This is a genomic window from Quyinboa ferrireducens (genome assembly GCF_042436675.1).
GTDB lineage: Bacteria > Bacteroidota > Bacteroidia > Bacteroidales > UBA5342 > JBHJHP01.
In genome coordinates this window covers 1-57,671 of sequence record NZ_JBHMVA010000006.1, presented here as the reverse complement: position 1 = coordinate 57,671, position 57,671 = coordinate 1, and the positions used below count along the sequence as shown (strand labels likewise).

At 39.8% G+C, this 57,671-nt stretch carries 51 protein-coding genes (1 of these 51 running past the window's edge); 28 read left to right on the top strand and 23 right to left on the bottom strand.

The features are described 5' to 3' along the window. From ACE01N_RS10685 to ACE01N_RS10665, 5 genes are all read left to right on the top strand, one after another. Window positions 1–287 carry the end of a T9SS type A sorting domain-containing protein gene (locus ACE01N_RS10685; protein ID WP_380588308.1) on the top strand. The gene continues 652 nt to the left of window position 1, outside the view, so 287 of the gene's 939 nt are visible here — the last part of the coding sequence; its start codon lies off the left edge, out of view; it ends in the stop codon at window positions 285–287. Window positions 288–558: 271 nt separating this feature from the next. Further along, the gene (locus ACE01N_RS10680; RefSeq protein ID WP_375730023.1) at window positions 559–1,428 is read left to right on the top strand and encodes a prephenate dehydratase; all 870 of its coding nucleotides are present in this window, start codon (window positions 559–561) and stop codon (window positions 1,426–1,428) included. Beyond that, window positions 1,412–2,569, top strand: a complete 1,158-nt coding sequence (locus tag ACE01N_RS10675) for a pyridoxal phosphate-dependent aminotransferase (protein ID WP_380588303.1) — start codon at window positions 1,412–1,414, stop codon at window positions 2,567–2,569. Before ACE01N_RS10680 ends, ACE01N_RS10675 begins: the two co-directional genes overlap by 17 nt. A gap of 11 nt (window positions 2,570–2,580) precedes the next feature. Continuing rightward, a complete protein-coding gene (locus tag ACE01N_RS10670) occupies window positions 2,581–3,651 on the top strand; it encodes a bifunctional 3-deoxy-7-phosphoheptulonate synthase/chorismate mutase type II (protein WP_375730021.1) in 1,071 nt (356 codons plus the stop codon). 47 nt (window positions 3,652–3,698) lie between these two features. Beyond that, entirely contained in the window at window positions 3,699–4,493 is a 795-nt protein-coding gene (locus ACE01N_RS10665) for a prephenate dehydrogenase/arogenate dehydrogenase family protein (protein WP_380588299.1), read from the top strand. A gap of 14 nt (window positions 4,494–4,507) precedes the next feature. Here ACE01N_RS10665 and ACE01N_RS10660 read toward each other — a convergent pair whose 3' ends face one another. Beyond that, entirely contained in the window at window positions 4,508–6,529 is a 2,022-nt protein-coding gene (locus ACE01N_RS10660; protein WP_380588296.1) for an alpha amylase C-terminal domain-containing protein, read from the bottom strand. Window positions 6,530–6,719: 190 nt separating this feature from the next. Here ACE01N_RS10660 and ACE01N_RS10655 point away from each other — a divergent pair, with 190 nt between their 5' ends. Then, entirely contained in the window at window positions 6,720–7,667 is a 948-nt protein-coding gene (locus ACE01N_RS10655) for a phosphoribosylaminoimidazolesuccinocarboxamide synthase (protein WP_380588293.1), read from the top strand. 181 nt (window positions 7,668–7,848) lie between these two features. On the opposite strand, the gene tsaB is transcribed toward ACE01N_RS10655, so the two are convergent. The 8 genes from tsaB to ACE01N_RS10615 all read right to left on the bottom strand — a co-directional run bounded on the left by tsaB (window position 7,849) and on the right by ACE01N_RS10615 (window position 12,411). Further along, window positions 7,849–8,544: a tRNA (adenosine(37)-N6)-threonylcarbamoyltransferase complex dimerization subunit type 1 TsaB gene (gene tsaB, locus ACE01N_RS10650; protein ID WP_375730017.1), complete on the bottom strand. Its 696-nt coding sequence runs from the start codon at window positions 8,542–8,544 to the stop codon at window positions 7,849–7,851. A gap of 1 nt (window position 8,545) precedes the next feature. Further along, entirely contained in the window at window positions 8,546–9,292 is a 747-nt protein-coding gene (locus ACE01N_RS10645; RefSeq protein ID WP_380588289.1) for a DUF6048 family protein, read from the bottom strand. Continuing rightward, window positions 9,267–9,740 carry a DUF6452 family protein gene (locus ACE01N_RS10640; RefSeq protein WP_380588286.1) on the bottom strand — a complete coding sequence of 158 codons (474 nt, stop codon included), beginning with the start codon at window positions 9,738–9,740 and terminating at the stop codon, window positions 9,267–9,269. The genes ACE01N_RS10645 and ACE01N_RS10640 overlap by 26 nt, the downstream gene beginning before the upstream one ends. Before the next feature lie 19 nt (window positions 9,741–9,759). Beyond that, window positions 9,760–9,981 (bottom strand): RNA-binding S4 domain-containing protein, encoded by a 222-nt coding sequence (locus ACE01N_RS10635; protein WP_380588283.1) that lies wholly within the window; start codon window positions 9,979–9,981, stop codon window positions 9,760–9,762. Window positions 9,982–10,030: 49 nt separating this feature from the next. Further along, complete coding sequence (locus tag ACE01N_RS10630; RefSeq protein ID WP_380588280.1) at window positions 10,031–10,402, bottom strand: hypothetical protein; 372 nt, start codon at window positions 10,400–10,402, stop codon at window positions 10,031–10,033. After that, window positions 10,380–10,814 carry a rhodanese-like domain-containing protein gene (locus tag ACE01N_RS10625; protein WP_380588277.1) on the bottom strand — a complete coding sequence of 145 codons (435 nt, stop codon included), beginning with the start codon at window positions 10,812–10,814 and terminating at the stop codon, window positions 10,380–10,382. The genes ACE01N_RS10630 and ACE01N_RS10625 overlap by 23 nt, the downstream gene beginning before the upstream one ends. Before the next feature lie 34 nt (window positions 10,815–10,848). Continuing rightward, a complete protein-coding gene (gene hemW / locus ACE01N_RS10620) occupies window positions 10,849–11,976 on the bottom strand; it encodes a radical SAM family heme chaperone HemW (RefSeq protein WP_380588274.1) in 1,128 nt (375 codons plus the stop codon). Between the two features lie 183 nt (window positions 11,977–12,159). Beyond that, entirely contained in the window at window positions 12,160–12,411 is a 252-nt protein-coding gene (locus ACE01N_RS10615) for a hypothetical protein (RefSeq protein WP_375730010.1), read from the bottom strand. A gap of 330 nt (window positions 12,412–12,741) precedes the next feature. On the opposite strand from ACE01N_RS10615, the gene ACE01N_RS10610 reads away from it, so the two are divergent. Next, the gene (locus ACE01N_RS10610; RefSeq protein ID WP_380588271.1) at window positions 12,742–15,237 is read left to right on the top strand and encodes an ATP-binding response regulator; all 2,496 of its coding nucleotides are present in this window, start codon (window positions 12,742–12,744) and stop codon (window positions 15,235–15,237) included. 25 nt (window positions 15,238–15,262) lie between these two features. Here the strand turns inward: ACE01N_RS10610 and ACE01N_RS10605 are convergent, their stop codons facing one another. The 9 genes from ACE01N_RS10605 to crtD all read right to left on the bottom strand — a co-directional run bounded on the left by ACE01N_RS10605 (window position 15,263) and on the right by crtD (window position 23,880). Further along, window positions 15,263–16,588, bottom strand: coding sequence for a sigma-54-dependent transcriptional regulator (locus ACE01N_RS10605; RefSeq protein ID WP_380588268.1), 1,326 nt, complete (start codon window positions 16,586–16,588; stop codon window positions 15,263–15,265). A gap of 176 nt (window positions 16,589–16,764) precedes the next feature. Further along, complete coding sequence (locus ACE01N_RS10600) at window positions 16,765–17,121, bottom strand: hypothetical protein (protein ID WP_380588265.1); 357 nt, start codon at window positions 17,119–17,121, stop codon at window positions 16,765–16,767. Between the two features lie 222 nt (window positions 17,122–17,343). Continuing rightward, the gene (locus ACE01N_RS10595) at window positions 17,344–17,961 is read right to left on the bottom strand and encodes a LysE family translocator (protein WP_380588262.1); all 618 of its coding nucleotides are present in this window, start codon (window positions 17,959–17,961) and stop codon (window positions 17,344–17,346) included. Between the two features lie 4 nt (window positions 17,962–17,965). Then, window positions 17,966–18,694 (bottom strand): tetratricopeptide repeat protein, encoded by a 729-nt coding sequence (locus tag ACE01N_RS10590; protein WP_380588259.1) that lies wholly within the window; start codon window positions 18,692–18,694, stop codon window positions 17,966–17,968. Next, window positions 18,691–20,001, bottom strand: coding sequence for a cryptochrome/photolyase family protein (locus ACE01N_RS10585; protein WP_380588256.1), 1,311 nt, complete (start codon window positions 19,999–20,001; stop codon window positions 18,691–18,693). The genes ACE01N_RS10590 and ACE01N_RS10585 overlap by 4 nt, the downstream gene beginning before the upstream one ends. Beyond that, the gene (locus ACE01N_RS10580) at window positions 20,001–21,095 is read right to left on the bottom strand and encodes a glycosyltransferase family 2 protein (protein ID WP_380588252.1); all 1,095 of its coding nucleotides are present in this window, start codon (window positions 21,093–21,095) and stop codon (window positions 20,001–20,003) included. Before ACE01N_RS10580 ends, ACE01N_RS10585 begins: the two co-directional genes overlap by 1 nt. Then, the gene (locus tag ACE01N_RS10575; RefSeq protein WP_380588249.1) at window positions 21,092–21,718 is read right to left on the bottom strand and encodes a 1-acyl-sn-glycerol-3-phosphate acyltransferase; all 627 of its coding nucleotides are present in this window, start codon (window positions 21,716–21,718) and stop codon (window positions 21,092–21,094) included. Before ACE01N_RS10575 ends, ACE01N_RS10580 begins: the two co-directional genes overlap by 4 nt. 3 nt (window positions 21,719–21,721) lie before the next feature. Beyond that, window positions 21,722–22,387, bottom strand: a complete 666-nt coding sequence (locus ACE01N_RS10570) for a carotenoid biosynthesis protein (RefSeq protein ID WP_380588246.1) — start codon at window positions 22,385–22,387, stop codon at window positions 21,722–21,724. 11 nt (window positions 22,388–22,398) lie between these two features. Further along, on the bottom strand, window positions 22,399–23,880 hold the full coding sequence (crtD, locus tag ACE01N_RS10565; protein WP_380588243.1) for a 1-hydroxycarotenoid 3,4-desaturase CrtD: 1,482 nt from the start codon (window positions 23,878–23,880) through the stop codon (window positions 22,399–22,401). A 190-nt stretch (window positions 23,881–24,070) separates the two neighbouring features. Between crtD and ACE01N_RS10560 the strand changes: the two genes are divergently transcribed. After that, window positions 24,071–25,558 (top strand): phytoene desaturase family protein, encoded by a 1,488-nt coding sequence (locus ACE01N_RS10560; RefSeq protein ID WP_380588240.1) that lies wholly within the window; start codon window positions 24,071–24,073, stop codon window positions 25,556–25,558. Beyond that, complete coding sequence (locus tag ACE01N_RS10555) at window positions 25,542–26,375, top strand: phytoene/squalene synthase family protein (RefSeq protein ID WP_380588237.1); 834 nt, start codon at window positions 25,542–25,544, stop codon at window positions 26,373–26,375. The genes ACE01N_RS10560 and ACE01N_RS10555 overlap by 17 nt, the downstream gene beginning before the upstream one ends. Before the next feature lie 2 nt (window positions 26,376–26,377). Here the strand turns inward: ACE01N_RS10555 and ACE01N_RS10550 are convergent, their stop codons facing one another. After that, window positions 26,378–27,118, bottom strand: coding sequence for a sugar phosphate nucleotidyltransferase (locus ACE01N_RS10550; protein ID WP_380588234.1), 741 nt, complete (start codon window positions 27,116–27,118; stop codon window positions 26,378–26,380). A 1-nt stretch (window position 27,119) separates the two neighbouring features. Beyond that, on the bottom strand, window positions 27,120–28,298 hold the full coding sequence (locus ACE01N_RS10545; protein ID WP_380588231.1) for a GHMP family kinase ATP-binding protein: 1,179 nt from the start codon (window positions 28,296–28,298) through the stop codon (window positions 27,120–27,122). 277 nt (window positions 28,299–28,575) lie between these two features. Here ACE01N_RS10545 and ACE01N_RS10540 point away from each other — a divergent pair, with 277 nt between their 5' ends. From ACE01N_RS10540 to ACE01N_RS10490, 11 genes are all read left to right on the top strand, one after another. Continuing rightward, entirely contained in the window at window positions 28,576–29,262 is a 687-nt protein-coding gene (locus ACE01N_RS10540) for a hypothetical protein (RefSeq protein WP_380588229.1), read from the top strand. Window positions 29,263–29,370: 108 nt separating this feature from the next. After that, window positions 29,371–30,075 carry a phosphoadenylyl-sulfate reductase gene (locus ACE01N_RS10535; protein WP_380588226.1) on the top strand — a complete coding sequence of 235 codons (705 nt, stop codon included), beginning with the start codon at window positions 29,371–29,373 and terminating at the stop codon, window positions 30,073–30,075. A gap of 6 nt (window positions 30,076–30,081) precedes the next feature. Then, window positions 30,082–31,071, top strand: coding sequence for a calcium/sodium antiporter (locus ACE01N_RS10530; protein WP_380588223.1), 990 nt, complete (start codon window positions 30,082–30,084; stop codon window positions 31,069–31,071). Between the two features lie 67 nt (window positions 31,072–31,138). Continuing rightward, window positions 31,139–31,579 carry a deoxycytidylate deaminase gene (locus ACE01N_RS10525; RefSeq protein ID WP_375729992.1) on the top strand — a complete coding sequence of 147 codons (441 nt, stop codon included), beginning with the start codon at window positions 31,139–31,141 and terminating at the stop codon, window positions 31,577–31,579. Beyond that, window positions 31,572–33,212: a S41 family peptidase gene (locus tag ACE01N_RS10520; protein ID WP_380588220.1), complete on the top strand. Its 1,641-nt coding sequence runs from the start codon at window positions 31,572–31,574 to the stop codon at window positions 33,210–33,212. The genes ACE01N_RS10525 and ACE01N_RS10520 overlap by 8 nt, the downstream gene beginning before the upstream one ends. An 8-nt stretch (window positions 33,213–33,220) precedes the next feature. Further along, on the top strand, window positions 33,221–33,883 hold the full coding sequence (locus ACE01N_RS10515) for a DUF4271 domain-containing protein (protein WP_380588217.1): 663 nt from the start codon (window positions 33,221–33,223) through the stop codon (window positions 33,881–33,883). 27 nt (window positions 33,884–33,910) lie between these two features. Then, entirely contained in the window at window positions 33,911–34,660 is a 750-nt protein-coding gene (locus ACE01N_RS10510) for a uroporphyrinogen-III synthase (RefSeq protein WP_380588214.1), read from the top strand. A gap of 23 nt (window positions 34,661–34,683) precedes the next feature. After that, entirely contained in the window at window positions 34,684–35,064 is a 381-nt protein-coding gene (rnpA, locus tag ACE01N_RS10505) for a ribonuclease P protein component (protein ID WP_380588211.1), read from the top strand. Then, window positions 35,057–35,299 carry a membrane protein insertion efficiency factor YidD gene (gene yidD / locus ACE01N_RS10500; RefSeq protein ID WP_375729987.1) on the top strand — a complete coding sequence of 81 codons (243 nt, stop codon included), beginning with the start codon at window positions 35,057–35,059 and terminating at the stop codon, window positions 35,297–35,299. The genes rnpA and yidD overlap by 8 nt, the downstream gene beginning before the upstream one ends. Before the next feature lie 111 nt (window positions 35,300–35,410). After that, window positions 35,411–43,414, top strand: coding sequence for a PKD domain-containing protein (locus ACE01N_RS10495; protein ID WP_380588207.1), 8,004 nt, complete (start codon window positions 35,411–35,413; stop codon window positions 43,412–43,414). A 367-nt stretch (window positions 43,415–43,781) separates the two neighbouring features. After that, window positions 43,782–44,843 carry a PorP/SprF family type IX secretion system membrane protein gene (locus tag ACE01N_RS10490; RefSeq protein WP_380588205.1) on the top strand — a complete coding sequence of 354 codons (1,062 nt, stop codon included), beginning with the start codon at window positions 43,782–43,784 and terminating at the stop codon, window positions 44,841–44,843. Here ACE01N_RS10490 and ACE01N_RS10485 read toward each other — a convergent pair. Continuing rightward, a complete protein-coding gene (locus ACE01N_RS10485) occupies window positions 44,840–46,738 on the bottom strand; it encodes a RecQ family ATP-dependent DNA helicase (protein ID WP_380588203.1) in 1,899 nt (632 codons plus the stop codon). The two genes, ACE01N_RS10490 and ACE01N_RS10485, sit on opposite strands and share 4 nt — an antisense overlap. A 241-nt stretch (window positions 46,739–46,979) precedes the next feature. On the opposite strand from ACE01N_RS10485, the gene ACE01N_RS10480 reads away from it, so the two are divergent. Genes ACE01N_RS10480 through ACE01N_RS10465 form a run of 4 tightly spaced genes read left to right on the top strand, consistent with a single transcriptional unit; the run spans window position 46,980 to window position 52,676 of the window. Further along, a complete protein-coding gene (locus tag ACE01N_RS10480) occupies window positions 46,980–48,917 on the top strand; it encodes a peptidylprolyl isomerase (protein ID WP_380588200.1) in 1,938 nt (645 codons plus the stop codon). Next, complete coding sequence (locus ACE01N_RS10475; RefSeq protein ID WP_380588197.1) at window positions 48,907–49,776, top strand: peptidylprolyl isomerase; 870 nt, start codon at window positions 48,907–48,909, stop codon at window positions 49,774–49,776. The genes ACE01N_RS10480 and ACE01N_RS10475 overlap by 11 nt, the downstream gene beginning before the upstream one ends. After that, on the top strand, window positions 49,763–51,112 hold the full coding sequence (locus tag ACE01N_RS10470) for a peptidylprolyl isomerase (protein WP_380588194.1): 1,350 nt from the start codon (window positions 49,763–49,765) through the stop codon (window positions 51,110–51,112). The genes ACE01N_RS10475 and ACE01N_RS10470 overlap by 14 nt, the downstream gene beginning before the upstream one ends. 13 nt (window positions 51,113–51,125) lie before the next feature. After that, on the top strand, window positions 51,126–52,676 hold the full coding sequence (locus ACE01N_RS10465) for an OstA-like protein (RefSeq protein WP_380588191.1): 1,551 nt from the start codon (window positions 51,126–51,128) through the stop codon (window positions 52,674–52,676). A 180-nt stretch (window positions 52,677–52,856) separates the two neighbouring features. Here the strand turns inward: ACE01N_RS10465 and ACE01N_RS10460 are convergent, their stop codons facing one another. Continuing rightward, window positions 52,857–53,945 carry a DUF1573 domain-containing protein gene (locus ACE01N_RS10460; protein WP_380588188.1) on the bottom strand — a complete coding sequence of 363 codons (1,089 nt, stop codon included), beginning with the start codon at window positions 53,943–53,945 and terminating at the stop codon, window positions 52,857–52,859. Between the two features lie 260 nt (window positions 53,946–54,205). Between ACE01N_RS10460 and ACE01N_RS10455 the strand changes: the two genes are divergently transcribed. The 4 genes from ACE01N_RS10455 to ACE01N_RS10440 all read left to right on the top strand — a co-directional run bounded on the left by ACE01N_RS10455 (window position 54,206) and on the right by ACE01N_RS10440 (window position 56,703). After that, a complete protein-coding gene (locus ACE01N_RS10455) occupies window positions 54,206–54,568 on the top strand; it encodes a sulfite exporter TauE/SafE family protein (protein WP_380588185.1) in 363 nt (120 codons plus the stop codon). Window positions 54,569–54,575: 7 nt separating this feature from the next. Next, entirely contained in the window at window positions 54,576–55,937 is a 1,362-nt protein-coding gene (hisS, locus tag ACE01N_RS10450) for a histidine--tRNA ligase (RefSeq protein ID WP_380588182.1), read from the top strand. 93 nt (window positions 55,938–56,030) lie between these two features. Then, window positions 56,031–56,255 carry a plasmid mobilization protein gene (locus tag ACE01N_RS10445; protein ID WP_380588179.1) on the top strand — a complete coding sequence of 75 codons (225 nt, stop codon included), beginning with the start codon at window positions 56,031–56,033 and terminating at the stop codon, window positions 56,253–56,255. Between the two features lie 4 nt (window positions 56,256–56,259). Further along, a complete protein-coding gene (locus ACE01N_RS10440; RefSeq protein WP_380588176.1) occupies window positions 56,260–56,703 on the top strand; it encodes a nucleoside deaminase in 444 nt (147 codons plus the stop codon). A gap of 39 nt (window positions 56,704–56,742) precedes the next feature. On the opposite strand, the gene ACE01N_RS10435 is transcribed toward ACE01N_RS10440, so the two are convergent. After that, the gene (locus tag ACE01N_RS10435; protein ID WP_380588173.1) at window positions 56,743–57,429 is read right to left on the bottom strand and encodes an outer membrane beta-barrel protein; all 687 of its coding nucleotides are present in this window, start codon (window positions 57,427–57,429) and stop codon (window positions 56,743–56,745) included. Window positions 57,430–57,671: the final 242 nt, after the last annotated feature.

Sequence of the window (57,671 nt, the reverse complement as noted above, 5' to 3'; positions counted from 1 at the left end):
TAAGTGAGGTGTGGAGCGAGAATTTCTATGTTGGTCCATCCGCTATAAATGATCCGGAGAACATGAGTCTGAAGGTTTATCCAAATCCTGCTTCAGAGGTGATCCAGTTTGATTCAGAGGATGTTATCCAAAGTGTGGCTGTGTTGTCTTTAAAAGGCAAGGTTTTGAAATCAGCTTCCGGTTCTGTAACAGAAATGAACATATCGGATTTGCCCGATGGTTTATATCTGCTGTCTGTTAAAAGCAGTAAGGGAATAACGATTCGTGCAATTGTGATAAATCATTAGTATTAAAAATGATAAAGTTTAGTTTTGTTAATGATTTAATACAAAAAATCACATTTTTATTGTAATTGTGTTTGATCAATTAAAAATTGGTTATATTTGCGCAAACAAAAAATAGGAAAAATGAAATCCGGTTACTTTTTTAACTTTTATTTTTATTTCTACTTTAAAAAGGTGGCGGGATTTTGTATACATTGAACTGAACATATATAATAATACAGAATCCCGCTGAAAAGCGGGATTTTTTTTTGTAACAGTAAATACAAAATAAAAGATGGTAAAAACAAAACAGGTGGCCATTCAGGGAATTGCAGGAGCATTTCACGAAATTGCGGCAAAGGCTTATTTCGAAAACGACGATGTGGATATAATTCCCTGTATTACCTTTAAAGATGTGTTCAACACGCTTAGAAAGGATGGTTCTGTTTACGGCATTATTGCGATAGAGAATACGCTGGCAGGCAGTTTGCTTCCAAACTATAATCTTCTAAGGGAATCAAACTTTAGTATTATTGGAGAATACAAACTCAGAATCAAACACAACCTTTGTGCATTGCCGGGGCAGAAAATTGAAGATATTCGTGAGGTTTATTCACACCCGATGGCATTAATGCAGTGCGAGGACTATCTGGATCAGTATCCGGCTATGCGCCTGATTGAATCTGATGATACCGCGTTGAGTGCTAAGAATGTTCAATCGGATAAAATGTCAGGTGCGGCGGCAATCTGCAGTGATCTGGCGGCCCGTACTTACGGGTTGAATATTTTGGCCGAAAGCATTGAAACCAACAAGAAAAACTTCACCCGTTTTTTGATTATCGGTGACCCGTGGAACCTTTCCGCCGATTTCGCGTTAAAAGAAGTGGTAAACAAATCGTCGGTAGTATTTGCATTGCCGCATGAGGAAGGAAGTCTTTCTAAAGTGTTAACCATACTTTCGTTCTATGGCATTAACCTTACAAAAATTCAGAGCCTGCCGGTTTTAGGCCGTGAATGGGAATACATGTTTTATGTGGATCTGACTTTTAACGATTACATCCGTTATCAGCAATCACTGGAGGCCATTAAGCCGCTGACTAAAAACATGAAAATATTAGGAGAATATAAACAAGGAAAACAATCACACGATGATTTCACCAGCTGAAAGAATTAGTAACGTTAAGGAGTATTACTTTTCGGTAAAATTGAAGGAAATCGCAAAAATGCGGTCCGAAGGAACAGATATTCTTAATCTTGGCATTGGAAATCCTGATTTGCCACCTTCTGATGCAACGATTGAAACATTACACAAGGCTTCATCGAAAGATGGTGACCACGGTTACCAGAGTTATAACGGGATTCCGGAACTCCGTAAAGCTTTTGCCGAATGGTATAAAAAATGGTATGGGGTTACACTTGATCCGAACTCAGAAATTCTGCCTTTAATTGGAAGCAAGGAAGGTATTACGCATATTTCGCTGGCTTTTTTAAATCCAGGCGATGAAGTGTTGGTGCCTGATCCTGGTTACCCTACATACAGTTCTGTAAGTGAATTGGTGGGTGCCAAAATTAGGACTTACGATCTGAAAGAGGAGAGGGGTTGGTTCCCTGATCTGGATCAGCTTGAAAAAGAAGGTGTGGCGAAGGTAAAGATTATGTGGATCAATTACCCGAACATGCCAACGGGTACACCTGCCACAAAAAAGTTGTTTGAAGATATTGTGGCGTTTGCAAAACGTAATGATATTCTGGTAGTGAACGATAATCCTTACAGCTTTATCCTGAACGACAATCCCATGAGTATCATGGAGGTTGAAGGTGCCAGAGATGTGTGTATCGAGCTGAATTCGATGTCAAAAAGCCATAATATGGCCGGGTGGCGTGTTGGAATGGCTGCGGCTAATGCCACCTTGATCAGTTATATTATCAGGGTGAAAAGCAATGTGGATTCAGGAATGTACAAACCGTTACAGCTTGCAGCTGCGGAAGCCCTGAAAGCACCAAAAGAATGGTACGATTCCAACAATGCTGCATATGAAGTGCGAAAAAAGCTGGCTTATGCCATTATGGATCGCCTGGAATGTACTTATGATGAAAAACAGACCGGAATGTTCATATGGGCAAAAATTCCGGATCATATAGAATGTGTCGCCGATTTTGCCGACTCAATCCTGATGAAAGCTCACGTATTTATTACACCGGGTTTCATCTTTGGAGAAAATGGGAAACGATATATCCGTATATCGTTATGTAGCTCTGAGACCATGCTGAAAGAGGCATTAAGAAGAATTGATAAAAATATGTAAACAGAAATAAAATGCTTGATTTAGAAAAATTCACGTTACCGGGTCTGAATACAGAAAGACCATTGGTTATTGCCGGCCCCTGCAGTGCTGAAACTGAAGATCAGGTTATGGCAACAGCAAAAGAACTGGCATCAAGAGGCGTTCAGATTTACCGTGCAGGCATCTGGAAACCGAGAACCCGTCCGAACATGTTTGAAGGCGTTGGCGAGAAAGGTTTGAAATGGCTGAAACATGTTAAGGAGGAGACCGGCATGTATGTTGCTACCGAAGTTGCTACAGCAAAACATGTATACGAAGCTTTAAAGCAGGGTATAGATGTACTTTGGGTTGGCGCAAGAACATCTGCAAACCCTTTTGCAGTGCAGGAAGTTGCCGATGCACTGAATGGAGTTGATATTCCTGTCCTTGTTAAAAATCCGGTAAATCCCGATGTGGAATTATGGATTGGTGCCCTGGAGCGCATTAATCAGGCGGGTATCAAACGGCTTGCCGCTATACATCGCGGATTCAGTTCGTATGATAAACGCATTTACAGGAACTTACCTCAATGGCATATTCCAATTGAATTGAGACGGAAAGTACGCGAATTGCCTATTATTTGCGATCCGAGTCATATTGGTGGGAAGCGTGATTTAATTGCTCCGATTTCTCAGCAGGCGATGGACCTGAACTTTGACGGGTTGATCATTGAAAGTCACATTTGTCCTGAAAAAGCATTGAGTGATGCCGCTCAGCAGGTAACTCCGGAAGCACTGTTCGAAATTCTTTCTACCCTTGTATTACGCGACGCAAAAAAAACCACTGAGGATTTATCCATTCTTCGTCGTAACATTGATGAGCTGGATGATCAGTTGTTGGAAGTACTTGCCAAACGCATGAGGATATCACGCGAAATAGGTCAGTTTAAGAAAGAAAATAATATGACTATTTTACAGACAGCACGCTACGATGAGATTTTACAGAAAAGAGTAGAACAGGGCAGTGAACTTGGACTGAGTAGTGATTTTATGATTAAACTTTTAAAGGGTGTTCACGAAGAATCCATTCGTCATCAGGTAGATGTAATGAATGCGAAAGACTGATTTATATGCTCTTAGTAGTATTTTAATAACTTGAAAATTTTAAACGGATGAAAATCCTTGTATTGGGTGCCGGTAAAATGGGCACATGGATTACCGATTGCCTCTGTTTTGATCACGAAGTGGCAATTTTTGATCCGGATCATAAAAAACTGCGGTTTGTATTCAATACAATCCGTATGACTGATCCAAAGGAAATTGAAGCATTTAAACCGGAGCTGGTAATTAATGCGGTGACCTTAAAGTACACCATTGAGGCATTTGAAACTGTGATTCCATATTTGCCCGAAAACTGTATATTATCCGATATCGCATCGGTTAAAAACGGACTAAAGGATTATTATAAGAACAAAGGGTTCAGGTTTGTATCCACACACCCGATGTTCGGTCCTACTTTTGCCAATATTCAGGATCTTTCTACTCAGAATGCGGTAATTATATCTGAATCAGACCATCTTGGAAAGGCTTTCTTCAAGGATTTTTATGGAAGTCTGCGACTGAAAATTTACGAATATACCTTTAAGGAACATGATGAAATTACGGCTTATTCCCTGTCCATTCCGTTTTCATCTACTCTTGTATTTGCAGCCTGTATGAAAAATATTGAGGCGCCGGGAACCACATTTAAAAAACATATGGCCATTGCTCAGGGACTGCTTTCGGAGGATGATTATCTGTTATCGGAAATTCTGTTCAATGAATATACTTACGAGCAGGTTGAAAATATTCGGAAGGAACTCCGGTATCTTCTGGATATTATAAAGGATAAGGATTCTGAAAAGATGAAAGCCTTCCTGTCAAAGGTTCGGAATAATATCAATTATAAAAAAACATCCGCCGGCTGACGGATGTTTTTTTATCAGAACAATTTCTTTGTTTCCTGTCTCTTCATTACAAAGGCTATGCGTGATGGTATATATAAACGGAGCCAGTGTTTCTTTTCCAGCCTGGATGGTGCCGAAGTGTAATAGGTCATTTTATCGTCAATCCTGTTGAAGCCACCAAATTCTGTCGAATCCGTATTCAGGACGATCTTGTAGCGTCCCGGATCAATCTGTATCCCATAGTCCGTAAAGGATTGATTAGGATTGAAGTTGAAGACAAAAATCAGGTCCTTGCGTTGGAAAATAAGAATCTGGTCTTTTTCATTGCTGCTGTTTACGCCCGTATAGGCATTTGCAAATTCATCTTCAGACGACAGCAGCTGAATCATAGCCTTATCAAATGCGTTCAGGAATTTATACTTCAGGTTCTCATTGTCAACAAGACTCCATTGCCTGCGTGCATATTTAAAGGACCAGTTATTTCCTTCCCGTGGAAAATCGATCCATTCGGGATGGCCGAACTCATTACCCATGAAATTCAGATAACCGCCATTGATTGTTGATGCAGTAATCAGCCGGATCATCTTATGCAGGGTCAGGCCACGGTCCACGGTCAGGTTCTGGTCAAAAACCTGCATATGCCAGTACATCTCTTTATCGATAAGGCGGAAAATAATGGTTTTGTCACCAACCAGGGCCTGGTCATGCGATTCAGCATAATTTATGGTTTGTTCTTCTGATCGGTGATTCGTCAGCTCATGAAAAATGCCGCCAACATTCCAGTTTTCATCCTGCACTTCCTTAATAATTTTAATCCAGTAATCCGGTATTCCCATGGCCAGCCTGAAATCAAATCCGATTCCACCTTCGGCTGTTGTATAGGCCAGACCCGGCATACCGCTCATTTCCTCGGCTACAGTTATAGCTTCCGGTTTTAGTTCATGGATCAGTTCATTGGCAAGTGCCAGATACGTAATGGCGTCTTCATCCTGACCGCCGTTGTAATAGTCCGAATATGACGTAAAAGCTTTTCCAAGTCCATGATCGTAATAGAGCATACTGGTAACGCCGTCGAACCGGAATCCGTCGAAACCAATGGTTTCAATCCAGTAGCGGCAGTTGGAAAGCAGGAAACGCATGGTGTCTTCTTTCCCGTAATCAAAACAGAGGGAATCCCATGCAGGGTGTTCTCTTCTGTTCACGTCTTCGTGAAAATAAAGTTTGCCAGATCCGTCCAGTTTGCCGATACCTTCGTTTTCATTCTTTACGGCATGGCTGTGTACAATATCCATGATAACCAGGATCCCATTTTCGTGGCACGCATCAATAAGTCTCCTCAGGTCCTCCGGTGTGCCAAAACGGCTGGAAACGGCAAAAAAGTTACTGACGTGATACCCGAAAGAGCCATAATACGGATGCTCCTGAATAGCCATAAACTGTATCACGTTATATCCCAGATCAACAATTCGGGGAAGTGTTTTTTCCCTGAATTCATTAAATGAACCGACCCTTTCCATTTCTGTGGCCATTCCGATATGACACTCGTATATAAATGGCGATTTCCCGTTAAGAGAGGGCTGGGGAGCTGTTAATTCAAACCGGTCCTCAGGTTGCCATACCTGCGCGCTGAATATATATGTGTTTTCATCCTGGACCACACGCTTTGCAAAAGCAGGCAGACGTTCAGCCTGTCCGCCTTCCCAGCTGACAAGCATTTTATACAAATCACCGTGGTTGAGTTTATCCTTTTCAAGTATGATTTCCCAGATACCGTTTCCAACACTTTGCATCTGGTACTCGGGTAATGCCCTCCAGTCATTAAACGTACCAATCAGGTAGATCCCTGTTGCATTAGGGGCATATTCCCTGAAGACCCATCCATCGTTCATTGGATGTAAACCCAACAGATTATGCCAGGCTGCACAATTCTGAAGACTGCCGTATTTGTGTATCAGCTCTAGTCGTTTGGATATAACCCGCTCGTGGCGTCCTACAATGGTATCTGTAAACGGTTCAAGCCACGGATCGAGTTTTAATAAGCCTGGTAAATGCATCATGCTGTTATTTTTTATAAAAATAGTGAGATTTTTTTACTTTAGTTTATACATCCTGAAAAGATTTATGGATTATATGTGATCAAAAATCATATTGATCTGTTTACATTTATTTAGATTTTATACATATTAAAATCCCGTTTCATAGGTCAATTTTTTTTATTTTTGTGTGAATCAATAAAACTGTAAAAAAATGAGTAAAGCACTGGTTAAAACCGACTATAATTTCCCCGGACAGAAGAGTGTCTATCATGGAAAAGTCAGAGACGTATATGATATCAATGGTGAATACCTGGTAATGATCGTTTCAGACAGAATTTCAGCATTTGATGTGGTATTACCCAAGGGTATACCTTTTAAGGGACAGGTTTTAAATCAGATAGCAGAACGTTTCCTTGATGCAACTCAGGATATCGTTCCAAACTGGAAAATTGCTTCTCCCGATCCATCTGTAACTGTTGGACATCGATGCGACCCGTTTAAGGTTGAGATGGTCATTAGGGGCTATCTTACAGGACATGCCTGGCGTGAATACCGTTCAGGAAAACGTTCGCTTTGTGGTGTCCCGTTACCTGAAGGAATGGTTGAGAACCAAAAGTTCCCGGAACCAATTGTTACACCGACCACCAAGGCAGATGAAGGACATGACGAAGATATCAGCCGGGAAGAAATTTTGGCGCAGGGACTTGTTTCTGAAGTAGATTATGATTTGCTGGAGAAATATACTAAGGCATTATTTCAGAGAGGGACAGAGCTTGCTGCTGAAAAAGGATTGATCCTGGTAGATACCAAATATGAATTTGGTAAAAAAGATGATACGATTTACCTGATTGATGAGATTCATACACCGGATTCATCCCGTTACTTCTATGCTGAAGGCTATGAAGACCGTTTGAAGAATGGCGAGAAACAAAAGCAGCTTTCTAAAGAGTTTGTGCGTCAATGGCTTATCGAAAACGGATTTCAGGGGCAGGAAGGTCAGAAGGTACCGGAAATGAGCGAGGAATTCGTGAACCAGGTTTCAGATCGTTACATTGAACTTTACGAGCATATTGTTGGTGAGAAATTCAAAAAAGCGGAAGTGGAGGACGTGGCTGCGCGTATTGAAAAGAATGTGACCGATTTTATCAAAGGAATGTGATCTCCTGAATATAAGAATCAAGACATAAGATTGATAGCACGGAATACGGTTCGTGCTATTTTTTTCTGTGATTTGGAAAGGAAGGAGAAAGCCATATTAAACCCTTTAGGATACACCAATAAATCTGCGAAACTTAGCGTAAACATCTGCGGAAATCCGCGAGAAATATTAAAAAACACAATTATTTTCCTAATACATTTTTTGTAGAAATTGTGGCAACAAAGTTTTTCAGGTAAAACGGTTCAAAATAAGCCACATTTTCAAACTGTTTTTCGTTGAAAGCCTTTTCTGCAAGCACAGCAAGATATTTTGCCATTGGATGAATACCATCCACAAACTGCATATTGGGTAGTGACAGAACATTCATACACTTTTCAGCTCCATTCCCAAAAAAATATACTTCATTGTCCCGATACTCCAAAAGTGATTCCGAATCTATTACTTCTGCAACAGTTGGTTTGATCCGGTTCAGGGCTGCATCAAAAACAGCATAATAAACTTCCATTCTGCGGGCGTCAATCATTGGGCAAAACAAAGGATTTCCTGATATCGTGGTTTCGGTAATTAATCCCTGAGTTAGTACGGTATGCGTATCAATTGCTATTAATGGAATATTGTATCCGTAGCACAAACCTTTTGCCAGCGAAACGCCAATTCGTAAGCCGGTATAGGATCCGGGACCACTGCAAACAGCAACAGCATCAGGCTTCAATCCAGCCTTTTCAGCTTCACTTAGTACTTCATCAACATAAACACCGGTTTTTACAGCATGCGACCGATCTTCAAAACTTTCACGATTGAAAATTACATTTCCATCTTTGCTGAATGCTACTGAACCAACCTCTGTAGAAGTATCAATTGAAAGAATATTTGCCATGTTATTCTGTTACTGAACCTTTTTTTATAGGTAACGCGTAAGATAAATATATGTTTGCTGCCACATTCACATTATTACTGTATTTTCCAAACCCGGGAACCAGATATGGTGTTACGTCCCTGGAAGATGTTTTAATCATTCTTTTGCCTCTGACGGTCCATCCCAGAAAAAGATTTTTTGCAATCTCAGTTTTTACGCCTACGGTGAGTTCTCCCCAAACCGAATGAAAGTTCTGGTCAGGAAAGTTAAATGTTACATCTGTCCCCGTGTTATTGAGAATAATATTGTCGGCACTTTGTGTGAAATTTGAATAGGCTATCCGTATTCCCATAAAGAACATGTCACGGTCATCTTTATCAGCATATTGCAAAAAGTTGTTGTCCACTCCAAATCGAAAGAAGAGACCATTAGCATTCAGATTATAGTTGGTCTGATCCAGAGATACAAATTCATGGCCAAGTTCAAATACAGGAAAGTAGCGTCCTTTTACTTCGGTGTCAATGCTGGCTTCCATTCCGCCACGTGCTATACCATCTATATATGGATAAACATACCGGGTTGGATCAAAGCTTATTCTAAGATATCTTGTTCTGCCTTCTGGAACAACATATTTCGGGCGCTCATTTTGTTGCTCTTCTTCCTTTCCTTTTTCATCACCTGTCCCTGAATTCATTATTTCCTGCGAAAACAGCTGAAAAGAAAATAAAATAAATAACGAAAGGCTAATATGTAATTTTAATATTCTCAATTTCAATATCTGTTGTTACGGCTTTGTTTAACCAGTAAAGTGAATCAATTTTCTGAGCCGTATATTTTACACTATCCAGCTTAAATTCCGGCACGAAACCGCAGGCTTCATCCAGAAAATCCAGTTTCATGGAATGATAAAAAACAATTACATCTGTGGCTGTATCAATGGAGTCGCCGGCTACAAATAAAAATGCGGTTGTATCTGAAGAAAGCGACAACGGCAGTGTTTTAATATAGCTCGATGCAGAACCGGAGTAATACAGTGTGTCTTCCGGGTTTTCTACCGGTGCAATGTAAATGCTGTTGACTATGCTGGTTGAATTTTTTTGTAAGGCATAATTTACACCTGCTACCGTACTGTGGTTGCATTCGTCGGTTTTATTACACGACAGCAGCAGGGCAATAATCCCGGCAACAAAAAATATGTGTGTCTTTTTTTTCAACATCAGGTGTAAAGATAGAAATTCACGTTTCAGGCGCACCAATTATTTTAACTTTTTGTCCTTCAAATTCAACGATGTCTCCATTCCTGAGTTTGGCCCGTTTACGGTATTCAGTCTCACCATTAAGCATTACCTCTCCTTCTTCGACAACAATTTTAGCATGACCACCGGTTTGAACCAGCTGCATTACCTTAAGCAACTTTATCAGTTCTATGTACTCGGTTTTTAACTGAAATGTAAGCATGTGCAGAATTTTGAATTGCAAAGATAGTGGTTCTGTCCTTTAGTTTAAATCAGAATTTTGTTAATCCTTTATAATTAATATAATATTCTCCATCCACTACAGGCAGTGCCATTTCTTCATCGTTTTCCCCGTTAGCATTGGCAATGCCAACACTGGCAAAGTACATATTTGCTTTGTGTTTAACTGCCAGTTCCCGGACCTGGGCGGCAACATGAGGTGGAATAACACCCATATGTGGATATCTGGCTGTTCGAACTACAATCAGGGCTTTGTTTCCGTCTATTTCTGCCAGAATCTGAGGATTAATATCCATTTCTTTCCTGACGTTTAAAACTTTATGTCCTTTATCCACCAGATCTTTATAAACTACCTTTATCCCCAGAAAATGGAGTTCTTCTTCATTCATTCTTTTTTCGCTCATGCCGGCTTATTTTTTCTACCGGAAAATGCTCCTTTTTCCAGTTTCTGATTCCTTTTTTTAAATTGTAAATGTTTGTAAATCCTTCTTTTGCCATCAGTTTTGTAGCCTGATTTGATCTGAACCCAACCTCGCAGTAAACAAATACAGGTTCTTCCTTATCCAGTGTATCCATCGCATTGTACAGGTCCTGTTTCGTGGCTGCATGAACCGATCCTGACAGCTTATATTTTTTGTAATGTCCCATATCACGCACATCAATAATTACCGGATCTGCCACCTCCTGTAGTTTGGCATAATATGTATCGGGCAAAAGGGTTGTTATGGCCTTTGTTGTATCCGCCACCTCTTCCTGAGCATGACATAACGGAGCAATGACAAACAATAAAAGGAGTGATATTTTTAAAAATTTCATGGTCTGCAAATATATAAGATTTGTAAATAAATGCTTAAACGAAAAGCATTTCCGACATAATATGGTCAGAAATGAAAATGCCGCTTTTATTCAGTCTGATAACTTGATTATCAACGCTCAAATTCCCTGATTGAATAAATTTTTGGGCATTTTTAACAAAATAGTCCCGTTTTTGCGTCCCGAATAATTGCTCTAACTCTTCAAGGCTGCATCCTTTCATCGTTCTCATGCGGGTGATCACAAAATCATTATACCGTGTATCTTCATCCAGATGTTCCACTTCAAAAAACGGATCACCATTATTAATGGCCGTTACATATCCCGCATTGTCAGCTATATTCCATTGTCTCACCTTTCCATTATACGAATGGGCAGACGGCCCGACTCCCCAATAGATGCTTCCATTCCAATATGATGAATTGTGTTGTGATTCCCAACCGGGTATGGCAAAGTTACTTATTTCATACTGATCCAGTCCTGCCTTAGCGGTTTTTTCAATTAAATGGGAAAACATCTCCAGAACAGACTCGTCAGCCATGGGGTGCATCCTGTTGTTTTGAACCAGGTTGTAAAATAAGGTTCCTTTTTCGTACATCAGGCTGTAGGAAGACAGATGTTTCACCGGTAGCTTCAGTGCATTATCTAGTGTATTAGTCCAGCTGTTCATGGTTTGGCCCGGTATGCCGTAAATAAGGTCAATAGTAAGATTTTCGAAGCCTGTTTTGTACGCATTTTCAATTGCAGTAACTGCCTGCTGTGCGTTGTGCCTCCGGTTCATAAATTTCAGTTCGCTATCGTTCAGCGATTGTACTCCCATGCTGAAGCGGTTAACCGGTAATGTTTTTAAGAATTTCAGTTTGTCAGGTGTCAGATCATCAGGATTGGCTTCCATGGTTACCTCTGCTTCTGTATCGACTTTCAGTTCGGAATATATGGTATCAAAAATACTTATGAGATACTCGTCCGAAAGCAGGGACGGGGTTCCTCCACCAAAATAAATGGTCTTCAATGTTTCTCCTTTAAGAAAATGTTTGTTGTTTTTTATTTCCTTAATAATAGCAGAAGTGAGCGGTTTCATCAGGTTCAGACCGGTGGATGTATGAAAGTCACAATACCCACACCGGGTCTTACAAAACGGAATATGAATGTATAGTCCTGCCATTGGTGATAAAATGTGCGTGAAATTAAATACTATGCATGAAAGATGAAAAGAATAGAGGTTAAAAAATGGCAATAAAAAAGGGCTAACCTCTCGATTAGCCCCAAGTCAAAAAGACCTCAATTTACCCCACTATTACTCACTTGCAATTATTGCAGGACTCTCCAACCTGCAATGCTTTAAATATTATTTAGCTTTTTCAGCTTTTTTTTCTTCTTTGGATTCTTCTTTTTTCTTGTCACAACTTTTTTCTTTGTCGCAACACTTCTTTTCACATGCTTTTTTGTCAGCACTTTCTTTCTTCTCTTTCTTATCTTTTTCAGGTGCCTGAACAACTACAATTTCATCTCCGTTTAGTACAGTTGCAGCTGCATTTGCCGGAACCATAAGCATCATTGAAAGAACGAATGCGGCTAAAAATTTTATGCTATTTTTCATACTTTGTTTTTATTTTTTTGATTACGTCTATTGCAAATATAAAACATTTATTTAGACTTAGTCAATATAATATGCAATTTATTTTGTTAAAATATTTGAAGCAAATATAATTCTATATATGATACGTGATAAGTAGGATATAAAAAACACATAATAAGTTTGTTATATTTGTGATGAAAGAATGTAAGATTCTGTTTGTATAGCAAATAAAATATTTTGGTATTGGTTTTGTTGTTGTCAAAATTAGCTTGAAATACGTTTTTTTTGAATAAAATTGTTTTAATAGTAATACATCTTTTATTCTAAGGTTAAACAGGAAAATTAAAGAATATGAGAAATCCTTTACAGGATATTAAGGTTAAGCTTTTTCTGGGTTACCTGATTCTTGTAATTATTACAGGTTTAACAGGGTGGCTTGTATATTCGGAACTTGTACGGTCGGATAAGGGAAATGTGGAATTAAGTCCCGCAAATGAAAAAATTATCTACATAAACGGAATTCTTTCCAATCTGTATACAGCCGAAGGACTTGAAAGGAATTTATTACAAACCGGTGATTACAAATATTATTCAGGCTATCTTGAATTAATGGACAGTGTTAAAACACAGATTGATTCATTAAATACATTAATGTTCAGTGCGTCACAAAAAATTCATACAGATACAATTTTGACACTTCTGGAGAATAAAAAGAAAAATATCCAGGAACTTAAATACCTCAAGGAGAATTATTCAGCTAATGCACTTTATGAAAAAACACTAAAAGACCTCGAAGTCAACAGGGACTCCATCATTAATTATTTTACCATCAATCAACGACAAACTACAAAGTACGACACAACCTATGTGAAGCAGGAAAGGCCTAAATTTTTTAATCGCTTATTTGGTCTTTTCAGTGATCCGACTCCAAAGGATTCATCTTTGCAGGTTAAGATAAGCAAGTATATTCAGAGAGATAGTCTGTATAATGATATGAATCCTGCTGATTCTGTGGCTGCACTGCTTAATTCCATTGCAAAGGAAATCAAGAGTAGAAGCCTGAATGCAGAAAAGCAGATAAGCCTTAAGGAAAAGGAAATTCTGGAAAGTGACAAGACGATTACGCTACAGCTTAAGGAGATTTTATCTGTAATTGAAAATGAAGAATTAATGCGTTCATTTACTAAAGTATACGAACAGCAGGAGCATAATGGAATGATCACGCGCTATATTGTTATTCTTGGAATGTTGTCGTTGTTTACGATATTGTTTTTTGCAATCAATATACTTCGTGATGTGTCTAAAAGTCAGCATTACAGACAAAGTCTTGAAGCGGCAAAAAATGAAACAGAACAGGTATTGAAAAGTAAGGAACAGTTTATGCTGAGTTTAACGCATGATCTTAAATCTCCCCTGAATGCCATTTCAGGTTTTACAAGCCTTATTGCAGGAGAGAAACCGAATCCAAAAGTTAAACGATATATTAAAAATATTGATCAATCCTCAAAGCACATTTTAAAACTGGTAAACAGTCTCCTTGATCTGGCCCGTTTGCAGCAGGGAAAACTGAACATGAATCCGGTTCCGGTTAATTTAAATTTACTGATCGAAGAGGTTACAGAAAATTACCGGCCCGGAGCATCCAATAAAAATGTTGCTTTTACAGTACACAATAATATTCCCCCGGATCAAAATTATATAGGTGACCCGGTTAGATTAACCCAAATTTTAGTGAACCTGATATCCAATGCTATAAAGTTCACCAATGTGGGTTCGGTCGAAATAAATGTGGAGCAAGATAAACTGGATGAATCATTTGATACGATAACACTGGATGTAATCGACACGGGAGTTGGGATGGACAAAGATGAATTGCTGCACATTTTTGATGAGTTTACGAGAGGGAAAGCTAATAAGGTGGCGTTCGAGGGAACCGGATTGGGCCTTGCAATTGCTAAAAAGCTTGTGGACCTGTTAAAAGGCGAAATTGATATTACAAGTTCACCGGGGAAGGGCAGTCATTTTAAGGTAAGCTTTCCTCTTGAAAGAACAGATCAGGCTCCTGAATACAGTAAAAAAGTTAAGATAGATTCGGAATCTGGCTATAAGCAGGATATTAGTGGAATACGAATCTGGGTTGTTGATGATGATGAAATTATGCTCGAAATGCTGAAAGCTGTCCTAAAAGCAAAACATGCAAGCGTAAAAACTTTTAATGATCCGGTTCAGGCAGCTGATGCGTTTGAGACCGGTGCAACAGATCTTTTAATAACAGATATCCAGATGCCTGGTTTGGATGGCCCGGAATTACTGAAAATGATCGAGCAAAAGTCCGGAGGTAAATTCCCCGCAGTAGCCATGTCAGGAAGGGACGAGTCTGATGGCACAAAGATAGTAGACCGATTCCTGAGCTTTATTCAAAAACCTTTTGACCCCGATGATTTATTGCAGATAATTTTTCAAAACCTGGATAAAATAAAAAAGGACGAGACGCGCCTTAAGACGGAAATTGAATATTCTCTGGATAAGATAAAAAGCTTTATTGGTGAGGATAAAGATAGCTTGCGGGAAATACTGACTTCCTTCGTTTCTGCCAGTACAGAGCACATTTCATTTCTGGAGTCTTATGCTGCAGAAAGAAACTTTGTGAAGATCGGGGAGGTATCTCATAAAATGCTGAATTTCCTGAGACAGATGGAAATAACGGAATTAATTCAGATTTTCAGTTCACTTGAAAATTATGAAAAACTTAAGTTGTCAGAACAGGAAATATTAGACCTTACATTTAAAGGAATCGGAAAGATGAATCGCCTGCTACAATCGATCCGGGAAAATGAAGGTGTTTGAATTTGGTATTGCCAGAGCCTTGTTTTCAGGGTTCAATATTGTAAAGCTTAAGTTTATTATAAAGCGTTTTTCTATCTATTTTAAGTAATCTTGCGGCCTGACTTTTATTATTTCCGGCTGCATCCAGCGCTTTCAGTATCAGTTCTTTTTCATTCTGACTGTTGTACAATGAAAATGCTGATTCACTGTCGGGTTTTTGATACAATTCATCAGGGATATCTACCCTGGTTATTATATCTCCCTCCGTTAGCAAAGTGGCTCTTTTTACTACATTCAGCATTTCCCGGAGATTTCCCGGCCAGTCATAATTCATGAAAATATCCCTGACCTCATCATCAAAACCACTTACATTACGGTTTAAAAATGCATTAGCCTGATCCAGAAAATGATTGGCAAAAGTCATTATATCAGCCTGTCGTTCCCTCAAGGCCGGAACTTCGATCATGAATTCATTCAGACGGTGAAACAAATCTTCCCTGAAATCTCCCTTTTCGCAGGCTTCACGTAAATCTTCGTTTGTAGCGGCAACAATGCGCACATCAATTTTAATTTCCTTTGTGCTTCCCACGGGCTTTATCACGCGCTCCTGTATCGTTCTAAGCAACTGAACCTGTGAATTATACGAGAGGTTGCCAATTTCATCCAGAAATAAAGTTCCACCGTTGGCAGCCTCAAATTGTCCGACCTTATCCGTCACTGCTCCGGTAAACGAACCTTTTATATGTCCGAAAAATTCACTGGCCACAAGTTCTTTCGGAATGGCACCGCAATCCACGGCTATAAAAGGCTTCCCTTTTCGTTCACTCAGATTATGAACTGTTCTCGCCACTAATTCCTTACCGGTTCCGCTCTCTCCAATTATCAGGACTGACATAGGTGTAGGAGCCACGAGTTCAATGTATCGTTTCAAACGTTTGGATGCAGGACTTGTACCTTCAATAAAGTCTTTGTCGGGTTTATGATTTTCATGCTTACTGACCTTATCGTGCTTAACCGTTTCGAGGGCTTCAGCTATTAGTTTCAGTACTTCATCAGGCAAGAATGGTTTTGGAATGTAATTGAAAGCTCCTTCCTTAATGGATTGAATGGCAGTATTATAGTTGGCATAGCTCGTCATCATGATAATCTGCGTTTTGGGAGAGGTGCTTTTTATGAGTTTGATGACTTCCATTCCGCTTATGTCCGGCAAACGAAGATCCGTGAGCACAACATCAAAGAAAGTTTTTGTAATAAGCTGTTTAAGATCTGAGGGTGAAAAAACGGAGGTGACTTTATGTTTATGCTTTTCAAGGTAGGTTTTGAGCATTAAACAAAACGTAACATCATCATCAATTATCAAAATATTTGCCATATAGTATCGGTCATAAAGAATGCACCAATTTAGGAATATTGGTTCAGAAGAACAATATGTATTTATAGTTGTACACTATTTAACAAAAAAACCTCTGCCGGAGGGCTCCGGTCAGAGGTCATGGATACCTGTTATCCTGATGATAATTAAGATGATTTGGGTACTTTTTATGAAGTTTACTCTTCTGTTGGGTTTGATTGTTCTTCTTCAGAACTATCCGAATTCAAATCTTCTTTCTTAAAAACAGTCCCTTCTTTATCAAAATAAAGGGCCCATTTTGCATCTTCCTTACTTACATCAACTTTGTAATTTCCGTCACTTCCCAGATAATATTTATCTATGGTGAAGTTTGAAAATTTTTCGCTTAGTGCCGAGGTTATAACTTCAGGGACATCATCTTTTGTAATTTCCTGGTAGGTTATTTCATCCGGTGCGGTAGCTACAGGATTTTCATCAATCATTGCGTTGCTTATAGTTGGTACTGATAATCCAAGGGTTAACACAGCTGCTGTTAAAATCATTAATTTTTTCATAACTCAAATTTTTAATTAGTAATTGTTATTCTTTGATCAGGTATATGAAAAGCATGTGCCATAAATTATGGTTCAGGTTCTTGCAGAGATTAAATTGTAATAAATCAATGGATTAAAAATTATTTGATGAAGTCTTTATGGCATACAGAAAAATCAAATCAGTTGTAGATTCATCATGATCCTGTAGATAATTTCTACAGGGAGCAGCTTAAAAATTCCGGATCAGAAAAAGAGGAGTGAAACGGCTATTCCGGTAAAGACGACTGCGGAAATGATGTTCATGTAGCGTGAAAATCCCTGATGTTTTCGAAGCATTTCACCAAACGCTCCTGCAAAATAACCGGCTGCACCAAACACAAATATTACCTGAACTGCAAAAATCAGTCCTAACACAATAAACTGAAGCATAACTCTGCCATTATCAGGATCAACAAAACGTGGCAGGAAAGCAATAAAGAACAGGGCAACCTTGGGATTCATAATATTCATCAGGAATCCCCGCCAGAACAGATTCTCTTTTTTCCCATTCGCTGTGGATATATTCAGGGTATCGTTACGGTGTCTGATACTTTGAAAGGCCAGGTAGAGCAGGTATAATGCGCCGGCAATTTTCAGAATCCAGAATGCAAGCGGCGAGGTTTTAAATAAAACCGACAACCCTAATGCCGCTGCTGTTGTATGAACCAGGTTTCCACTCGCAAGGCCTATGGCCGTTGTAGCGCCTGCTTTTTTACCGTTCGACAATCCCTGGGTAATGGTAAATATAATATCAGGACCAGGAGCCAGTGTTATAAGAACTGAAGATCCTAAAAAGAAGAGCAGGGAAGCGAGGTCGAACATCAGATCAGTTTTTTAATGCATTTGGTTTCAATTCTTCAGCCACCCACTTGTAACGGGGTTCAAAGTCAAGAATCTCATCAAAAATACGAATTGCATCAGAATTATCACCTTTTTTAAGCAGGGCTGTCCCGTAATTTGTTTTAGCCATAAGGTAATACCAGCTGTTTTTCAGGTTCAGAGTATCTTTTTCCAAAATAAGGATAGCTTTGGCATAGGCCTTTAAAGCCAAAGGTTTATCTCCTCCGGCAAAAGCAGGTGCATAGTATTTGCCGTTGGCATATTCCATCAGGACATACGGATTATTTTCATCCAGTACCATCGCTTCTTTGATATACGAAAAACTGCGTGGACCAAGAAAAGGCGCTTTGTAGGGAGCAATACCAATTTTGAACCCTGTAAAAGCCGATTTGTAGGCCCAGTACCGGGCAATTTTATCATTTCGGTTCATTAAAAGGTCCAGATTTTTTTCAGCAACTTCCAGAATCTGTTCGGCTTTATCATCCTGCTCTGCACCAATCAGATAACCAATTAAGCCATACTGAATCTCAACAATATCTTCAAGTAATGTGTAAGAAGGCTGGGCTTTATATTGTTTTTCCATAGTACTTAAAACAAGCTCCCATTTTGTCATATCGCCTGAAATGTAAGCGTTGTAAATCTCAGCTTTGAAATTTTGGGATTTCAGAAACGACGTAAAATATAAAAGCAGGAATATGGCAGTTATCTGTTTCATCTTAGTTTATCAAGTGTTTCCTTGTATACTCTTAAAGCCCTTTCACGGGCCAGCTTATGTTCCATAATTGGCTGAACCATGTGTATATCATCACCTAACCACTGTTCAATATATTTCCCGTCAGGATCAAATTTTTTCGTTTGCGATTCAGGATTAAAGATTCTGAAATAGGGCGCTGCATCACATCCTGTTCCTGCCGCCCACTGCCATCCACCGTTATTGCTCGAAAGTTCGTAGTCTGTCAGCTTCTCTGCAAAATAAGCTTCTCCCCATCGCCAGTCAATTAAAAGATGTTTAGTCAGGAAGCTGGCAACAATCATCCTGGCCCGGTTATGCATATAGCCAGTACGGTTAATCTGGTTCATAGCAGCATCCACAATGGGATAACCAGTTTTACCATTGCACCAGGCTTCGAATTCCTTTTCGTTGTTGCGCCATGGAATATGGTTGTATGCTGGCTTAAAGGCACCGTCAACTACATACGGGAAATGCCATAGGATCATCATGTAAAACTCACGCCATATCAGTTCATTCAGATATGTTTTATTCAATCGCAGAGCAGTCCGGGCAAGTTCACGGATGCTTATGGTTCCGAAGCGGAGATGAACTGAAACCCGCGATGTTCCGTCCTGCGCAGGGAAATCACGTGTTTTATCATAACCACCGATAATATCTTCATCAATATGAGCTGGCAGAACCAAATGATCAGTCTCTTCGAAACCAATATCATGCAAACACGGCAGAGGTGTTGGTTCAATTTTTAAAAATGAATCCGTATGGTCTTCGCAAGGGAAAGATTCCAGGTTCGTATCTGTCAGATTTGATAACCACTTTTTACTGTAAGGTGTGAAAACAGTATAGGGGGCATCGTCATCTTTTACCACCTCCTGTTTTTCAAAAATTACCTGATCTTTAAACGAGAAAACTTCAGCTCCGTTATTCTTTGCAAGTTCTTTTACATCCTTGTCTCGCTGAATGGCATCCGGTTCGTAATCTCTGTTGAACCAAACTGATCTGATGTTATATTCCCTGAACAGCTCCCTGTAAATTTCAACCGGTTTCCCGTGTTTTACAATCAGATCCGAGCCGGCCTCGTTCAGTTTTGCCTTGAGTTCAGTTATTTTTTCATGAATAAACGCTACACGTCGGTCGGATCTGTTATCAGGTTTTTCCAGAATATCAGTATCGAAAATAAACAGTGGCAGTACCGGTAAGCCAGACCTGAGAGCTTTAAAGAGGCCATGGTTGTCGTGTAAACGCAAATCTCTGCGAAACCAGAATATCGCAATATTTCGTTGATGTGTCATCAGATTTTAATGTTTCTTCCTTTCCATGAATAATCTTGACGGAGCCTGAATATCAGAGCCCGGATCACGACTATGATAAACATAAACTGCCGTGGTATGATCAGAAGCCATGCTTTTAATATGCTTTCCCGTGACATTCTTCCAGCTACAGCTTTGTAAACCAGAACACCGATGAGGTACATGGACAAAAACCTGAAATCAGGCATCATCAACATGACAACAAGTCCAAATGTTGTAACCAGTGCGTGGAACAGGGTAAACGGAATGCTGTTGCCAAAAAAACGGATGACATTTTTGGCAAATCCGTTGATGGCTCCTGTTCCGTTATTGTACATACGGCAGGCAATATCTTCTCCACCCAATAAGGTAATGCAGGGAATATTAAACTTTTTAAACAGCTGCATAATGGCTATGTCTTCCACAGGCTGATCTTTTTTCAACCAGTGTGGCTGATGTTCCAAGTAAACGGATCGTTCAAACAACATAAACTGGCCGTTTGCACCACTAAAAACAGGGCGTCTGCTTTTTCTGACAAAAGCAAGCGGGAGCAGTGTTAACAGGATATCGTACATCAAAGAAACTGTTAACTGCTCACCGATGGATTTTTTAATCTGATGTGGGAAAATGGATAACAAGCCTGCTTTTTTGTGCTGTAAATAACCGACAGCACTGGAGGCCAGATGAGCTTCCGGACGTACATCAGCATCTATAAACATTAAATAATCTCCATTGGAGGCTTTGGCAAGCTGGTAGCACGCATGATTTTTTCCCAGCCATCCGACGGGTAGTTTTTGTCCTTTTATCAGTTTTATCCTGTTGTCAGCTTTAAAAAAACCGGTAACTATTTCTGCTGTCCTGTCATCGCTTTGATCATCATACACCAGAATTTCCAGTCTTCTGTATGTTTGTAAAGTTAAAAGTTTCAGTAGCGAACCAATGTTGTCCTCTTCATTTCGTGCAGGTATCAGAATGGAAATCAGCGGTTCATTTTCGGGAACAAGGCGGATAAGGTAGGGCTGAACGGCAAAATTATACAGTACAACCACATTGCGGATCAGCAGATAGAATAATATGATTACAGCTATAGCAATCATACATTATATAGTTTTAGTTGGTTTTTGCATTCTGCCAAAAAGCTGTTGTAAGCATCTTCCATCGCACGAATATCAGAAAACGGTTTTGCTTCAATGCTTTTATAAAAGGAGAATAAGGTTGGCTTTTTATTTGAAAAATACTCTGTCAGGTTGACCACGAACATCAACTGAAGATTATCCGGTGCCCGTTCAATGATGCGCATAATTCCTTTTTCAAAATGTAATTTGTTCTGGTTTTGTGGTCTGATCTCTCCTTCCGGGAAAAAAAAGAGGATATTTTTCGGGTCATGCATCAGTTTGGAACAGTACTCCAACATTGTTATGATATCCCTGCTGTTTTTCGTAATCCCTGCAGCTCCAAGTTTATTCAGAAACATACGCGGTTTAAGCTGCTCGTCCAACATCAGAATATGAAATTTTTTCTTTAGCTTTTTTCGGTTTAATTCCAACATCCAGAATCCGTCCCACCAGCTAAAATGATTTCCAATAGCGAGTGTGGGCGCACTTTGTCTGTTATATCCGCAATCCAGATACTTGACCTGATGGAAGTTTTTTTTTAGAATGCGGTTAAGATACCACTTAAAAAAATGTTCATATTGTTTATGATGACGGGCTTCTATCATGGATCAGATAAACAGAATTACAATATTCAGTACCAGGAAGAAAAGGAAAAGCATAAAAAAGAGCGGACCACCCATTTCGTTCATCAGTTTCACTTTTGATAAGGTCATAAGCGATGAAAATATCAGGGCAATACCAAACCATGCCAAATAATTCTGAAGCGGAACCTGGATGGCTTCCCAGCTCCAGAAGCCAAGTTTTATGGCCACCGGTTCAAGCACAATATCGAATGCTGTAACCAATATGGCAACAACAGGTACTTTAATCCATTCCGATGTATCCCAGTATTCAACCATTGCACGGGCAGTATAGATGAGGAGTAACCAGTTTAATCCTATGATCACCGGTGTACCCATTATTTTCGGGCCCAATACTTTTCCGTAACTGTAAGTTCCGAAAATAATGCCGGTTTTCACTCCTATTACTTCAATACTAAAACCCGCAAGCAGTATAAACAGTGACACTAAAATCATTTTAAGGTTCCTGTCTCCATCGTGATAGTGTATTGAACCGATTACTGCCAGCAGGATAACGATCGGTGTCATTGCCTGAAAAACAGGTCTGGAAAAAGGGATGGCAAATCCAATTATTCCCACCAGTAAAACTGATGAAATGGATCGGATGGCCTTCGATGGTTCCGGCCTTGGAAGAGCTATTCGTTTTACATCCATAACTAAATTGGTTAAATGCTTTGATTTAAGAAATATGTATCTACCTCACTGGCTACAATCTTTGCAGAAGCAATACATAAGGGGATGCCACCACCCGGATGAACACTTCCGCCGGTAAACCATAAATTTTGGAACTGCGTACTGAAATTTGCATGCCGGTTAAATGCTGCAAACATGCTGTTGGAACTGTTTCCGTAAAGCGCCCCCCTAAACGAAGAGGTGTTGCGTTCAATAGTTACCGGATCGGCAACGTTTTCAGTCACAATATGTTTGCTTATGTTCACGTGTAGCAATTTATTAATTTTTTTTTGAATCATTGTTCTGGCATCCTCTCTTAATTGATCCCAATTATGATTCTGATTAGCCGGAACGTTGATCATTACAAACCAGTTCTCACAGCCTTGAGGAGCATCATCATTGACAACTTTTTTACTTATAAAGATGTAAACCGTAGGATCGTGATACAAGGTTTTATCTTTGAAAATCGCTTTGAATTCAGCTTTGTAGACTTCTGCAAACAGGATGTTGTGAACATCCAGATCGCTTTCAAAATCAACTCCCCAATAGAAGATTAACGCTGACGAGGACAATTCTTTATTAATAATTGATTTTGGTGGTCTGATTCCTTCAAACATATTCATGTATACCGTTCTGACATCTGCATCGCTGACAATAATATCTGCATTAATTTCCTTGCTGTTACATACAATCCCTGTTACTTTCTTACCATCATGCAGAATTTTTTCAACTGAGCTGTTTGTGTGAATTCGTATCCCTTCTTCAATTGCCAGTTTTTCAAGAGAAAGTGCAATCGATCGTATGCCTCGGTCCGGAAAATATGCGCCTAGATTATGTTCCAAATGGGCTATCATGTTTAAAGTGGCTGGTGCTCTGAATGGGTCAGAACCATTGTATGTTGCATACCTGTCGAAAATCTGTACAAGTTTTGGAGAATTGAAAGTCTTGTTATTGCGTTTATGCATTGTTTTGATTGAATCCAGCTCATGCAGGTGAAATAACATACCCCTGAATTCTTTTTTTGTAAAATTCTCCCAGCGTTGAAAGGCATTGAACAAAAAAACCGGAGAAGCAGTCTTATAAAGCTTTCGGTAGCGTTCCAGATAAGTTGTTAGATTTTCCTCTGGCTCGTTTAAAACATTGTGCACCTCAGCCGTGAACCGGTCAGTATCTGCCCATGCATTTACAATTGTTCCGTCCTGAAAAATATAACGGCAGGAATTCTCAAGTTTTGTATACGAAAAGTAATCACGGGGATTTTTACCAAAAAGTTCAAAAAGCTCATCACTCAACTCGGGAAGTGTAAAAAGCGACGGGCCGGTATCAAATCGAAATCCCTTTGACCGGATTTCTCCCATTTTACCCCCAATGGTAGAATTCTTTTCAAAAAGCGCTACATCCAGACCTGCCTTCCTGAGTCTAAGGGCTACGGCAAGGCCTCCAATTCCACCACCAATGACGATTGCTTTTTGCATAAGGTTACGATTGACATCCAAATATAAACATTTAACAGATGAAAATACTGGAAGTTTGTTTACGGAATTCCGAACATTTCATAATAGTTGCAAAACATGGTGTAAATTTTACAAATATTTGATATATTGTAAGTTGTGGATTTAACAAAGGTACGCATATGAGTGTTTATTACAACAGCAAAACCTTTATATGAGTAAAAAAGTATTAATAGTAGGTAGTGGTTTGGCTGGACTGGCATCAGCATTACGTCTTGCATCTAAAGGGTATGATGTTAAGATTCTTGAGAAAAACAGTCGGGCCGGAGGGCGTTTAAATCGTTTGGAGGTTGACGGATTCAGGTTTGACACAGGTCCGACATTTTTTAGTATGAGCTACGTGCTGAAGGAATTTGAAAAAGACACCGGTGTTCAGCTTGATGTTGAACTGTTTCCTTTGGATCCGCTTTATACAGTTCGGTTCAGAAATGAAAAAGCTGTGTATAAACTTTATAAAGATCCGCAAAAGATGATTGAGTCTATCGGACATCTGGAGCCTGATTTCGAAAAAAAATATATTAAATACCTGGAGGATACGGGTGAATTATTCCACGATACCTTCGATGTTATCGTTAAAAGGAATTTCAATTCGTTCTTAGCTTATGCGATAGGACTTTTACGTGTTCCGCCCAAACATTTGCCAAAGCTAAGGCGTAGTTTCTGGGAAGAGGTGGACCGGCGGTTTGAATCGAAGGAAATTAAGCAGATTTTTTCACTTGTGTCTTTTTTTCTGGGTGGTACGCCGTTTGACACTCCTGCCTTATATTCCATATTGTCTTATTCTGAGTTTAAGCACGATGGATACTTTGGGATAAAAGGAGGAATGTACGCTTTGGTAGAGGCGATAGAAAAGGAACTCAGAAAGTTAAATGTGGAAATTGTATACAATTCTGAAATCGTGGATTATAAAGCCAATGAAAGCAGAAATCTTCATGGGTTCGTAGATCAGAAGGGAAAAGCTTGGGAAGCCGATCTGATGATTGTAAATTCAGATGCAGCAGCCTTCAGAGGGCAGGTCTTTAAACGATCCGGATTTTCTGAAGAAAAGCTGGTGAAAAAGCAATGGACCATGGCTCCGTTTACCATCTATGTTGGTATTGAAGGAGAGGTTCCCGGACTGGAAAAACATAATTACTTTTTGGGGCAGGATTTCAGGGATTATGCTGATACCGTCTTTACATCTGCATTTAACGGGGAGCAGCCATATTATTATGTAAATGTCCCATCCATGAGTGATCCTACGGCTGCACCAGAGGGACATCAGGCATTGTTCTTTTTATGTCCTGTACCTGATTTACGATTTAAAAACGACTGGACAGATGAAGAGCAATTTGCCGATCGTATTATAGATGATTTTGTAAAACAAACCGGATATGATATCCGGCCACACGTAAAAACCAGGACTATCTACTCGCCTGAGGAGTGGGAGAAGCAGTTTAATCTGTTCAGAGGGAGTGGACTTGGGCTTGGGCATAAAATCAGCCAGATGGCCTGGATGCGTCCCGCCAACAGGGATGAGAAATTCAGGAATGTATTTTATACCGGTGCATCTACCATTCCCGGCACCGGGTTGCCAATGACTTTAATCAGCTCCGCGCTAACCGTTGAACAAATTGACAAACGTTATGGATCTTTATCTTAAAAACGCTCTGGATTGCAGCCGGAAAACAACGCTTAATTACAGCACTTCTTTTTCTTTAGGCGTCAGGTCTCTCGACTATGAAACGCAGAAAGCTATTTATGCTATATATGGTTTTGTGCGGTTCGCAGATGAAATTGTTGATACCTTTTACGATCAGGATCAGGAAGCTGTATTCAGTGATTTCGTACAACAGACTGACGAAGCTATTACAGCGTCTTTCAGTACCAATCCTATATTACACAGTTTTCAGTGGGTGGTTCACAAATATGATATTGATCAGGCATATATTGATGCCTTTTTGAAAAGTATGGAGATGGACCTGAATATGACGGTTCACGACAAGAAATCGTTCGATACTTACGTATACGGATCCGCTGAGGCTGTGGGGTTGATGTGCTTGTGTGTATTCTGTGCCGGTGACCGCGAAAAGTTTAGCAAACTGGTTAGTCCTGCCCGCAAACTCGGCTCAGCCTTTCAAAAGATAAACTTTTTACGCGACCTGAAAGACGACTTTAAAGACAGGGGGCGTAATTATTTCCCCGGAGTGGGTTTTAATCGATTCGATGATGATCTCAAACACAGGTTGGAAACTGAAATTCAGCAAGAGTTCGATGAAGCATTTGAGGGAATTCTGGCATTACAATCCTCAGTCAGGCTTGGGGTTTTACTTGCATATACATATTACAAGGAACTGTTAATCAAAATTAAGAGAACACCGGCACATGCAATCATGAACAAGCGTTGCAGGATTTCGGATCAATACAAAATGTGGTTGCTGTTTAAAGTGTTAGTAAAGAACCAGATTTATAGTATCTGATATTAAGCCTTATTTTTAAAAATGGCATCCACAGCTTCGTACGATTTAAGGTCTCCAATATCATATCTCGATCCGGTCATAGGCCATGCGTACACATCTGTTTGAGAACTTAGCCAGCCCGCAAGGTTCCCTGGAGCATCAGGTTTGCAACCGTTCTCCACAGAAGTTTTGATTAGGGGGAAATCTTTTTTCATATACACATAAAATGGCGGAACCGCCCAGTGAGATGGAGGGTTCTTTGGCTTTTCGTGAAGCTTGATAACCTTGAAATCATTATCTGCTTCCAGCACTCCGGTTTTTTGTAAGGCAGGAACCGAAGGTTCGTGATGACAACAAATACAACTCCGGTTTTTTGATATGGCATACCGGATAAATTCACCGAATGAAAAATCCACCACGTTATCGCCTGCCAAAACCAGCAGATCCTTAGCCTCATGTAGTTTTTCGATGGTAAACAGTATATCTTTTACGGCTCCGAGACGGTTATCGTTGTTGGTTGTCCCGTCGTTCAGCAATATAATGTCTTTGGGCGAGCCGGATTTGGTTTTCCAGTCTACAAAATGCTGATAAAACGTATCATTGGAAACTACAATAATCCGGTCAATTTCTGCAATTTGGTCCAGGTCGTCAACCAGCCTGTCCAGAATGCTTCTCGCGCCAACTTTTAATAAGGGTTTTGGAAAATTTTTTGTTAAAGGGTAGAGGCGTGTGGCATATCCCGCAGCAAGTATTAAAGCATCCATATTATTTTATTCTTCTGGCACCATCGGCTGTTTTACATACATGAACCGAATATTTTCCGGTGAGTTCAGGAAACTTCTCCAGGTATCTTCGTGATACGGATTCTGTTATTTCGTTCCGTTTAGCCGGATCACCAATGGCAATACAACATCCTTTAAAACCGGCGCCACTGAATCTGCCACCATAAATTCCCGGTGTGGTTTTCATAATGTTGTACAGTTCAATGGTTTCTTCACAGCCCGATTCCCACTGTGTGATCGAACTCCAGCCCGATTCAAACATAATCTTTCCCATCTTTTCGATATCGCCTTCGGCATAAGCCCTCACCGCATCGTCCACACGATCGTGTTCCGACATAAAATGAGCAGCCCTTTTTGACAAAGGCTCAGGGAGTTTATCTTTCCACTTTTCAAATACTGTTTTATGTACCATGCGAAGCCGCATATCTTTCACCACTGTATATGGCAGACCTTCGTAGGCGTAAAGACTAAATGCAGCCACTTTACATTCATCAGTTCGGGTATTGTAGCCTGTATTGATTAATGTCCGGGTTAGCCCGCTGAAAAAGATAAACAGATCAAATTCCGGCATGTTTTCCGGTGATGGGATCAGTTTGTATGAGTTATCCCTTGTATCAAGATATAGCAGATTGTCTTTTCTGCATAACACTTCACAACTGTGGTCCAGCGTTCCAAGGTTCAGGCCGATATATTCTTTTTCTGCTTCAAATGCAGCCTGAATCAATTCCTTTTCGCTGAGTGAAATGTGATTGACATCAGCCAGCGCCATAATATAACACAACAACACTGCTGCTGATGATGAAAGACCTCCAACAGGAAGGGATCCTGAAATAAGCCCCTGAATCCCGTTCTCAAGTTCGTAGTTTTTTGAGAGGGAATATATGGCTGCTTTGACATAGCGTCCCCAGGTGGTTGGTTTTTCGCCCAGGTCGTCCATTGTAAACAGAACCTGCCCCTCAAAATCGCGGCTGAAAAGGTTAATAATGCCGTTTTTTGTTGGAATATAGTACAGATCCACACCGTGATCCAGGGCAAAACCGGTAACATGACCGTGCTGATGATCTACATGTGCACCTACGGGGCAAATCCTGTACGGACTGTATACATGCCGAATAATGGATTCATCCGTATCCGGGAATAGAGTTTGAAATGTCTTTCTCATAACGTTCTGTTTTTTACACAGGTGAGTACAAATAAAGTAAAAAACGGTTGCATTATCTTACTTTAAGGTGTAAGTATTTTCCATATGATAAATTGTGCTTCGATAAACTCAGAAACCATGGGTTACGTGTTACAGGTTACAGGTCAGGAGTTACCAATAAATCTTTTATCCTGATACTTGATTCCTGGTACCCGATTCTTTTTCTGTAATACCAATTTAATGCCGTTTTAACTTTATTATAATCCTGAACTAATAATTTGCATATAAAATTACAGCTATGGACAGATTAAACAGAATATGGAATACTGGGGAGCAGATTAAGTTGTCTTCTGACACAGGGAATAAGATATTGGTGGAAAAACTTGAAGAGGAGGTTAGAGAAGCATGTACAGTAAGAGATAACATCGGAATGGAAGTATTGAATTTCTCCGGGGTGTCATCTCTCGCCATTGAATCGCTGATTACGTCCTGTACATCCTTCGATCAGAGCCTGGCGGTTGTCAATAATTCATCAAGGGGAACGTTTGTGAAGCAGATCGCAGCAATAAATAAGGTGCATTTTAAAGAATTATATTCCGCTAATTCACAGATACCGGAGCTAAAAGAACTTGAACGGTTTCTGGCAGCAAATAAAAGTTTACGCTATCTGATTCTTCCTTTGATAAGTATCGAAGGTCTGGAAAAGAAATTATTACAGTTGTCAGATCTGCTGAGCGAGTATAACATTGGTTTGTTGGTGGATTATTATGGTAGGCTGGAAGGGTTAAAGATAAAACTTCTGAAATACAATATTTTATGCATTTCTATTACCCCTTCGGATTATAAGTTTGGTTTGGTTTCTTCTTCGGTATTAGTGGCTCAGCGCAGGTTTCTGGTGAGCTGCGAAGGTAATGCAAAAACATATTCCCTGGATCTTTATGCCGCATGGCAGAAAAAACTGTGGAATAATGATATGGTGGTTTAAGATTTAAGAGAAGAACCCAAAATAAAAGGAGTACTCTTTATAACAAATCTTAATTAAACCTGTACCTGTCAAAAAGTTGTTATCTTTGTTTTTTCAAACAAAAACTGCATGTTAAAAGACAAGGTAACGTATTATAATGAAGTTTTGAAAGATAAGACTCCACAAGAGGTGTTATCTTTTTTTTATAACGAATTCAGGGACAAAATTGCATTGTCATCCAGTCTGGGTGCAGAAGATCAGGTGTTGACGGATATGGTTGTGCACCATGCAGGAGGAATGAAAATATTTACGCTCGATACCGGAAGGTTATTTCCCGAAACATATAGTTTGATTTCAAGAACAAACGACAAATACGGCATTAAAATTGATGTCATGTTTCCGGATTATAAATCTGTTGAACAAATGGTGAAGGAAAAAGGGATCAACCTTTTCTATAACAGTATTGAAAACCGTAAACTGTGTTGTGGGATAAGAAAAATTGAACCATTAAAACGGGCTTTTAAAACACTCGATGCCTGGGTATGTGGTTTGAGAGCTTCTCAGTCAGTTACACGACAAAACATTCAGGTGGTGGAATGGGATGAATCCAACGGATTACTAAAGATTAATCCCCTTGCAAACTGGACAGAAGATGATGTTTGGGATTATATTAAAAAGAATGGGGTGCCGTACAATGCACTTCACAATAAAGGCTTTCCCAGTATTGGCTGTCAGCCTTGTACTCGAGCCATTGCAGAGGGTGAAGATATCCGGGCCGGAAGATGGTGGTGGGAGAATCCCGAAACAAAAGAATGTGGTTTGCATAAACGGTAGTTTTGTATGTTTACTTCAATCCTGATCCTGATTTCAAGTTTAGCCCTTCTGATTATTAGCGGACACGGACTGGTTAAAGGCAGTGTAAGCATTGCTTCCAGATTTCATATATCCTCGCTGGTTATAGGAATGACAATTGTGGCATTTGGCACTTCAGCACCAGAACTGATTGTTTCGCTGAGGGCGGCAATAGATGGGCATCCTGATATAGCTGTGGGTAATGTGGTAGGATCAAATATTGCCAATGTTGCCCTGGTGCTAGGATTGACAGCGATAGTCATTGCACTTCCTGTAGTATCAAAAAGATTGTTTTCGGACTGGTTGTTTATGATGATCAGTTATTTCTTTTTATGGTTGTTTTTTCAAAGTGGAACCATAGAAAGATATCAGGGTGTAATTATGGTAGTGGCCATTATCATATTTACCTGGCGTGCCATCAAAACATCCATGTCAAGAAATAAAACTGAAGAAGAAAAAGTTGATAAAGCATACCCTGTATGGCTGGCAATAGTCATTGTGCTGGTAGCATGTGCAGGACTGGCATGGGGAGCCGATTTGCTGGTTAAATCTGCTTCTGACATAGCTTCTTCACTGGGCGTAAGTGAACGGGTGATATCAGTTACAGTTGTAGCATTCGGGACCAGCGTTCCGGAACTTACAGCATCTCTGGTAGCAGCGTTTAAAAAGGAAACAGAAATATCAGTGGGCAATATTGTAGGTTCTAATCTGTTTAATATTCTTGTAGTACTCGGCATAACATCTGTCATTCATCCGATACCGGTAGATTATATGGCATTCAGGATTGATTTGTTGTGGATGGCCATCCTCGGAATATTACTAATGCTGGTTATTTATCCGTTCAAGGCAAATCTGACGGCATGGAAAGCGGACAGGAACATTAGAATCTTAGCGGATTTAAGAAATGGCAGGTTATCTTTTTGGGGCGGACTGATGTTATTTTTGCTTTACATCGCTTATATTGCATTGCTTTTTTAAGAGACATAAGACGCAGGACATATGAAATCTTGATTCCTGTGTCTTGATACTTGATTCTAATAATAAAATGAAAGAAAAAAAACAGGAATTGCTGGATAGAAGGTATCTTAGGATGGCAGGTATCTGGGCTGAAAACTCCTATTGTGAAAGGCGTCAGGTTGGAGCCTTGCTGGTAAAGGAGAAGATGATAATTTCAGACGGATACAACGGCACACCGTCGGGGTTTGAGAATAAATGTGAAGATGAGAACAATACAACAAAACCTTACGTTTTACATGCGGAAGCCAATGCGATTACGAAAGTTGCGAGGTCCAATAACAGCAGTGACGGAGCCACGCTTTATGTGACTTCTTCTCCGTGTATTGAATGTGCTAAACTTATTATTCAGGCCGGTATAACGCGGGTCATTTATTCGGAAGAATACAGACTGAAAGATGGCATCAATCTTTTGAAAAGAGCAGGAATTGAGGTAAAATATATTGATATAGACACAAAGGAAAATGAATAACGTATTAAAAAAACTCTGGCCTGTTTACATTGCTATCGCAATTGTGATTGGGATTATTTTGGGAAACAGAATGGCCGGAAATTCGGAAAACAGGCCAACATCTCTGATTAACCTCTCTCAGGGCAATAAACTAAGTACCCTGATAGAAATGATTGACAAGGAGTATGTGGATACAGTGAATAAGAAGGAGATTATTGAGGAAGTTATACCTGAAATTTTAGATAAGCTGGATCCACATTCTGTTTATATTCCGGCTAAGGATCTTCAGTCCGTCAATGAGGAGCTCAACGGAAGTTTTGGCGGTATTGGTGTACAGTTTAATATACAGGATGATACGGTTATGGTCATCCAGGTAGTTTCAGGAGGACCATCTGAAAAAGTGGGTATAATGGCCGGAGACAGAATTGTTATGGTAAATGATACCTCCTTTACAGGTGATAAAATATCGAATACCAAGGTGATGAATACCCTGCGGGGAGAGAAGGGGACAAAAGTGAAGATCGGTGTTGTAAGGCCGGGAATGGATGGTATTATTGACTTTGAAATCATCCGGGGCGATATACCAACTTATAGTGTTGATGTATCGTATATGATTAATAAAACCACAGGTTATATAAAGGTGAGCCGGAATTTTGGAAGAAATACGTTTGAGGAGTTTTTAAATGCATTGGCCAAGGTTCAGTATGCCGGTTGTAAATCCGTAATTGTTGATTTAAGAGGGAACCAGGGTGGATATCTGGAAGTTGTAAATCGTATGGTTGATGAGTTTTTGCAGCGGGGTGAACTGATTGTTTATACCGAAGGGAAAGCATTTCCGCGAACTGATTACAGGGCTGATGGTCATGGTAGTATGAAGAGTGTTCGTATGGCTGTTCTTATTGATGAATGGTCGGCCTCGGCCAGTGAGATTTTTGCCGGGGCGATACAGGATAATGACAGAGGCGTAATTATAGGACGCAGGTCGTTTGGTAAAGGTTTGGTTCAGACCCAGATGGGCCTTGGAGACGGTTCAGCGGTCAGATTAACTATCTCCAGGTATTACACGCCATCCGGAAGGTGTATTCAGAAAAGCTATAAAAACGGGAATGAGGATTATTATAAAGATATTATGGAGCGCTATCAGAATGGAGAAATGAACAGCGAAGACAGCATCCACCTGAATAAAGCGGAAAAATATCACACGGTAAACGGGAGACTGGTCTATGGTGGCGGAGGAATTATGCCCGATATATTTGTCCCGGTGGACACAACGGGGATTACGTCACTTTTTGAAAATCTGGTTAGAAAAGGCCTGATATATAAATTTGCGTTCAGGTATACAGATGAACATCGTCAGGAGCTTAATAAGCTGGCTGACGTGGATGCGCTTTTGGATTATTACAAGGATCATCCGGTGATGGAGATGTTTCTGGACATGGCAAAAAATGAATGGCACGTTAAAATAAAACCAGAAGATTTAAAGGTTTCCGGTCGTTTAATAGAGACTCAGGTAAAAGCCTATATTGCTCGGAATATTTTTGATAACGACGGCTTCTATCCGATATTCAATACTTTGGATGCCACTATTGATACCGCTGTCGCTGTTCTGAATGAACCGGATGTGCAATATAATGCAATATTAACTGCAAAATAATACGGTAAGTGCCGGTTGATAATAACATAGCTGCTCCATTGTATCATTCTGACTGGATGACGGTTGTGATTTTATTGTCCGGTTTTTTTATCTGGAGTGTGTGGCGGAATGCGGGCGGCTTTCTCGAACAACGTTCGTTGGAGGTTATGCATGGGCATAACCGTAAAAGTCTGTTCGCAAGCAATACGGTCAGTGAATTTCGTATGGGCTTGGTGCTTAGTATCGTTCATGTGTTGATCACCGGATTATTTTTGCATCATCTTGCGGTTTACTTTAATGTAGGGGGCGGACTTGTATTTTATCTTGAACTGTGTGTGTTGATTTTGACTTACCATGTATTGAAGATTGGAATAGTAAGATACTGGAACTATCTGTTGGGGTCGGAGGATAAGACTTCAGAATGGCTGAAAAGTTACCAGGTCTTTAATATGATTTTAGGGCTTTTGCTTTTACCGGTTGTTGTTGTTATTACATATACCTATAGGGGTATGGAAACCGGGCTTAATATCGGGATTTTTTTACTCGCAATTTACCTCGTTGTCCTGCTTGTCAGGAGTGTTAATATTTTTTTTAGCAATTTAAGTTCATTTATCTATGTGATTTTGTATTTTTGTGTCCTCGAAATTTTGCCATTAATGCTAGCCGTTAAGGTAGCCTTAAACAGTGGGTGAAGATGTCTAATATAAAGGAATAAAGTCTTGAAGATCAAAAAGGTATTAGTTTCACAGCCAGAGCCAGCAACGGGAAAATCGCCCTACTACGATTTAGCCGACAAAACCGGTATTAAAATAGATTTTCGTCCTTTTATTCAGGTTGAACCTGTCTCTGCAAAGGATTTCAGAAGTCAGAAGGTGTCAATTCTGGACCATACTGCTGTGGTTTTTACAAGCAGAACTGCCATAGATAATTATTTCAGAATTGCCCAGGAAATGCGTCTGACTATTCCTGATACCATGAAATATTTTTGTATTTCGGAGGCAGCAGCGTTTTATCTGCAGAAATATATTGTTTACAGAAAACGGAAAATATTCAATAGTACAGGAAAATTTCCGGATCTGGTGGAGGTGATGCAAAAGCATAAAGATGAAAAATTTCTGGTTCCACTATCTGATATTCATAAGCCGCAGATACCGGAACTGCTTAACGCAAACGGATTTAATTATACAAAGGCCATCATGTACAAGACAGTTAGTAGTGACTTGTCTGACCTGGCTGATGTAAATTATGATATCCTCGTATTTTTCAGCCCGTCGGGAATAGCATCCCTGCTTAAGAACTTTCCGGAATTTAAACAGAATGAAACCAAAATTGCCAGTTTTGGTGCGTCTACTGCCAAGGCAGTGCAGGAGGCCGGATTAAGACTTGATATACAGGTCCCGAATCCTCAGGCTCCGTCTATGGCAATGGCACTCGATCAGTTTATTACTGAATACAACAAAAAGAAATAGACTGAGGTTAAACTCAGATCAGAATGTTAGATAAAACATTTAAAAAGGAAGAACGACTTTCCGGTAAATTAGCTGTAAGCAAATTATTTACTTCCGGGAAGTCGTTCTTTTTGCACCCGTTTCTTATTTATTATTTTCCTCATGATCCGTCTGTAAATCTTACTGAAAACAGAATTCTTATCACAGTTTCCAAGAAGAATTATAAAAGGGCGGTTCACAGAAATCTTTTAAAAAGAAGAATACGGGAAGCCTACCGGATATTAAAACCTGAAATGACTGCTCATTTAAATGACAAACATTATGACGTGGGATTGGTTTATATATCCAAAGAGATTCATACCTTTGATTTTATTCGATCAAAAATGAAAAAGCTCTTAGAGAAAATGGCAGAGGGAAATGAATAAGGTTTTAAACATACCTAAGAAGTTGCTGACTGGTATTCTTGTGCTGCTGGTTAAATTTTATCAGTATGTTATCTCTCCATTAATTCCTGCTTCATGCCGGTATACGCCTACCTGTTCTGAATATTCTGTACAGGCCTTAAAGAAATATGGACCATTCAAAGGCCTCTGGCTATCTGTGAAACGCATTCTGCGCTGTAATCCATGGGGAGGATCAGGGTATGACCCTGTACCATAAAAATCAATAAAAAGTTAACATAAATTTTGGTAATTTTCGCTTTTTGTTTAAATTTGTGTTTACATAAGTTTAAATAATTTAAGCATATTGTTAAATTTTAACTTATCAAAATTGAAAAAAGCCATTAAATATGGTGTGCTTCTCCTCTCTATCCTGATACTCACCTTCAAAGTTCAGGCCCAGGAATGTAATGTTTTATCCAAAGCAAACGATATTACACCGGATAAATATTGTGCTCCGGTTCATGTGGACTGGAAGATTACTTATCGGGGCGTAATGGGAGTTGCTGATCCGACTACCGTAACATTTGATGTGGACTGGGGAGACGGAACGGTTGTTAATATTCCGTATGGGGCAGGGCCGGGAATGGTTCAGAATATCGGCGGGGATGATTATCAGGCAACTATTGAGCATATTTATCCTGATGCTGTGGATGGATCCTGTAATTATCAGCCCAGGGTGTGGTTACGAATTGATGGCCGTTTATGTAGCAGTAGTGTGCAGGAGCAGAACGTTACGGTTTGGGATGTGGATAATGCCAATGGTGGTGAGCTGAATATTGTTGAACGGGTAATTTATGTTTGTGTTGGTGAAGATACTACCGTAGTATTCAGGGATGTGAGTGACTGGAACTGTGTTCCGCCAGAGGAAGAAGATAACATTAACAACCAGAGCCGATGGATTCAGTGGGAATACGGAACGGGTGCCACAACACTCACCGATGTATTTATTGATGGCGTGCCATATGCCGGAACTTTTTCTGATGCTGTAAACAAACTGCCTGGTCCGGTTACCGAACCGCAACTGCCGTATAGTCGTTCGCGAACGATTTATGTTCCGCCTACAGATGCAAGCGACGTAGGTAAGGAATTTGAGGTCACCCTGAATAACTGGAACTACTGTAACCAGTATCCCGGGAATGATCCGGTTTCGCAAACAGCAAGAATTGTCGTGGTGGATATTCCTACTGCGTCAATTACATTTAATACACCTGCTGATACCGATGTTTGTCTCGGAGCAACTGTCAGGGTTACAGGTCATCCGGGTGGAGGAGTCTGGAGCTCTCCTTCAGGAGGTTTTTCAAATCCTAATGTTGGTAATTTCAATACCAATATCTCCGGCCCCGGAGTGCATGAGATGATTTATACTTATGTGGGAACCGGGGATTGTATTGCAGAGGCCAGGGCATTTGTAACAGTTTATCCTAATCCTTCCATTTTTGTGGCAACGGGTGATCCGACGTATTTGTGTCCGGGCACCAGTTTTACATTCAACAACACGGTAATGGGAGGAACGGCACCATATACATATACGTGGGAGAATGACACCGATCCTTTATCGGCTACTGATGTTTTAAATCCACAGTTTACGACCAATATTCCGGATACTTACAGTTTGCGGCTAAGGGTTGTGGATAATAATCAGTGTTCTGCTGTGCGCAACAGGAATATAGTGGTTTCGGATGTGGATATCGATTTTGATATTAACGAACTTACCCTTTGTGAAGGCGAAAGCAGTGAGTTGAATACGAATGTCAACGGAGGGTCCGGTTCTTATACCTATGTGTGGTCCGGTGATATTGCATATCTGAGTGGACCTGATTCTAAACCCTTATTCACAGCTACTGATACAGGATCATTTAAGCTGTATTGCCGTGTTATTGATGGCAATGGGTGTGATATGAACGATTCTGTGACTATCAGAGTAAATAAAAAGCCTGATCCTGTAATTGTTGGTGGGAATCGTATTATTTGCGGACTTACAACAGATGTTGAAACTTCTTCGGGAGGAGGTGTGATTACATGGACCAAGGTAAGCGGACCAGGGAGTGTTCACTTTAGCGATCTTGGTAGTGACATGACGGAAGTAAGAGTCAATAAGGAAGGCGTGTACATATTCCGGTTCAGCGAAGAGGAAAATGGTTGTAATGGATATGACGAGGTTGAGATTGATTTTACTAAGAATCCGGATCCCTTTGCAGGTAATGACGCTTCGGTATGTGATAATAAAATTATACTTGATGCTCAACCAAGTGTTGGAACAGGAAGCTGGACTATTGCCAGTGGACCCGGGGCGCTGACTTTTGATGATCAGTTTGATGAAGAGACAGAAGTGACAGCTGCAACTTACGGAACTTATAAGCTGGTCTGGAGAGAAGATAATAACAGTTGTGTGGCAACAGATACGGTTGCTATTACATTTAACAAAGTGCCTGTGCCTGATTTTAATATGGATCACAACGGAAGTTGTTCGCCTTTGGACGTGCATTTTGAAAATAATTCTGTAGGTGGTGCAACATATTTATGGCATTTTCAGGGTGCATCTTATTCCAATGAATTTGAACCTGATTACAGTTTTGATCTGCCTGATGATAAAGATACCACCTTTGTAATAGAACTTGAGGTAACTTCCGGGGCAGGGTGTAAAGCTTCAACCAGTCAACCCTTGCTCGTAAATCCAAATCCTATTGCAAAAATAAACACGGCATATAAACCCGCCTGTAGTCCGGTTGATATCACGTTGGAAAATGGTTCAGCGGGAGGAGTAAAATATACATGGGATTATGGTGACGGAAATTCTGAAGTTTTGTTGGATAAATCTGATGTGACGCATCAGTTTGTTAATACTTCGGTCACCAATCAGGTGGAGAGTTTTTTGGTGAACCTGGTGGCTGAGAACAGCTATGGCTGTACAGATACTGCATTCACCTATATGATGGTTTATCCCGAGGCTCATTTTGAATTTAATTTCTCAGGTAATCCTGTTTGTGAAAGCTCGAATGTGCTCATTTTTGCTGATGGCGGTGCCAAGGAATATAAGTGGGATTTTGGTAACGGAACGCTGGCTTCCGGTGCTAATCCAACTGTTTATGCAGAGTATTTTAATAATGGTCTGACGGATACAACTTTTGTTGTAAACCTTGATGCAACCTCATATTATGGCTGTAGTAGCAACTATAAGGATAGTCTGAAGGTGCATCCTGTTGTGATTGCCGGATTTATTGATGATCAGGATCAGTTGGCAGGAAAACTGAATCTGACACTGACGGATGATAGTAAAAATGGTGAATACGTATATATTAAATGGGGTGACGGAGATATTGATTCTCTGGAAATAGACGATGATTTTCCGGTGTCTCATTTATATGAAAACAAAGACTTTTTCCCTAAACTGTTTAATCTGACATATATTGTTGAATCAGAAGCGGGATGTTTTGATTCTACCGGGATGCAGGTGAGGGTATACCCTGAATTTTTCGTAGACTTTGATATGCCTGCAAACGGATGTTCTCCTGTTGAGGTTCAGTTTACAAATACCTCGACACCTGCCGGTACATTTGAATGGGATTTTGGTGACGGATCGCCAATAGAAACCCGTCTTTTCCCGGTTCATAACTTTGTGAATTCCAAGTCAAACGGTGAACCGGATACATTTACCGTTCGCCTGACAGGAACTTCGATGTGGGGATTTACGGATACCATATATAAGGATATTGTCATATTCCCGGTTCCTGAAGCTGCATGGAATATTACAGCTACCAGTAATCCAGACGATACAGTATATGTTGAAAATGTAACCTTTGGTGGTGATGTGTATTATTGGGATATGGATGATGGCGATTTGGACACGGCCTATGCATTAACCACTAAAATTAAGTGGTTTGGAAATGTGAATCCTGAACAGGTTACCAAAAATATCAGTCTTACGACAGTGAATGCTTACGGATGTCGTGATTCTATTTACGATAATGTAACAGTGAACCCAATACTTATTGCGGACTTCGATATTGATTCAGTATCCTGTTCGCCAATGAGCACAGTTGCAACAAGTACATCTACGGGTGCAGTATTTTATGAATGGTCGCTTGATGGAGGTCCGTTTGTGAGAGGTGATGTGCATTTCCCGGTAGAGATTGAGAATAATACTGGCGCGATTCAGGTTCATCAGTTGACACTTAAAGCTCGTTCTGTATATGGTGATCAGGATCAGATTACCAAGGATCTGACCGTTTATCCGGTTCCTGTAGCCAGGATGGCAGGGGTGTTGAATGATAAATCACCTTTGGATCTTACCCTGGAAAATCAGTCCGTTAATGGCGATGCTTATGTATGGGTATTTGGCGCAACGGATTCTGTTTTGATGAATTCAACCAACGATGTTAATTATACCTTCACAAATAACACACAACTTCCGGTCGCTAATTCTGTGGATTTGAAAGCAGAAAACAGTTATGGTTGTGTGGATTCCACTTCGGAAATGGTTATCGTATATCCTGAAGTGAAAGCGGATTTTGATTGTCCGCTGGAAGGCTGTCCTCCATTACAGGTATCCTTTGTCGACAAGTCTGTTGGTGGTTTGTTTTACGAATGGACCATAGAAGGTGTGAATACATTCTACGGTAAAATTCTGAATTACGAATTTAAGAACGAAACACTGGCAGATAAGTTTTATAATGTAAGGTTAAGTGTTGAATCTGCTTACGGATTCCGGGATACAATGACCAAAACTATCCGGATCAAGCCGATGGTGAAATCTGTGTTTGATGCCACTTCCGGTGGAATGTCTCCGTTTACATCTGTGCTGACAAACAATTCTGTTAATGCTTTGGAATCGCACTGGAGTTTTGGTGATGTAAGTCCTGATGAGATACTTGCAGGTGCACAGAGTACAACACATGATTATCTGGCTGCTGCAGCACCGGAAGCTTACGATGTTACGTTGAATATTATTTCCCCGGAAGGTTGTGAGGATTCGTCCTTGTCAACGGTAATGGTTTATCCGGCGATGAATGTCGATTTTGAATGTGATTCTGTTGGTTGTTCGCCATTTGATGTGGACTTTACCAATCTTTCTTCCGGCGTTGATCTTTTTATCTGGACATTCGGTGATGGTAGTGGAAAATGGATGAGCAGAAATGCATTCCATCGGTTTGAAAACAATACTAAGGTTCCGGTTCAATATGAAGTTCAGTTGATAGGGCAGTCCAAATATGGTTTTATTGATACCGTTAGAAAAGTAATTACCGTTAATCCGTCACCATACGCATTGTTTGATATTACTCCTGAAGGCGGTTCTCCGCTGGAAGCATATATTACTGATCAGAGTGAGGATGCGGTAAGTGTAGTCTGGAATATGGGTGACGGGGACATATTAAATGATCCGGGACTAAACTTTACACATACTTATCTTAATAATACGGCGGCACCGTTGAGCCACAATGTGGTGCAGCTGGTACAGAATATTTACGGTTGTTTTGATTCGATGAGTCAGACTGTGAATGTGTTTCCTCCGATTAATGCTGCTTTTGAATGCGATAGTGTTGGTTGTACTCCGTTAACCGTAGCGTTTAGGAATACATCAAGTGGTGCATTAAGATATAAGTGGGATTTTGGTGATGGATCCGATATTCTGGAAAGTTCAATCCCTGTGCACGTATTTGAAAATCCGTATCCGGATAGTGTTGTGGTTTACCGTGTAATGATGGTAGCCCTGTCTCAGTTCGGGTATTCCGATACAGCTTATAAAGATATTACGGTACATCCGGTTCCCGTACCTGAATTTGCATTGGATGCCAATGAAGGATGTGCACCTTTAACGGTTAATTTTGAAAATAAATCCCAGGGTCAGAGCATATCGATGTGGACCGTTGGTGATAACAGTTTTACTACAGGTGCAACTGATTTTAAGCAGACATTGGAGAATACATCCTTTCTGCCTAAATACTTTGAGGTACGGCTTGAAGTAGCCAATGGCTACGGGTGTTCTTCGCACTCAACCGATATTATAGAGGTATTTCCACAGATAAAAGCTGATTTTGGAGGCGATACCGTTGGGTGTAGCCCGTTGACAGCTATTTATATGAATAAATCGAAAAATGCCAACGATTTTGTATGGTATATTGATGGTGCTGCTGATTATCGTCAGAATCCGGTTCTGCCGTTCGAAAATATGTCAGAAAATATTGATACGCACAGCATAAAACTGGTGGCTGTATCTGCATATGGTTGCTCTGATTCTATTGAAAAAGCACTACTGGTTTCTCCTGAGCCAATCGTGGATTTCGAAGTACTGCCGGCTCAGGGATTTTCTCCGCTTAATGTAATGATTAAAAACTATTCGGATCATGCCGAAACCTATACGTGGAATCTGGGCGAAGGTGATCCTGTGGTTAGGAAAGATAATTCTGATCTTGAACATACCTATATTAATGAAACGCTGGCTCCGTCGGTGCGCAAGGTTAACCTGCTGGCTGAAAACAGTTTTGGCTGTAAGGGCGAAATGAGTAAGTCGGTGGATGTATATCCGTTGGTAAAAGCCGAATTTGAATATACAGGAAATGGTTGTTCGCCACTCTCGGTAGACTTTAAGAACCTGTCACAGGGTGCTACCCATTTTGAATGGGACTTTGGTGACGGCACACCGGTTTCGGTTGCTTCCAATCCGACTCATACGTTCGAAAATAAATCACTGAACGATGTAAAACAGTTTACGGTGAAACTGCTTTCTTATTCTCAGTATGGCATGGCTGATACCGCTGTTAAGGTAATTGAAGTATATCCGACTCCGGTTTCGGGCTTCAAGGCAAATATTATTTCCGGCTGCTCTCCTGTTAATCTGGTGATTACAAATGAATGCAAAGGGACAGGTACAATGCAATGGGAATTGGGAGAAGAAACTTCGTTCGAAAGTGCTGATTCTGTATTTAGTAAGACCTTTGAGAATATGACAACCATGCCGGAATATCATAATCTTTCTGTCAGGATTTCTAATAGTTATGGTTGTTCAAGCAGAACGCAGAAGGCTCTTGAGGTGCTGCCAGGTGTAGTTGCTAAATTTGACTGTGATACGGCAGGATGTAGTCCGTTTACCATTGCGTACAGGAATAAATCGGTGAATGCATCAGAATATTACTGGGATCTGGCAGACGGAACAACAACTATGGATGCTATGCCGATAAAACAATATGTGAACAAAACATCGGAAGATTTTCGTGAATATGTGGTTCTTATTGCGAAAACAAGTTACGGTTGTACCGATACATTTAAGAAACGCATTGCTGTGTATCCTGAACCGGATTTCTCATTCGAGATACTTCCGGCAGAAGTTACGCTGCCTTCTGCAGAGGTAACAATAAATGCCAGTATTGCAAATGAAGGTCCCTGGCGGTTCGTATGGGATTTTGGTGATGGTACAGTTTCTGATAGTCTTAGCCCTGGAATTCATACGTATGATAATTGGGGTAATTATAATGTTAAAGTTGATATAACAGACGATCGTTGTTCTGATCTGCAGGTGAAGGGTGTAGTTGTTAATCCATCGGTTCCGATTGCGGAATTTACAGGGCCGACTGTGGGATGTACACCGGTAACCATGTCGTTTGTGAACCATTCACAGGGAATGGTGGCCAGCCTGTGGGATTTTGGGGATGGTACCCTGTCGTCAGACGAAAATCCAAGTCATACCTATTACAGACCAGGTGCCTATGATGTTAAACTGACCGTATTTAACGATGTTGGTCATGCAGATACTTTGGTGCGCAGGGTAAATGTTTACGACGGTGTTAAGGCTGACTTTTTGATGACGCCGCATGTGGTGCATTCATTCTCTCAGGAGATCTCGTTTAGTAACTTCTCGCAAAACGGCTACGACTATATATGGTCCTTTGGTGACGGAGATGTGTCTCACGAGTTTGAGCCTAAAAAGCGGTATTCCCATGAAGGAATATATGATATAAGTCTGATTGTCATTTCCCAGGAGGGATGTAGAGATACCATGTTGCAGAAAAGTGCTCTTGAGGTATCGGATGTATATAATGTCAGGTATCCGAACGTATTTATGCCAATAAAAAGTGGCGCACAGGGAGGTACATATACCGATGGTGATACGCACATCTTTTATCCCCTGGTAGATAAGTCCATGTTAAAGTCATACCGATTAACCATTTTTGATCGTTGGGGACTTATGGTATTTGAAACCCGCGATGTTAATGTTGGCTGGGATGGGTATTACAATGGTAAATTGTGTCAGCAGGGTGTTTATGTGTGGAAAGTGGATGCAGAATTTGAAGATGGTAATGAAGTAGTTAAAACAGGCGATGTAACGTTGTTGAAATAGTATATATTTATTAAAGATGATAAACCTGTCAGGATAATAGTCACTGACAGGTTTTTTTTATTGTGCCTGAATATTTCCTTAATGTAAATTATTTTACATTCCCTGTGAGCTTATTTGCTTAAATATGATGAATTTAAACCCCATTTAAACGTACGTCAGAAAATATTATTGCCATTAATGTAAATATATCTTTATAAAAATGTTTGAAAACATTAAATAAGGCACAATAAAATGTTAACTTAATTTGTCTAAATGTAAAATAAACATTAAATTTGAAGTGTGATAAGATGTGTTGATGTTTCGAAACCATTAATTAAAGCAATTATGCCGACCATCTTATTTCAATTGATCTTCGAAGGCAAGCAGGATGAAAAAGTTGACATTTGTTATATTAATGTTATTTGCCGGATACCACGCCTGGTGTCAGGATCCTCATTTCTCGCAGTATTATGCCACAACCTCTTACTTAAGTCCTTCTCTTGCAGGTTCCAGCGGTGAGCCCAGAATGTCCCTGAACTACAGAAATCAATGGCCCGGAATAGGAACCGTCTACGAAACAATGCTTGCATCTTACGACATGTATCTTGATGATTACAACAGTGGTCTTGGTTTTATGGTTCTTAAAGACAGAGCCGGTTCAACCGATCTTGCACAAACTAATTTTTCAGTACAGTATTCATATCGCTTACAGATGAATTCAAAATGGCAGGTAATTCCCGGTTTGCAGGCAGCCTATTGTCAGAACAGCATTGACTTTTCAAAATTTGAATTCGCCGATGCTTTGTTGAACGATTATGTATCTAATACATCTGCACGAACTTCAGAACTTTACATGAATGGCCTTCAGAATAAGAATTATTTCGATTTTGGGGCCTCGGCTTTCCTGTATTCCAACGATATGTGGCTGGGTGTGACAGTAGATCATATTAGTCAGCCTAATCAGTCGTTTGCGAACCAGGAGTCTAAGTTACCGATGAAGATTGTAACGTTCGGTGGAATGAATGTATGGAAAACAGCAGATCGTAACCGCGGCCCGGTTCGTTCAATTGATGCCAATTTCCGTTACATGCATCAGGGAGGTTTTGATCAGATAGATCTTGGAGCTTATATTTACAATACTTCGCTTGACTTTGGTGTATGGCTTAGGGCAGTGCCAAATTTCAGCGATGAGATCAGTGCCAGGCTGAACAGGGATGCCATCGTATTTATCTTAAAATATAAAATTGATGGATTACAGATTGGATACAGTTATGATATAACGATTTCCAATTTATCGTCACATGCATACGGAAGCCATGAGGTGTCACTGACGTATGAATTGAGTAATATTGGATTATTTAAAAAGCTGGGTAAAAATCCGGTGGCCTGTTTCCCGAAAGGAAGCGACGGAAGGTATTCAACACGGGTGCGTAAGCGTACGCGCTTCTAGGAATTTATTTTTATTTGCTTGTCTTCCAAAAGAATATCTCCGTTATCTGCCATGAACCGGATCACCTCCATGCTTTTTTCTTTATCGTATGTCAGGTCCCTGATCAGTTCATTTATATTTGTTGATCCGGTACGATTCAGTTTATCCAGAACGGCTTTGCGGATTGAACCGGACAGGTCTTTTTGCTGACCATTTGATGTGCAGATATCGCATATTTTGCAAGGCTTACTTTTCTTCTCCCCGAAATAGGCCAGTAGTATCTGGCTTCTGCATATTATATCTGAAGAAATGTAGTACAGCATGGCATCCACGCGTCTCTTCATGCGTTCCTGCTGTTCTTCATAAATGCTTTTGGAGATGGTTATGATATTTTCAGGAACACGGTCTTTCAGAAGTGTTATGGTTGGTGTTTTTTTCTGTGGGATATATTTAACCAGTCCGGCTTTGTCAAGATTTACAAGATACTGATACACCTGTTCGTTGGATAGTCCTGTTCTTCCTGCAATGGTTTGCTCACTGATGTAAACATAAGAGCTGAATAACCCTGAATAAGAACGCAGAATGGTTTTTATCAGCTCCTCATATTCCTGTCGCTGATTCTGAAAGCCGAATAATTCTTCCTTTCCGGCAAGGAAGTACAACCTGGAATTATTTTCGCGGGTATCAGTGTTCTGGATCAGGCCGGATCTTTCAAGAATATTAAGTGCATTATTTGCCTGAACCACATTCAGAGCGAAAGCTTTACAGAATTTTCCAAGTTCAAAATCAAAGGTTCTGCCGATACCATCCTCAATGGCAACCTGCAAATAATTCATCAGATGATGGTAGACGGTTCTTATAAATCGTTTTTCGGGGAAAGCATTGGTGAAACTTTTTTTCAGGTTACTCACATCAGTTTTGGAATACAGCAGAAGGGCAGTGGCAGGTTCGCCGTCCCGGCCTGCGCGTCCAGCTTCCTGAAAGTAAGCCTCGGGCGAATCCGGTATATCAAAGTGAACCACGATGCGTACATCCGGTTTATCAATTCCCATCCCAAAGGCATTGGTGGAAACCATGATCCTGCTTTTATTTTCTGTCCACGCTTTTTGCCGTTTGTCTTTTACGAAGCTATCCAGTCCGGCATGATAAAACGAAGCAGGTATCTCATTTCGTGTCAGAAATTCGGCCAGTTCTTTGGTCATTTTCCGGTTCCTGACGTACACTATGCCTGATCCTGAATGTTGCACAAGCAATTCTACCAGCCTGTTGAATTTATTTTCAGAGTATTCAACCTTGTAAGCCAGGTTTTCCCTTTTAAAGCTTTTTCTGAAGACATTCTTCTTGCTAAAGCCCAGCTTTTCCTGGATGTCATCTACAACGAGTAGTGTTGCGGTAGCTGTCAGTGCAAGCACCGGACAATTCGGTTTCAGTTTACGGATATTCCCCACATTAAGATAGGAAGGACGGAAGTCGTAACCCCACTGCGAAATGCAGTGTGCTTCATCCACCGTAATAAATGATACGTTGAGATGTGCCAGTTTTGAAAGAAAAAGTTCTGTTTCCAGACGTTCAGGGCTAAGGTATAGAAATTTATAATTCCCGTAAATGCAGTTATCAAGCGTAATTGCAATTTCCTCGCGGCGCATTCCGGAGTAAATGGCTGCAGCTTTAATACCCTTTTTAAGAAGGTTATGCACCTGATCCTTCATCAAAGCAATAAGAGGAGTTACCACTATGCAGATTCCATCCATGGCAAGGGCAGGAACCTGAAATGTGATGGATTTTCCACCACCGGTTGGCATCAACCCCAGCGTATCTTTTTTAAGGTAAACAGATTCGATGATATCTTCCTGGAGATCCCTGAAAGAGGTATATCCCCAAAAGCGTTGCAATATCTCTTTAAACGGGTATGCCATATTGCAAATATAGGTGATAATTTCAATTCAGTTTTTAATTCCTGAACCGTTCTGTAAACAGCTTCTATTCTATTAATGATTGTAAACACTTTTTAATTTGCTATTTCAACATATTTTGTACTTTTGCTCAGATAAAAAAAATTGGCTACTTGGCTTTATTTTTGGCGGATGATACGATTTTAATCGCATCATCGTTTTTTGAAAACTGTAAGTTAAATTTTGATATTAATATTTTAGAATTATGAAGAAATTCCTTTTAATTTTATTTACCTGTGGTTTGTTGCTAAATAGCTATGCCCAGTCTGATGAAGTATTAATGACTATTGGTGATCAGGATATTACCAAAGGGGAATTTGAATATTTATTTTACAAAAACAACGATAAGGACAGTATTACGTATAAGGACGTAAAAGATTATCTTGACCTCTTCGAAAAATTTAAACTTAAAGTGATTGAGGCCGAAAACAGGGGGATGGATCAGAAACCGGAATTCGTTAAAGAACTGAGTGGCTACAGAGAACAGTTGGCCAAACCATACCTGACTGACCGCGATGTGGATGAATTTTACATTAAACAGGCTTATGACAGGTTAAATGAAGAAGTTGAGGCAAGCCATATTCTGATTGACATAAAGAACGGAAAAACACCGGCGGATACACTGGAAGCATATAATAGAGCTCTGGATATTATTGATCAGTTGAAACATGGGGCAGACTTTGCAGAACTGGCAAAAAAATATTCTGCTGATCCTTCGGCTCAGCAAAATGGTGGATACCTTGGATATTTTAAAGGGTTCCAGATGATTTTCCCTTTTGAGGATGCAGCATACAATACACCTGTTGGTGAAATCAGCAAGCCGATCAGAACAACATACGGTTACCACATCATTAAGGTAACAGATAAAAGGCCATCTCCTGGTGAGGTTTTGGTGGAACACATAATGAAGGTGGCAAGGGATGATGATCCGGCAGATGTTAAGGCACAGAAAAAAGAAGAGATTGATAAAATTTATGAACAGCTACTGGATGGAAAGAACTTTGAAGATCTGGCAAAAAAGAATTCTGATGACCATTCAACAGCCAGTAACGGAGGACGTTTAAACTGGTTTTCAACAGGCCAGCTGGTTAAGCCTTTCGAAACCGCAGCATTTGCTCTGGAGAACCCCGGCGACATTAGCAAACCGATCAGAACTCAGTTTGGCTGGCATATTATTAAGTTGATTGACAAAAGGGATGTGCAGCCGTTCAATGAACTTAAAGATAAGATTAAAGCGCGTCTTTTGAAGGATGACAGGGGAAATAAAGCTCATGAAAGTTTTCTCAATAAGCTTAAAAAGGAATATAATATTGAAGTTTACAACGATAATATTAAACCGTTTGTAGCAATGTCCGGTAAATATGCATACACTGACAGTCTGTTCAAAGCTGATACCAGAAGTATGGATCAACCGGTACTAAAAATTGAAGACAGCCTGTATACCCAGAAGGATTTTGCAGATTACCTCATCGCAAATCCCAGAGGTGAGAGCCCAAATGTAAGTGACAGGATTAAAACAAAGTGGGCACAGTTTTACGATAAAAAACTGGTGGATTATGAAGACGGTCAGCTTGAGAAAAAATATCCGGAATTCCGTTACCTGATGAAAGAATATCACGATGGAATTCTGTTATTTGATATAAGTTCTCAGGAGGTTTGGGATAAAGCTTCTCAGGATACAACAGGGCTGGAAAAATTCTACGCAAAGCACAAAAAGGATTATAAATGGGATGAGCCTCATTTCAGCGGGAATATTATTTACTGTACATCAGATACTGTGATGGACTCAGTGAAATTGTTGCTGGCAGAGAATATGCCAATCCGTGATGCATTTAAAAAACTGAACGAAAAGAAACTGAAATTTAAGTACGAACCGGGTTCATTCACGAAAGGGCAGAATAAATTGGTAGACCAGTTTATATGGGATGGTGAAAAGGTTGAACCAGACAAGAAATTTCCGGTAGTGTTCGTAGATGGAAAAACGTATCCGGCTGGCGAACTTAAAAAGCTGAATGAATGTCGTGGTGCAGTAACTTCAGATTATCAGAATGAGCTGGAAGATAAATGGGTTAAATCGCTCAAAAAGAAATACAAGATAAAGGTCAATAAAAGTGTACTAAAAGAAGTGGCCGGTGATAAATAAAACCATTTTAAATGATATTGGGAAATGGTTTGTTTTGTTAATTATTGCTACAGCATTTTATTCCTGCAATAACGAACCCGAAGCATCTGGTGATGTTATTGTGAAAGTGTATGATAAAGTACTCAGAAAATCGGATATAGAAACACTGGTCCCACAAAATACAAAAGCGACTGACAGTGCCGATATTGTGGACAGATATATTCAGGAGTGGGTTAACAAAGAGCTGATCCTTCAAAAGGCAAAACTTAATGTTGGCACTAATCCTTCCATTGAGAAGATGGTGGAGGATTACAGAAATTCTCTTATTGTTAGCAAGTACATGGAACTCCTGGTAGATCAGAAAGCCTCTACTGAAATCAGTGAAGCTGAAATAGCAGAGTTCTATAACCGCAACCCTGAGAATTTTAAGCTGAATGAAGAGATCATTAACGGCATTTTTTTACAAATTCCGTTGGATGCTCCACGTATTGATGATTTAAAATCCTGGATGAAAGACAGGACGGAAGAGGACTTACTGGAGCTTGAAGATTATTGCTTTCAGAATGCCTCCAAATATGAAGACTTTTCCGAAAAATGGTTGCCGGCATCGGTACTTGAAAAGTATCTGCCTGATGTGCTGAATAAAAGTGCGCTCAAAAAGGGTGTAACTATTGAGCAGTCAGATTCGTTATCGAGGTACTATCTCGTGGTGTTTGATGAAAAGGATGCAGGAGAAACAGCACCACTCATCTATGTGCAACCACAAATTGTTAAGATTCTGCAGCATAAAAAACGACTGGAATATATTGCCACATTCAAAAGAGATATTTTAAATGAGGCAATTGAAAATAAGAAAGTAATATATTATGAAGATAAATAAACTCTTTATTACCCTGGGACTGCTCTTTGGCTTGATGACACTTCAGGCACAGGACAATGTAGTTGATGAAGTTATTGCTGTTGTCGGTGCTGACCCGATATTAAAATCTGATATTGAGGAACAGTTTAAAAGGCTGCAGGCGCAGGGTGTATCCTATACCGGAGATCTGAAATGTAAACTGCTTGAGGACAGGATGATTCAGAAGTTGTTGCTGAATCAGGCCAAACTGGACAGTCTGGAAGTCAGTGAATCAGATATTATTGAGAGCGTTGACAGACAAATAAATTATTACATCTCTCAAATCGGTTCAAAGGAAAAACTGGAGGAATATTTTGATAAATCGATTATACAGATTAAGGAGAATCTTCGTGACGTAATGCGTGAAGAGGATCTTACGCGTCAGATGCAGAAAAAGCTTACAGAGAACATAACAACAACACCTTCCGAAATTCGTAAGTTTTACAATAGTCTTCCTTCAGACAGTATCCCGGTTATTCCGGCTCAGTATGAAGTAGAGAAAATTGAGGTGAAGCCAAAAATTGAGAAGAAAGAAATAGAAAGAGTTAAGGCTCAGTTAAGGGAGTTTCGTGATCGTGTAAACAACGGTTTTGACTTCAGTACACTGGCAATCTTATATTCTCAGGATAAATTAAGTGCAAGAAGAGGTGGTGAACTTGGTTTACTCGGAAGAGGGGAGCTGGTTCCTGAGTTTGCCAATGTGGCATTTAACCTTCGTGATCCGAAAAAAGTATCAAAAGTGGTAGAGACAGAGTATGGATTTCATATCATGCAGTTGATAGAACGTACAGGAAACCGTGTAAATGTGAGGCACATATTGCTGAAACCACAAATTTCTGATTCAGCAAGGCAAAATTCGATTCTACGTCTGGATAGTATCACAGATTTTATTCATGAAGGGAAATTCAATTTTGAAAAAGCCGCGTTGTATTATTCAGAAGATGATGCAACAAGAAGTAATGGTGGACTAATGGCAAATCCGGCTACAGGCGCATCAAAATTTGAAATAACCCAACTTCCACAGGAAATAGCTAAAACGGTACAGACACTTCAGGTAGACAGCATTTCGCAGCCTTTTAAGATGATTATTGAGAAAACGGGACAGGAGGTTTACCTGATCATCAAACTTAAATCCAGAATTGACGCACACAAGGCAAACTTAAAAGATGATTATCAGGTTTTAAAGGAAGAGGTTCTGGCTAAGAAGAAAGAAGAAAAGCTGAAAGAGTGGGTTAAGGAACAACAGCTGGATACGTATATTTCCATTGATGAAAAATGGAGAAACTGTGAATTCGAATACCCTGGCTGGGTAAAATAATACCAACCTGCAAATGAGTCTCAGACATCTGATTATTACATTGTTTTTGTTTGTAATATCCGTCTCTTTTGCCCAGAAGAAAGATGGTAAAAGTAAGATGGTTACACTGAAATATTGTGATCGGTGGGTAGAAGATAAAATCAATAATCCCGGTGTTAGAGACCTGATTGGAAATGTATCATTTGAAGATGGTGATGCCACCATGTATTGTGACAGTGCCCGTCAGTTTACTGAAAAAAATGCGTTCAATGCATACGGGAATGTCCATATTATAAAGGCAGACAGCATTAATATTTATGGCGATGAACTGTTGTATGATGGCAATACCAAATTGGCCAGATTAAGACGGAACGTAAAACTGATAAATAATAACAGCCAGCTTACTATAGAAACGGAAAAGCTGGACTATGATCTGAATACCGATATCGGATTTTATTTTGATGGAGGAACTGTTACCGATACGTCTTTTGTACTGAACAGTATTAAAGGATATTACTTTGTTAATACAGGGATTGTAAATTTTAAAAACGACGTAAAAGTAAAAACTTCAGGCTCGGATATTTTTACCGATACGCTGTTGTACGATACCAATACAGAGATTATTTCGATTTTGGGGCCAACCAATATATACACGGATAGCGTACATCTGTATTCAGAGGATGGATGGCATGATCCCAGAAACAATTATTCAGAATTGAAGCACAACTCGTTTATACAAAAAGGTGCACAAATAATCGAAGGTGAACATCTGGTATATGACGGAACAGACAAAAAGGGCGAAGCCTTTAAATGGGTCGTTATTACTGATACATTACAACAAATTAAGATAAAAGGAAAGCGTGGAACATTTACTGAAGCAACGGATTATGCCTTTGTAACGGATTCCGCATTATTTGTTCAGTATTCCGGATTTGATTCATTGTTTCTACATGCTGATACTTTATCGTTTGAACCGGACACCAATGATTTCAGGTTGATGAAGGCGTATCATAACGTAAAATTCTTCAGATTTGATATTCAGGGGAAGTGTGACTCTATTGTCTATTCTACTTACGATTCGGTGATAAACATGTATAAAAACCCGATTATGTGGTCGCTTAATAACCAGATGACAGGAGATGAAATACATGTGATCAGCAAAAATGACCATGTAGAGCAGATAGATATGGTTGGCGATGCCTTTTTAATTTCGCGTGTGGATTCCATCCGGTTCAACCAGATAAAAGGTAAAAAAATAAGCGGATACATAGAGAGAAATATGTTACGTAAAATATATGTGGACGGGAATACAGAAAGTCTTTATTATCTGATTGATGGGCCATATATTGTGGGTATCAATAAAGCCGAGAGTCCATATCTGACAATTTATATGAAGGGGAATAAAATTGAGAAGGTCATTATGTCCCCAAAACCCGTAGGGCAAATACTGGACCCAACCAAGGTGACACAGGCACAACTTACGCTTGAGAATTTTAAATGGCGCATAAATGAACGACCGTTTACGCCCTGGGAAATTTTTAAACCGGATCCACTTCCTGCTCCTACGGTTGAGAAAAAACTTTAAATCCAATTCAGTTTTTATTTGTCAGAATATGACATGTACGCCTCTTTGCAACTTCTTCGCGTTTTAGGTAATTTGAGTTTCTTTTATTGCAATATGACGGAAATTTAAATGCAAGTAGCTATTTATCGCTTCTCCCACATAGTGTGAAAAACGATCACGTAGATTTTTATCTTTACTATTCTAATTTACAGTTCCGATAATTTTAAGAACAACTGTTGGGTGATTGGGTGCATTTGTGATTACTGTAACCGTTTTATATTGTCTGCCCGATTTTCCCCTTGAATCAAATTCAATCTTAATTGAAGAGTTCTCCCCAGCGCCAATTACTGTTTTTTCCGGTTTTATAGCAGTACAACCGCAGGAAGCTTTTACTTTTCTTATGATAAGGTTCGATTTTCCTGTATTTGAAAACGGGAATTCATATTCCACTTTTTGTCCCTGCTTTATTGTGCCGAAATTAAATGTGGTATTTTCAAAAACGATATCAGGTGCCTGGGCGCGCTCCTGTGGGGTCAGTTTTGTAAAGTCATCTTCAATGGTAACACTTACCGATAACTTATGATTGTAATCCACCTGACCATTCTGTTTCATGTAGATGCCACTCAGTATAAATCCCCAGTCCTTAGCTTTTGATGCATCATATTTTATATGTATCAATCCTTTCTGATTGGGTTGCAATATCTGTGGCTCAGTTGTAACTGTAATGAATTCCGGTACACGAATGAATTCTATCTTAACAGGCTTCGACTGATTTGTATTTATAATACTAACAGTAGACTCTTTTACTTCATTTTTGTTCATTTTAAGAAATGACACATGTGACTTGTTCAACCGGACATTGCCAAAGCTGTAAGGGTACTTATCTAATATGGTCGGTTCTTTCTTTTCAACGTTTCCGGTTAGTGTAAGTACTACCGGTTCAGGACTTGCATTGGTATACACGCTGACATGTTTCAGTACCTTACCTGGTCTGTTCATCGGATCGAAAACCGCCCTGATCTGGCCGCTTTTGCCAGGTAGAATTGGTTCTTTTGAATATGTTGGTGTGGTACATCCACAGGATGACGTTACATTTTTAATCATCAAGGGTTCCTGTCCGAGATTACGAAACTCAAAAACGGTTTCTACCTTTCCACCGTCTTCCTTAATGTTTCCCAAGTCGTGTTCTGTTTCCGAAAACGCTATTTTGGGACTAAGTGTCTGAGCAACTAAAGATGAGGTAAATACGATGAGAGTCAATAAAATGGGAGTACGTCCGAATTTTTTCATATCCTGCTATTCTTTCAGTTAGGAAATCAAAATTAGCTGAAAATATGTAAATTTCGCAGTGAATTAAAGATTTTTTAACGTATGAGCCTTAATTTCTTTAATTGAGCCAGGTTTAATATGGGTTTACCCGGAAACTCAGGAGGTTAGAATAAAGAAATATGTTTATTCTTGACATGTTCACTTAATTTAGCTTAAGGAAATATGTTTGATTCTGATTTATAAATAATCTTGACTATTTTTGCACAAAATTCTGTATGAGGATGTCAGAACTTTTAATATTACTGGCCATCGGTTTGCTTGCAGGCATCTTAAGCGGAACCTTAGGAGTTGGTGGTGGCGTATTAATTGTACCTGCATTGATTTTCATCCTGGGTTATTCACAGCATGAAGCGCAGGGGACCAGCCTGGCGATAATGATTCCGCCAATAGGAATCCTCGCCGCGCTAAAATATTCCAGAATGGGCTATGTTAACTGGAGAAATGCAATAATCCTCAGCCTTATTTTTGTCGTGGGAGCTTATTTGGGGTCATTGATTTCTGTAAATATACCCGACAGAGTGTTACGGAAACTATTTGGAATTTTTATGCTGCTTGCAGCACTCAAGATGATATTCAGTAAATAAACAATAAATGGCACAAAAACCTTCCATTCCTAAAGGTACACGAGATTTTATCCCCGAAGAAATGGTTCGCAGGAACTATATTTTTGATACAATACGTTCAGTTTTTCAACGGTATGGGTATCTGCCTATTGAAACACCGGCTATGGAGAACCTGTCCACCTTACTTGGAAAATACGGGGAGGAAGGAGACAAACTGTTGTTCCGCATTTTAAATTCAGGCGATTTTCTGAATAAGGTAAATGATGATGTCAAAGGAGGAGAAGATTCTCTGGCATTGGCCAATGAGATAACAGAAAAAGGTCTGCGATACGATTTAACGGTCCCTTTTGCCCGTTTTGTGGTACAGCACCAGAGTGAGATATCATTTCCGTTTAAACGGTACCAGATTCAGCCTGTATGGCGTGCTGACAGACCTCAAAAAGGACGCTACCGCGAATTTTACCAGTGTGATGTGGATGTAGTTGGATCCGAATCGTTGCTGAACGAGGTGGAGCTGATCCAGATTATCAGTGATGTATTTGGTGCACTTGATGTGAATGTGACGGTAAAACTGAACAACCGTAAAATATTGTCTGGCATTGCAGAAGTGATTGGTGAAGCGGATAAGATTGTGGATATCACCGTTGCCATTGACAAACTGGACAAAATAGGTTTGGAGAATGTCAACAGGGAGTTGCAGTCGAAAGGCGTTTCGGATGAGGCCATTGAAAAACTGCAACCGATCATTTTGTTGTCCGGTTCAGCCGATGAAAAAATAAATACGTTGAGAAAAGTTTTGTCGGGATCTGAAACAGCCATGAAAGGTGTGGATGAGGTGGAAGAGATATTCTCATGGATCAACGGATTGAATCTAACGCTTCCGGTTGAACTGGATCTGACGCTCGCCCGTGGTCTGAATTATTATACCGGTGCTATTTTTGAGGTAAAAGCCAACGATGTGGAAATCGGTTCGATATGTGGTGGAGGACGTTATGATAACCTCACCGGCATTTTTGGTTTGCCGGGTGTCTCCGGTGTAGGGATTTCATTCGGAGCAGATCGTATTTATGATGTGCTGAATCAGCTTGATGCATATCCGAAAGAAACTTCGGCATCTACAAAAGTTTTATTCATAAATTTTGGTCATAAAGAGGCTGCATATTGTCTGAACGGCCTTCGGAAACTGAGGGCTGCTGGTGTAAACTGTGAGCTTTATCCGGATGATGCAAAGATGAAGAAACAAATGACTTATGCCAACCGTAAGGCTATTCCGTTTGTGATTCTTGCCGGAGAATCTGAAATGGAAGCCGGAAAATTCACACTGAAGAATATGGAAACCGGTGAACAGACGCTGGTTTCATCAGAAGAATTAATTGAGAGACTTAAATAGGTGATTGATTACGGGTTACGTTCATATTTTGTGAATAAGCAAAAGGTTAATTATTAGCTGTATAAATAGGAAATTAATAAGTTTGAAACAGATATGGACCGTAAACGCGAAACGCTAAAAAGAAAGCACCGAATCTCTTTCATGCTGAATGAGGAAGAGATGAAATCGTTTACCCGCTTTTGCTCTGATTATGGAGTACGTAATAAATCAAGCTTCATCCGTGAGTCCATATTTTCAAAGCTTATTTACAAATTCGAACTGGATTATCCCACGCTTTTCGATGAGGAAGAAATGGATCGTATGATTGTAAAACGCTGATCCAATGGCTGAACTTTTCTCCGATGAATATTTTATGCAGAAAGCGCTGGCCGAAGCCAAACGTGCCCAGGATGCAGAAGAGGTGCCGGTTGGTGCGGTTATCGTTATGAATAACCGGATTATTGCCCGTGGATTTAATCATACCGAAACGCTGAACGATGTTACGGCACATGCCGAAATGGAAGCAATTACTGCCGCTGCAAATTTTCTGGGCGGTAAATACCTGAACGACTGTACGCTTTATGTAACACTTGAGCCATGTGTAATGTGTGCCGGAGCCCTTTCCTGGGCACAGATTTCAAGAGTGGTTTTTGGCGCTTACGATGAAAAGCGTGGCTTCACAAAAATCGGGAACCAACTGCTTCATCCCAAAACAGTACTAAAAGGCGGCGTACTTGAAAATGAGTGTGCGGACTTGCTAATAGATTTTTTTAAAGGGAAACGGTAGCAAATTTATTTGTTTAATGTTTATAATTAATAATTGCTTTTACCATGAAAGTCCTAGTTCAAGTCCGAAGTTTGTAAATTTAGAACTTAAGGTTTGTGTTTCTCGTTGTCCGGAAAAACTAAATACTAACTCAGATTCTTCCAAAGGAGGGGTTATAGACCTTTCAAATACTAAGCCAATATAGAGGGACGTTTTTTGACTAACTTTAATATATGCTCCAAGCTGCATGCCTACATCTATAACTCCATCAAGTGTTCCATAAGATAAGTCAATTTCTTCATCTGTACCATTATTATTTGTTGTTAGATACTCTGTAACTCTTGAATTAATCAAGAAATTAATTTCAGGGCCAAATGAAATACGAGGAGTAAAATTAGGGTGTTTTAAATTCTTAAACTCATAATATGGTCTAAGAGGCAATTTTAGATAAGTTAATTTATAAATCCTGTAAGAGCCGGTTTTGTTATTTTGTCGTTTTTGACCATTGTTTGACACCAGTAATCCAACGTCCAATCCAAAATTACTTGAAACTCTTGCACCATACGTTAATCCATAAGATAAATGAAATGTTGGAACTCCAGATTCATTACGATTGTAGGAAAAAACATCATCAGTAAAAGTCGTTGACAGAATTTGAGATGAAATTTTAAGATGTTGTGAATATACATTAGAATTTAGGCATAAAAATAGAATGCTAAATAAAGCGTTAAACAGCAACTTTTTCATAAAAAATAAAATGTTAGAATAATTATAAATGAAAATAATATAAAAATTGATAATGTGCAAAAAAGAAAAAATTCTCAGGCTACATTTTTTTAGGTAGCATCCTGAAAAGTGTGTAAATGAGGAAAAGTTATCCTGATTTTTTGAGCCATATCAGGCTCGTTAAAAAAATCGGAGATAACTTTGACAAATCAGAGGACACACAATGGATAAAAAAGATTTATTAAACAGTGATTTTCTAAAGC

Excerpts from the sequence above, each read along its gene's own strand:
- ACE01N_RS10680 (WP_375730023.1), top strand. The coding sequence starts at position 559 with ATGGTAAAAACAAAACAGGTGGCCATTCAGGGAATTGCAGGAGCATTT.
- ACE01N_RS10530 (WP_380588223.1), top strand. The coding sequence starts at position 30,082 with ATGTTTACTTCAATCCTGATCCTGATTTCAAGTTTAGCCCTTCTGATT.
- ACE01N_RS10445 (WP_380588179.1), top strand. The coding sequence starts at position 56,031 with ATGGACCGTAAACGCGAAACGCTAAAAAGAAAGCACCGAATCTCTTTC.
- ACE01N_RS10670 (WP_375730021.1), top strand. The coding sequence starts at position 2,581 with ATGCTTGATTTAGAAAAATTCACGTTACCGGGTCTGAATACAGAAAGA.
- ACE01N_RS10635 (WP_380588283.1), bottom strand. The coding sequence starts at position 9,981 with ATGCTTACATTTCAGTTAAAAACCGAGTACATAGAACTGATAAAGTTG.
- ACE01N_RS10665 (WP_380588299.1), top strand. The coding sequence starts at position 3,699 with ATGAAAATCCTTGTATTGGGTGCCGGTAAAATGGGCACATGGATTACC.
- ACE01N_RS10540 (WP_380588229.1), top strand. The coding sequence starts at position 28,576 with ATGGACAGATTAAACAGAATATGGAATACTGGGGAGCAGATTAAGTTG.
- ACE01N_RS10470 (WP_380588194.1), top strand. The coding sequence starts at position 49,763 with ATGAAGATAAATAAACTCTTTATTACCCTGGGACTGCTCTTTGGCTTG.
- ACE01N_RS10660 (WP_380588296.1), bottom strand. The coding sequence starts at position 6,529 with ATGATGCATTTACCAGGCTTATTAAAACTCGATCCGTGGCTTGAACCG.
- hemW (WP_380588274.1), bottom strand. The coding sequence starts at position 11,976 with ATGGCAGGACTATACATTCATATTCCGTTTTGTAAGACCCGGTGTGGG.
- ACE01N_RS10630 (WP_380588280.1), bottom strand. The coding sequence starts at position 10,402 with ATGAGCGAAAAAAGAATGAATGAAGAAGAACTCCATTTTCTGGGGATA.
- ACE01N_RS10625 (WP_380588277.1), bottom strand. The coding sequence starts at position 10,814 with ATGAAATTTTTAAAAATATCACTCCTTTTATTGTTTGTCATTGCTCCG.
- ACE01N_RS10535 (WP_380588226.1), top strand. The coding sequence starts at position 29,371 with ATGTTAAAAGACAAGGTAACGTATTATAATGAAGTTTTGAAAGATAAG.
- ACE01N_RS10460 (WP_380588188.1), bottom strand. The coding sequence starts at position 53,945 with ATGAAAAAATTCGGACGTACTCCCATTTTATTGACTCTCATCGTATTT.
- ACE01N_RS10610 (WP_380588271.1), top strand. The coding sequence starts at position 12,742 with ATGAGAAATCCTTTACAGGATATTAAGGTTAAGCTTTTTCTGGGTTAC.
- ACE01N_RS10615 (WP_375730010.1), bottom strand. The coding sequence starts at position 12,411 with ATGAAAAATAGCATAAAATTTTTAGCCGCATTCGTTCTTTCAATGATG.
- ACE01N_RS10655 (WP_380588293.1), top strand. The coding sequence starts at position 6,720 with ATGAGTAAAGCACTGGTTAAAACCGACTATAATTTCCCCGGACAGAAG.
- ACE01N_RS10560 (WP_380588240.1), top strand. The coding sequence starts at position 24,071 with ATGAGTAAAAAAGTATTAATAGTAGGTAGTGGTTTGGCTGGACTGGCA.
- ACE01N_RS10585 (WP_380588256.1), bottom strand. The coding sequence starts at position 20,001 with ATGACACATCAACGAAATATTGCGATATTCTGGTTTCGCAGAGATTTG.
- ACE01N_RS10675 (WP_380588303.1), top strand. The coding sequence starts at position 1,412 with ATGATTTCACCAGCTGAAAGAATTAGTAACGTTAAGGAGTATTACTTT.
- ACE01N_RS10570 (WP_380588246.1), bottom strand. The coding sequence starts at position 22,387 with ATGGATGTAAAACGAATAGCTCTTCCAAGGCCGGAACCATCGAAGGCC.
- yidD (WP_375729987.1), top strand. The coding sequence starts at position 35,057 with ATGAATAAGGTTTTAAACATACCTAAGAAGTTGCTGACTGGTATTCTT.
- ACE01N_RS10525 (WP_375729992.1), top strand. The coding sequence starts at position 31,139 with ATGAAAGAAAAAAAACAGGAATTGCTGGATAGAAGGTATCTTAGGATG.
- ACE01N_RS10580 (WP_380588252.1), bottom strand. The coding sequence starts at position 21,095 with ATGATTGCTATAGCTGTAATCATATTATTCTATCTGCTGATCCGCAAT.
- ACE01N_RS10545 (WP_380588231.1), bottom strand. The coding sequence starts at position 28,298 with ATGAGAAAGACATTTCAAACTCTATTCCCGGATACGGATGAATCCATT.
- ACE01N_RS10520 (WP_380588220.1), top strand. The coding sequence starts at position 31,572 with ATGAATAACGTATTAAAAAAACTCTGGCCTGTTTACATTGCTATCGCA.
- ACE01N_RS10435 (WP_380588173.1), bottom strand. The coding sequence starts at position 57,429 with ATGAAAAAGTTGCTGTTTAACGCTTTATTTAGCATTCTATTTTTATGC.
- tsaB (WP_375730017.1), bottom strand. The coding sequence starts at position 8,544 with ATGGCAAATATTCTTTCAATTGATACTTCTACAGAGGTTGGTTCAGTA.
- ACE01N_RS10575 (WP_380588249.1), bottom strand. The coding sequence starts at position 21,718 with ATGATAGAAGCCCGTCATCATAAACAATATGAACATTTTTTTAAGTGG.
- crtD (WP_380588243.1), bottom strand. The coding sequence starts at position 23,880 with ATGCAAAAAGCAATCGTCATTGGTGGTGGAATTGGAGGCCTTGCCGTA.
- ACE01N_RS10550 (WP_380588234.1), bottom strand. The coding sequence starts at position 27,118 with ATGGATGCTTTAATACTTGCTGCGGGATATGCCACACGCCTCTACCCT.
- ACE01N_RS10605 (WP_380588268.1), bottom strand. The coding sequence starts at position 16,588 with ATGGCAAATATTTTGATAATTGATGATGATGTTACGTTTTGTTTAATG.
- ACE01N_RS10595 (WP_380588262.1), bottom strand. The coding sequence starts at position 17,961 with ATGTTCGACCTCGCTTCCCTGCTCTTCTTTTTAGGATCTTCAGTTCTT.
- hisS (WP_380588182.1), top strand. The coding sequence starts at position 54,576 with ATGGCACAAAAACCTTCCATTCCTAAAGGTACACGAGATTTTATCCCC.
- ACE01N_RS10480 (WP_380588200.1), top strand. The coding sequence starts at position 46,980 with ATGAAGAAATTCCTTTTAATTTTATTTACCTGTGGTTTGTTGCTAAAT.
- ACE01N_RS10640 (WP_380588286.1), bottom strand. The coding sequence starts at position 9,740 with ATGTTGAAAAAAAAGACACACATATTTTTTGTTGCCGGGATTATTGCC.
- ACE01N_RS10465 (WP_380588191.1), top strand. The coding sequence starts at position 51,126 with ATGAGTCTCAGACATCTGATTATTACATTGTTTTTGTTTGTAATATCC.
- ACE01N_RS10600 (WP_380588265.1), bottom strand. The coding sequence starts at position 17,121 with ATGAAAAAATTAATGATTTTAACAGCAGCTGTGTTAACCCTTGGATTA.
- ACE01N_RS10440 (WP_380588176.1), top strand. The coding sequence starts at position 56,260 with ATGGCTGAACTTTTCTCCGATGAATATTTTATGCAGAAAGCGCTGGCC.
- ACE01N_RS10455 (WP_380588185.1), top strand. The coding sequence starts at position 54,206 with ATGTCAGAACTTTTAATATTACTGGCCATCGGTTTGCTTGCAGGCATC.
- rnpA (WP_380588211.1), top strand. The coding sequence starts at position 34,684 with ATGTTAGATAAAACATTTAAAAAGGAAGAACGACTTTCCGGTAAATTA.
- ACE01N_RS10485 (WP_380588203.1), bottom strand. The coding sequence starts at position 46,738 with ATGGCATACCCGTTTAAAGAGATATTGCAACGCTTTTGGGGATATACC.
- ACE01N_RS10490 (WP_380588205.1), top strand. The coding sequence starts at position 43,782 with ATGAAAAAGTTGACATTTGTTATATTAATGTTATTTGCCGGATACCAC.
- ACE01N_RS10590 (WP_380588259.1), bottom strand. The coding sequence starts at position 18,694 with ATGAAACAGATAACTGCCATATTCCTGCTTTTATATTTTACGTCGTTT.
- ACE01N_RS10555 (WP_380588237.1), top strand. The coding sequence starts at position 25,542 with ATGGATCTTTATCTTAAAAACGCTCTGGATTGCAGCCGGAAAACAACG.